The organism is Burkholderia puraquae, from assembly GCF_002099195.1.
In the GTDB taxonomy this organism is placed as follows: Bacteria; Pseudomonadota; Gammaproteobacteria; order Burkholderiales; family Burkholderiaceae; genus Burkholderia; species Burkholderia puraquae.
Genome location: NZ_NBYX01000003.1, coordinates 344271 through 400500 on the forward strand (window position 1 = coordinate 344271; position 56230 = coordinate 400500).

The following is a 56230-nucleotide window of genomic DNA, read 5'->3' on the forward strand; positions in this document are numbered from 1 at the left end:
TCGAAGTGCTGGCCGGCCTGAAGGACGGCGAACGCGTCGTGATCGGCGAAGCGGCCGGTGACGACCACGCGCCGCTCGCAGACGTGGTGTGACGATGAGCCAGCCCCTGCTGAAACTCGCTGCCGTCACACGGCGCTTCCCGGCCGGCGACAAGGACGTCGTCGTCCTGAACAACGTCAACCTGTCGATCCACGCGGGCGAGATCGTCGCGATCGTCGGCGCGTCGGGCTCCGGGAAGTCGACGCTGATGAACATCCTCGGCTGTCTCGACCACCCGAGCGAAGGCACCTACACGGTCGGCGGCCGCGACACGCACATGCTCGACAGCGACGAGCTCGCGCAACTGCGCCGCGAACACTTCGGCTTCGTGTTCCAGCGCTATCACCTGCTGCCGCACGTCGACGCGGTCGCGAACCTCGAAATGCCCGCGATCTATGCCGGCACCCCGCGCGCCGAGCGGCACGCTCGTGCACGCGAGCTGCTCGCGCGCCTCGGGCTCGCGGATCGTGCGCACCATCGCCCCGGCCAACTGTCCGGCGGCCAGCAGCAGCGCGTGAGCATCGCCCGCGCGCTGATGAACGGCGGCCAGGTGATCCTCGCCGACGAACCGACCGGCGCGCTCGACACGAAAAGCGGCCAGGACGTGATCCGCATCCTGCACGAGCTGAACGCGCTCGGCCATACGATCGTCATCGTCACGCACGACAAGGCCGTCGCGCGCCATGCGAAGCGCATCATCGAGATCAGCGACGGCGAGATCGTCGCCGACCGGCCAAATCGGCACTATGCAGAAGCGCTCGCGCAAGCGTGCGTCGACGCAGCGGAAGCAATCGAAGCGGCAACCGGCGCGCCAGCCGCCCGTGATCACCACGGCACGCCGCCACCCGCTGCAGTCGACACCGATGCGCATGCCGATACCGGCACCCGCACGCGCCGCTTCGCGGCCGGCTCCGGCCGCTTCGCCGAGGCCTGCCGGATGGCGTGGATCGCGCTCGTGTCGCACCGGCTGCGCACACTGCTGACGATGCTCGGCATCATCATCGGCATCACGTCGGTCGTGTCGATCGTCGCGATCGGCGAAGGCGCGAAGCGCTACATGCTCGACGAGATCGGCAGCATCGGCACGAACACGATCAACATCTATCCGGGCACCGACTGGGGCGACAGCCGCGCCGACGCGATCCAGACGCTCGTGCCCGCCGATGTCGCCGCGCTCGCCGAGCAGCCGTACGTCGACAGTGCGACGCCCGAAACGTCGCGCACGCTGCTGCTGCGCTTCCGCAACGTCGACGTGAACGCGCTCGTGAGCGGCGTCGGCGACCGCTTCTTCCAGGCACGCGGGATGCGCTTCGCGCTGGGCGTCGCATTCGACGAGGAGGCCGTGCGCCGCCAGGTGCAGGTGGCCGTGATCGACCAGAACACGCGCCGCAAGCTGTTCGGCGCGGCGCGCAACCCGATCGGCGAAGTGATCCTGGTCGACAACGTGCCGTGCGTCGTGATCGGCGTGACGGCCGACAAGAAGAGCGCGTTCGGCAGCGTGAAGAGCCTGAACGTGTGGGTGCCGTACACGACCGCGAGCGGGCGCCTGTTCGGGCAGCGCTACCTCGACAGCATCACCGTGCGCGTGCGCGACGGGCAGCCGAGCGCCGCCGCCGAGAAAAGCCTCGAAAAACTGATGACGCAGCGCCACGGCCGCAAGGACTTCTTCACGTACAACATGGACAGCGTGGTGAAGACCGTCGAGAAGACCGGCCAGTCGCTCACCTTGCTGCTGTCGCTGATCGCGGTGATCTCGCTCGTCGTGGGCGGGATCGGCGTGATGAACATCATGCTGGTGTCGGTCACCGAGCGCACGCGCGAAATCGGCATCCGGATGGCGGTCGGCGCGCGCCAGTCCGACATCCTGCAGCAGTTTCTCGTCGAGGCCGTGCTCGTCTGCCTGCTCGGCGGCACGATCGGCATCGCGCTGTCGTTCGGGCTCGGCGCGCTGTTCTCGATGTTCGTTGCGCAGTGGAAGATGGTGTTCTCGGCCGGCGCGATCGTGACCGCGTTCGTCTGCTCGACGCTCACCGGTGTGATATTCGGCTTCATGCCTGCGCGCAACGCGTCGCGGCTCGATCCGATCGATGCGCTCGCGCGCGACTGACGCAAGGCCCGCCATGACGCATTCCTCACCGCTTCACCGCCTGGGCGCATTCGCGTGTGCGGCCGCGCTGCTCGCCGGCTGCGCGGGCGCGCGCCACGAGCCGCTGCCGGCCGTCGCGATGCCGGCGAACTGGGCGGCGCCGGCTTCCGCCAACGCGCCGGCCACGACGCGCGACTGGTGGCGCAGCTTCGGCGATCCGCAACTCGATGCGCTGATCGACGACGCGCTGCGCGCCAACAACGACCTCGCGATCGCGGCGATCCGCGTATACCGCGCGCAACTGCAGGCCGGGCTCGCGAATACGAACCTGACGCCCAACGTATCGGCCGGCGCGAACGGTGCCGTGTCACGCACGCTCGACACGCACCAGGTGAGCCGATCGAGCAACGCGAACGTTTCGCTTAGCTATGAAATCGACCTGTGGGGCCGGCTGGCCGCGCTGCGCGACGCCGCGCGCTGGGAAGCCGACGCGACGGCCGCCGATCTCGAAGCCGCGCGGCTGTCGCTGATCGGCACGACCGCGTCGCTGTACTGGCAGATCGGCTATCTGAACCGGCAGATCGCGCTCGGCGATGCGAACATCGCGTATGCGGTGCGCACGCTCGCGGTCGTCCGGTCACGGCACACGGCCGGCGCCGTGTCGGGGCTCGACCTTGCGCAGGCCGAACAGAGCCTCGCCGCGCAACGCGCCGCGCAGACTCGCCTGATCCAGCAGCGCACCGAGAACCGTCATGCGCTCGCGATCCTGTTCGATCGGCCGCCGCAGCAGCGCGCAGCGGAACCGCCGGCGCTGCCCGACGCGCCGCCGCCGGAGGTCGCGGCCGGCCTGCCGGCCAGCCTGCTCGGCCGGCGCCCTGACCTGCGCGCGGCGGAGTTCCGGCTGCGCGAGTCGCTCGCAAACGTCGACGCCACCCGTACAAGCTTCTATCCGACCTTCACGCTGACCGGCCAGGCCGGCACGTCGAGCACGAGCCTCGAGCGCGTGCTCGCGAATCCGGTCGGCACGCTCGGGCTCGGCCTGGCACTGCCGTTCATCCAGTGGAACACGATGCAGTTGCAGATCAAGGTGTCGAAGACCCAGTACGAGGAAGCGATCGTCGGGTTCCGCCAGAAGCTCTACACGGCGCTCGCGGAAGTCGAGAATGCGCTGTCGGCGCGCGTGCAGCTCGAACGCGAAGCCGAACAGCGCGCGCTGTCGCTGGCCCAGGCGCAGCGCGCCGAGCGGCTTGCCGCCGCACGGTTCGCGGCCGGCGCGACCGCCGTGCAGCCGTGGCTCGACCAGCAGCGGCTGCTGCGCGACGCGCAAAGCGCCGACGAGCAAACACGGCTGGACCGGCTCAACAACCAGATGACGCTGTACCGCGCGCTCGGCGGCGGGATGTCCTGACCGCCGCGCGCACCGGGCCGGCCACGCCGGCCACGCGCCGCGTCATTCGCACACGGGTGCCCCGCGCCGCGCCGGTGCGAACGCTAGCGCACTCGCCGTCGCGAGCACGGCCACACCCGCCGCGCCGTACACCATCACCCAGCCGAACCCGTGCACGAGCGCCGCGTGCAACGCCGCGCCGGTCGGGTCGGCCTGGGCGAGCGCCGGTGCGATCTCGTGCAGCCCGTCGGTCCGGCCGGAGGCAATCTCCTGCGCGAGCCGGCGCAGCGCCGCGTCGCCGATCGCCCCTGCGACACCGGCCTTCAGGCTCGCGACGATCCCCGCGACCAGCACGAAGCCCATTGCCGCGATGTTCAGCGCGAGCGAGATCATCCGCGCGCTCATGTCGATGCCCGACGCCATCCCGGCCCGCGAGCTCGGTACCGCGCCCGTTGTCGTGTTGGTCACGGGCGTATTCGTGAGCCCGAGCCCGATGCCCGCGATCAAACAACCGGGCAGCATCGTGACCCAGCCTGCATGGTCGGCCGCGCTGCCGATCCGCATCAGCGCGAAACCGGCCGCAATCGTGAACAGGCCGCCCGGGATCACGATGCCCGGCCCGTAGCGCAGCGCGAGCCGTTCGCCGAACGGCGGCGCGACCAGCGTCGGCAGCGTGTATGCGAGCAACGCGAGGCCGGCTGTCACGCTGTCGTAGCCGAGCGCGACCTGGAACCAGATCGGCAGGTAGATCATGAACGGCCAGAAGCTGAAGTTCATCCCCATCGAGCCGAAGATCGCGCCGGTGAACGCACGAATCCGGAACACCGAGAAGTCGAACATCGGCCGCGCGCTGGCGCGTTCCGCGATGAAGAAGCCGGCCAGCGCCAGCACGGTTGCGCCGAGCACGCCGAGGCCGGCGGCGCTGGTCAGCCCGAGTTCCGCGCTTTGCGTGATGTAGAACGCCAGGCCGAGCACCGCGAGCGACAGCGTGACGATGCCCGCCACGTCGAGCCTGCCCGCATGCGGATCGCGCGACTCCTGCACCGCGCCGCCGATCAGCACGAGCGCGATGGCCGCGAGCGGCGCGTGGACGAGGAACACCCACGGCCAGCTTGCCAGCGCGACGATCGCACCGCCGACGATCGGCCCGAAGCCGAGCCCGATGCCGAACACGATTCCCCAGATCCCGAACGCGCGGCCGCGCTCGCGGCCCTCGCGAAACTGGTGCGACAGCACCGCAATCTGGCAGATCAGCATCGCGCCGCCGCTCGCGCCCTGCAGCAGCCGGCCCGCGACGAGCACCGGCACGCTCGGCGCGAGCCCGCACAGCAGCGACGTCGCGCCGAACAGCACGGTGCCGATCACGTACACGCGCTTGCGGCCGAAGCGGTCGGCGAGCGTGCCGGCCGCCATCAGCACCGTGGTGCACGCGATCGTGTACGCGTTCATGATCCACTGCATGCCGTTGAAGTCGCCGTGCAGCACGTGTTCGAGCGTCGGCAGGATCACCGGCACGCTCGAGATTTCGAGGCCGAACATCAGCGACGTGAGACAGACGGCCGCGAGCGCGACCGCATTCCTGCGGGAGTCGGATAGCGTCATGCGTATTGCGCGGCGGCCCGGCGACGGGCCGCACGCCTCCAGGTGAGAAGGGTTCGCCGCGTGCGGCCGGTGACGCACGCTGGACGGGAATCGGTACTATAGTGAGAATTTCCATCCCCATTGACGCACGCACTTCTCCAGACTGGGGAACTGCAGGACTCAATCGACCCCTTCCCCCATGACCGACAGACTCGACGGCGTGACGACCTTCGTCCAGGTAGTGGAATCGGGCAGCTTCGCGCTCGCCGCGGAGCGGCTCGACATGACGCGTTCGGCCGTCGGCAAGGCGGTCGCGCGGCTCGAGAAGCGGCTCGGCGCACGGCTGTTGCAGCGCACGACGCGCAGCCAGAGCCTGACCGACGACGGCCAGGCGTACTACGATCGCTGCGTGCGCGCACTCGCGGAACTGGAAGCGGCGGAGGCCGACCTCGACTGCGGCCGCAACGAGCCGCGCGGCAAGCTGCGCCTGAGCGTGCCGCTCGCGTTCGGGCACCACTGCGTGACGCCGATCGTGCTCGATCTTGCGCGCACCTATCCGCATTTGCGGATCGACGTGTCGATCACCGACCGCTTCGTCGATCTCGTCGAGGAAGGCATCGATCTCGCGGTGCGGATCGGCACGCTCGCGGACAGCACGAGCCTCGCGGTGCGGCGGCTCGGCACGCAGTACGGCAGCCTCGGCGCGGCGCCGTCGTATCTCGCCCGCTACGGGATGCCGAAGACGCTCGACGATCTGAAAGACCACCGGACGATCGCGTATTCACGCTCGGGCGTGGTTCAACCGTGGGATTTGCGCGCGCCGGACGGCTCGACGGTACGGGTCGACATGCCGCACCAGCTCAGTTTCGACGACGTGCAGGCGATCGCGGCGGCCGGCGCATCGGGGTTCGGGATCGCCTGGCTGCCGAGCTGGCTGCTCGATCAATACGTAAAGCGCGGCGAGATGACGGTCGTGCTCGATCGCTGCTTCGTCTGCGAAGGCGACATCCACGCGATCTGGCCGAAGACGCGCTACCTGCCGCGCAAGACGCGCTGCGTGATCGACGCGTTCGCGCAGGCGATTCCGCCGATGATCGCGCGCCAGGGTGAAACGGGATGAGATGAAATGAAACCGACGCGCCACACGGGCGCGTCGGGTCATCACGCCGCGCCGAGATCGGCCAGCGGATGCGCAAACAGCTTCCACGGCGACGTGAGGAAATGCCGCACGCGTTCGGCGCGCAGCTCGACGAGCGACGCGGGCGCCCAGCGCGGCTTGCGATCCTTGTCGACGAGATGCGCGCGCACGCCTTCGCAGAAGTCGCCTTCCTCGATCGCGCGCGCGACGATGCCGAGCTCCATCCGGAACGATTCGGCCAGCGTCATCTGCCGGCCGCGCAGCAGCGCCTCGCGTGTCACGTACAGCATCGTCGGCGAATGGCCGGTGAGCGCGTCGAGCGTCGCCTGCAGCCATTGACGGTGCTCGCGCGACAGCTCCTCGCGCGCGAGATCCTGCGTCAGCGTCGCGACGATCCGCTCGACGGTCGAGCGCTTGTCGAAGTGACGCACGATCCACGGCATCTGGCTGTCGAGTGCCGCGTGCGGCACGACGTTGCACGGCGGCTCGAACACCTTGCGCAGCAGCGGCAGTGCATCGCCTTCCCACTTGACGCTTTCGATGCGCGTCTCGAACGTGTCGAGCCATGCGGACGGCACGCACAGATCCGCGAGCTTCGCGGTCAGCGCGTCGGCGCCCGACAGCATCGCGCCGGTCAGCCCGACGTACAGTTCGAGCTCGACCGGCATGCGCGACAGGAAATGCGTCGCGCCGACGTCGGGCACGAGGCCGATGCGCGTCTCCGGCATCGCGATCTTGCTGCGCTCGGTCGCAACGCGCAGCGCAGCGCCCTGTGCGAGCCCCATGCCGCCGCCCATCGTCACGCCGTCCATCAGCGCGACCACCGGTTTCGGGAACGTATGGATCGCATAGTCGAGCCGGTATTCGTCGACGAAGAACGGCAGCCAGGTTTCGCGCTGCGCGACCATCCTGTACAACGCGCGCACGTCGCCGCCCGCGCAGAAGCCCTTCTCGCCCGCGCCGCGCAGCACGACCGCGACGATCTGGTCGTCGTCGCGGCAGCGCTCGAGCAGCGCGGCCAGCTCGCCGATCATCGCGTACGACAACGCGTTGAGCGCGGCCGGCCGGTTCAGCGTGATCAGCGCCACGCGGTTCACCACGCGGAACAGCACCTCGGGTGCATGCTCCGCGAACGCGTCGGGAGTCGTGACCGGCGTGCTCATCGTTGCGGCTCTCCATCGGTATGCCATTGCGGCGCGCGCTTGCCGAGGAACGCGGCCACGCCTTCGCGCGGATCGTTCGTCTCGAACAGGTCGACGAAGCGTTCGCGCTCGAGCGCGAGCGCCGCGCTGCGCGGCACGCCGCGGCGCGCGAGGCCGATCAGCTCCTTGCTGTATGCGACCGCGTGCGGGCTCTGCCGCGCGACGTTGCGTGCCAGCGCCAGCGCCGCATCGCGCGCCGCGCCCGACTCCACGACGTCCTCGACGAGGCCGATCCGCAGCGCGGTGGCCGCGTCAACCCGCGCGCCGGTCAGGATGATCTTCTTCGCCCAGCCTTCACCGACGAGCCAGGGCAGCGTCTGCGTGCCGAGCCCGCACGGCAGCAGGCCGACCGACGGCTCCGGCAGCGCCATCTGTGCATGCGTCTCGGCGATCCGCAGGTCGCACGCAAGCGCGCATTCGAGCCCGCCGCCCATCGCATAGCCGTTGATCGCCGCAATGGTCACGACGCGTGCGTCGTGCAGCGCCTCGAACGCCGCACCGAAGCGCGACGCCATCGCGCGCGCGACTGCGCGGTCGCCATCGGCGAACGTGTTGAGGTCGGCACCTGCGCTGAAGAACTTCGGGCCGTCGCCGGTGATCACCAGCGCCCGCACGCGCGGGTTCGCGTTCAGTTCGGCGACGGTTTCCTGCAGTTGCCGCAGCCCGTCGGCCGTAAAGGCGTTCGCGGGCGGACGCTTGAGCGTCGCGCACGCGATCGCGCCGTCGTCGACGTAGTCCAGTTCGATCATCACGCGTCCTTCTTCGTTGCCGGTTGGTACAGGCGGATCACCGCCGAGAAATCGAGCTGGCCGTCGCCGCGGCTGCTCATCGTCTGATACAGCTGCTGCGCGAGCGCGCCGAGATAGACGGGCTGGCGTGCCTGCTTCGCCGCGTCGTTCGCGAGGCCGAGATCCTTCAGCATCAGGTCGGTGCCGAAGCCGCCCGAGTAGCCGCGCGACGACGGTGCGGTGTCGATCACGCCCGGATACGGGTTATAGGTATCCGAGCTCCAGCAGCGGCCCGTCGACGTGTTGACGATGCCGGCCAGCACTTTCGGGTCGATACCGAGCGCGACGCCGAGCGACATCGCCTCCGACACGGCCGCCATCGAGATGCCGAGCACGAGGTTGTTGCAGACCTTCGCGACCTGCCCCATGCCCGTCGCGCCGCAGTGGACGATGTTCTTGCCCATGCCGGCGAGCACGGGCTTCACGCGCTCGAAATCCGCATCGCTGCCGCCGACCATGAAGGTCAGCGTGCCGGCCGCCGCACCGCCGGTGCCGCCCGACACGGGCGCATCGACGAACGCGCCGCCGTGCTCGCGCACCAGCGCGCCGAACGCCTGCGCGCTCGCCGGGTCGATCGTGCTCGAATCGATCACGGTCGCGCCCGCGCCGAGGCCGGCGAGCACGCCGTTCTCGCCGGACAGCACCGAGCGCACGTGCGGTGCGGCCGGCAGCATCGTGATGACGAACGTCGCGCCCGATGCGGCATCGCGCGGCGACGCGGCCACCTGTGCGCCGGCATCCTGCAGTGCGCGCAATGCATCGGCGCTCAGGTCGAACGCGTGCACTTCATGGCCGGCTTTCAGCAGGTTCAGCGCCATCGGCGCGCCCATGTGGCCGAGGCCGATAAATCCGATTTTCATGTTCGTGTCCTCCGCCGCTCAATGCAGCCGGATCGTCGTGTTCACCGGGCCGGCCGTCGCGTCGTCGTCGAACCAGCGTGCGGTGACCGTCTTGGTCTGCGTGTAGAACTGCACGACCTGCTTGCCGTACGGGCCGAGATCGCCGAGCTTCGAGCCGCGCGAGCCCGTGAAGCTGAAGAACGGCACGGGCACCGGGATCGGGATGTTGATGCCGACCTGGCCGATGTCGATTTCGCTCTGGAACTTGCGTGCGGCCGCACCGCTCTGCGTGAACAGGCCCACACCGTTGCCGAACGGGTTCGCGTTGACGAGCGCGATCGCGTCGTCGAGCGTGTCGGCTTCCATCACGACCAGCACGGGCCCGAAGATTTCATGCGTATAGACCGACATGTTCGTCTTCACGCCCGAGAAGATCGTCGGGCCGACGAAGTTGCCCTGCTCGTAGCCGGGCACCTTCACGTCGCGGCCGTCGAGTTCGAGCTTCGCGCCTTCCTTCACGCCCGCGTCGATCAACGACAGGATGCGTTCCTTCGCGGCCTTCGACACGACGGGCCCGACGTCCGTGCCGGCTTCCGCGCCCGCATTGACCTTCAGGGCCTTCGCCTTCGCGACGATGTCCGGCAGCCAGTCGCGCGCGTTGCCGACGAGCACCGCGACCGACGTCGCCATGCAGCGCTGGCCGGCCGCGCCGAAGCCCGCGCCGACGAGCGCGTTGATCGCCTGCTCGCGGTTCGCGTCGGGCAGCACGACCGCATGGTTCTTCGCGCCCATCATCGACTGCACGCGCTTGCCGTGCTGGCTGCCGAGGTTGTACACGTGCGTGCCGACCGCCGTCGAACCGACGAACGAGATCGCCTTCACGAGCGGATGCGTGCAGATCGCGTCGACGACTTCCTTGCCGCCGTGCACGACATTCAGTACCCCTTTCGGTATGCCGGCCTCGATCGCGAGCTCGACGAGCTGCATCGTCGTCAGCGGATCCTGTTCCGACGGCTTCAGCACGAACGTGTTGCCGCACACGATCGCCATCGGGAACATCCACAGCGGAATCATCGCGGGGAAGTTGAACGGCGTGATGCCCGCGCACACGCCGAGCGGCTGGCGCAGCGTGTAGGTATCGACGCCGCCCGCGACGTTCTCCGCGAATTCGCCGAGCTGCAGCGAACCGATCGAGCACGCGTGCTCGACCACTTCGAGGCCGCGGAAGATATCGCCTTCGGCATCGGGAATCGTCTTGCCCTGCTCGGCGGTCAGCGTCTTCGCGATGCGCTGCTGGTTCGTGCGCACGAGATCCTGGAACTTCAGCATGATGCGCATGCGCGCGGCGATCGGCGTGTTCTTCCACGTCGCGTAGGCGGCGTGCGCGGCCTGCACGGCCGCGTCGACTTCCGCGACGGTCGCGAACGGCACGCGCGCGAGCACCTGCTGCGTCGCCGGGTTGACGATGTCGCGCCACTCGTTCGTGGCGGACTCGACGAAGGCGCCGTCGATCAGCAGCTTGACCGTCGGCACGTCTTTCGAATTCGCGTTCATCGATGCTCTCTCCTTGCAGAAGGCCGCGAAGCGCGATATCGCCGCGCGGCCGGTTCAATTCGGCTGCGGGCGGCGGCCGCGAGTTGCGGCGCGCGCGGCCCGCTGTCACGTCACTTCAGTTCGGCGGCGAAATCCTCTTCCCAGTATTCGCCGGGCATCCGTTCACTTGCATCGTCGCCGCGCTCGATCTCGCGGCGGCGCAGCTCGACGCGGCGGATCTTCCCCGAGATCGTCTTCGGCAGCTCCGCGAACTGCAGGCGGCGGATCCGCTTGTACGGCGCGAGTTTCTCGCGCGAGAACCGGAAGATCTCCAGCGCGAGTGCCGGGCTTTCCTCGTAGCCCTGCCGCAGCGTGATGAAGGTCTTCGGCACCGACAGCCGCACCGGGTCGGGGCTCGGCACGACGGCCGCCTCGGCGATCGCCGGATGTTCGATCAGCACGCTCTCGAGTTCGAACGGGCTCAACCGGTAATCGGACGACTTGAACACGTCGTCCGCGCGGCCGATGTACACGTAGTAACCGTCGTCGCGGCGCATCGCGATATCCGACGTGCGGTAGTGGCCGTCGCGCATCGCGTAGGCCGTCGCGTCCGGGTTGTTCGCATAGCCTTTCATCAGCCCGACCGGGCGCGTGACGTCGGCGCCGATCGGCAGCGCGACCTCGCCCTCCGTCACCGGCGCGCCGTCCGGGTCGAGCAGCGCGATCCGGTAGCCGGGCAGCGGCCGGCCCATCGAGCCCGCGACGACCGGCTGGCCCGGCGAGTTGCCGATCAGGCAGGTCGTCTCGGTCTGGCCGTAGCCGTCGCGGATCGAAATGTTCCATGCCTTCTTCACGCGCTCGATGATCTCGGGATTCAGCGGCTCGCCCGCGCCGACGATCTCGCGCAGCTTCACGTCGAACGACGCGAGCGGCTGCTGCACGAGCATGCGCCACACGGTCGGCGGCGCACACAGCGTCGTCACCTGGTATTTGACGAGCGCATCGAGCACCATCTTCGGCTCGAAGCGTGCATAGTTGAATGCGAACACGCACGCCTGCGCATTCCACGGCGCGAAGAAGCAGCTCCACGCGTGCTTCGCCCAGCCCGGCGAGCTGATGTTCCAGTGGATGTCGCCCGGTTGCAGGCCGACCCAGTACATCGTCGACAGATGGCCGACCGGATAGGTGCGGTGCGTATGCTCGACGAGCTTCGGCTTCGACGTCGTGCCCGACGTGAAGTACAGCAGCATCGGATCGTTCGCGTGCGTGACGGCGTCCGGCTCGAATTCGACGCTTGCCGCATAGCCGTCGTTCATCGCGAGCCAGCCCGCGCGCGGCGCGCCGGCGACGATCTTCTGCGCGAGGCCGAGGTCGGACTGTTCGAATTTGGCGGTTTCGTTCTCGTCGACGATCGCGTATTTCGCGCCGCCGATCTGCACGCGGTCGCGCACGTCGTCGGGCGACAGTTGCGTGGTGGCAGGCAGCACGATCGCACCGAGCTTCATCGCGGCGAGCATCGCGTCCCACAGCTCGACACGGTTCGGCAGCATCAGCAGGATCCGGTCGCCGCGTACGACGCCGATCGAGCGCAGCCAGTTCGCGATCCGCGACGAACGCTCGGACATCTGCGCGAACGAATACGGGTCGCCCGTGCCGGTCGCCGCGTCGACGATCCACAGCGCGGGCTGGTCGTTGCCGCGCGCCATCGGGTCGAAGTAGTCGAGCGCCCAGTTGAATGCATCGAGCACCGGCCATTCGAAATCGCGGTACGCGGTCTCGTAGTCGGTGCGATGGCGCAGCAGAAAGTCGCGTGCGTCCAGGAATGCCTGTACCGTCATGTGTCGTCTCCTGTCGACCCACGTTAGCGCTTTAGCGCTTACGTGGGTCCCATGCCTCGTGCGGTCGGTGAGAGTTAGCGCTTTAGCGCTTACTCTCACCCCATGCCCTGGCAAGTCTCCATGCCCAGCGGTCAACCGACGCATGTGCCGCAGCACATGCCCGGTTCCGTGTTGCACGGCCCACGGTCACGTCGTTGCGTGCCGCGTTCACCGCGCTGCCCTCGTGCCCTGCTTGACTTTTCGAACGTTGCGACCGCCGCGGCTCAAAGCTGCCGCGCGATCACCATCCGCTGCACTTCGCTGGTGCCTTCGTAAATCTGCGTGATGCGCGCGTCGCGATAGTGACGCTCGACTTCGTAATCGACCAGGTAGCCGTAGCCGCCGTGGATCTGGATCGCATCCGAACACACGCGCTCGGCCATCTCGGACGCGAACAGCTTCGCCTGCGACGCTTCCGACAGGCACGGCAAGCCGGCCGTGCGCAGCTTCGCCGCGTGATGCACGAGCAGGCGCGCGGCGTTGATCTGCACGGCCATGTCGGCGAGCTTCTGCTGGATCGCCTGGTGCTCGGCGATCGGCTTGCCGAACTGCACGCGCTCGCCCGCATAGCGGCGCGCCTTGTCGAACGCGGCGCGCGCGATGCCGAGCGCCTGCGCGGCGATGCCGATACGGCCGCCTTCGAGGTTCGACAGCGCGATCTTCAGGCCTTCGCCGCGGTTGCCGAGCAGGTTTTCCTCGGGAATCGCGCAGTTCTCGAACGTGATCGGGCACGTATCCGACGCGCGGATGCCCATCTTCTTCTCGGGCTTGCCGACGATGAAGCCCGGCGTGTCGGTCGGCACCAGGAACGCGGAAATGCCGCGCTTGCCGGCTTCCGGGTCGGTCATGGCAAAAACGATCGCGACACCGGCGCGCTGGCCGTTGGTCACGAACTGCTTCGCGCCGTTCAGCACCCATTGGCCGTCGCGCAGCTCCGCACGCGTGCGCAGATTGTTGGCCTCGGAGCCGGCCTGCGGCTCGGTCAGGCAGAACGCACCGATCACGCGGCCCGCCGCCATGTCGGCCAGCCAGCGATCCTTCTGCGCGGGCGTGCCGAAGCCGAGGATCGGCCCGCAGCCAACCGAGTTGTGCACGCTCATCATCGTCGCGCACGCGGCGTCGCCGGCGGCGACCTCTTCCATCGCCAGCGCGTAGGCCACGTAGTCCGTATACGAGCCGCCCAGCTCCTGCGGCACGATCATCCCGAGCAGGCCGAGTTCGCCGAGCTGCGCGACGATCGCATCCGGCAGGTGCGCGTCGTGGTCCCACTGCGCCGCGTTCGGCGCCAGCATCTCGGTGGCAAACGCGCGCGCGGCGTCGCGGATCATCCGCTGGTCTTCGGTGTAAAGCTCATCCATGGTGCTGCTGTCTCCCGCGGCCGCCGGGCGCGACCGTCCTTGCGTTTCGATGCAACAAGTGTAGGCAAGCAGGCGCGACTGTTCGATGCTCGCGTCGCTCATTTACACTGAGCGTTTTTGCCACACCGGCGACACCGATGAAGCAGGAAGACAAGGGAACCGTCGCGATCAGCCTCGTCGCTTACAGCGTCGCGCTCGCGACCCGGCGCGGGGTCGCGGCCGAGCCGCTGCTCGCGCAAGCCGGCATCGCTCCCGCGCTGCTCGGGCAGCCGCGCGCACGGGTATCCGCGCAGCAATACGGCGCGCTGTGGAATGCGATCGCCCGCACGCTCGACGACGAGTTTTTCGGGCAGGATCGCCACCCGATGCGCAGCGGCAGCTTCATCGCGATGAGCCAGGCGGCGCTGTCCGCGCGCGACGGCCTGCACGCGATGGCGCGCGCGGTGAATTTCATGCACTGCGTGCTCGACGACCTGCACGCGGAGCTCGACGCGAACCCGCAGCGCGTGCGGCTGCGCTTCGTGCACCGCAACAATGGTGCGACGCCCGCAATGTTCACGTACGCGACCTATTTCATCATCGTGTACGGGCTGACCTGCTGGCTGATCGGGCGCCGCATTCCGCTGCTGCACGCGAGCTTCCGCTGCGACACACCGCCCGCCGACCACGAATACCCGTCGATGTTCTGTGACGACATGCGTTTCAACGAACCCGATTCGTATGTCGATTTCGATCCCGAATTCGCGACGCTGCCCGTCGTGCAGAACGCGAAGACGCTGAAGACGTTCCTGCGCAACGCGCCGGCCAGCTTCATCGTCAAGTACCGCAACCCGAACGCGCTCGCGCAGCGCGTGCGCGCGGTGCTGCGCGGGATGCCGCCGGCCGCGTGGCCGGGCGCGGGCGGGATGGCCGCGCGGCTGCATGTGGCCGAGGCCACGCTGCGCCGCAAGCTGCACCAGGAAGGCCACGCGTACCAGTCGATCAAGGACGCGCTGCGGCGCGATCTCGCGTTCGAGGCGCTGGCCGACCCCGCACGCACGATCGCCGACGTCGCGGCCGCGACCGGTTTCGCGGAACCGAGCGCGTTCTACCGCGCATTCCGCAAATGGAGCGGGCGCAGCCCGGCCGACTATCGCGACGAAGTGCTCGCACGGGGCGGCGGCGCGAGCTGAAGCCGGCCGGCACGACTGTCGTTTCGCGCTTTGCGCCGAAACCGCCTAATCTTTAAGCATCGGGCCCACGCCCTTTCCGCAAGCCGGACGGCACGCGGCCGCGCGCCGCCCGGACGCCCCGATGCACTTTCACCGTCACGGGCCGTCGCCGGCGCCTGCCGCGCCCGGCGGCCACCCTCGTCACCCGCTGTCCGCGCGGGTCGCACGCGCCGCACTGTTCGCGGCGCTGCTCGTCGTGTGTGCCGCGGTCGCCGCGCCGCCGCCCGCCGAAGCACCCGCCGCCGCCCGCCCGGTCATCGTGATCCCCGTCAACGGCGCGATCGGGCCGGCCAGCGCCGATTTCATCGTTCGCTCGCTCGAGCGCGCCGCACGCGAACATGCGCCGCTCGCCATCCTGCAGCTCGACACGCCCGGCGGCCTCGATACGTCGATGCGGCAGATCATCAAGGCCATCCTCGGCTCGCCGGTGCCCGTCGCCGCATTCGTCGCGCCGGGCGGCGCGCGGGCCGCGAGCGCGGGCACCTACATCGTCTATGCGAGCCACTTCGCGGCGATGGCGCCCGGCACCAATCTCGGCGCCGCGTCGCCCGTGCAGATCGGCGTCGGCGGCGCCACGCCGCCGGGCGCGAACCCCGCTGCACCACGGGCGCCCCCGGCCGGGACGCCGGGTGCATCGGGAACCCCGGGCACGTCGCCCGCCGCGCTGCCGACCGACACGCAATCGACCGAGATCCGCAAAGCGATGCAGGATGCCTCGGCCTATATCCGCGGCCTCGCGCAGTTGCGCGGGCGCAATGCCGAATGGGCGGAGCGCGCGGTACGCGAAGCCGTCAGCCTGTCGGCCAGCGAGGCGCGCGCGCAGCACGTCGTCGACCTGATCGCGCAGGATCCGGCCGACCTCGCGCGCCAGCTCGACGGCCACAGCGTGACGACCACCGCCGGCACGGTGCGGCTCGCAACCGCGCATGCGCCGCTCGTCGCGGTCGAACCCGACTGGCGCAGCCGCTTCCTGTTGATCATCGCCGATCCGAACGTCGCGCTGATCCTGCTGACGATCGGCATCTACGGCCTGTTCTTCGAATTCGCGAACCCCGGCTTCGTGCTGCCGGGCGTCGCCGGCACGATCTGCCTGCTGGTCGGGCTGTTCGCGATGCAACTGCTGCCGATCAGTTATGCGGGCCTCGGCCTCGTGCTGCTCGGTCTCGGCTGCCTCGTCGCCGAGGCGTTCCTGCCGACCTTCGGCGTGCTCGGTTTCGGCGGGATCGTGTCGTTCACGATCGGCGCGCTGATGCTGATCGACACCGACGTGCCCGGCTACGGGATTCCGTGGCCCGTGATCGCGAGCCTCGCGCTCGGCGGCGGGCTGCTCGTCGCGGGCGTGTCGAGCGTCGCGCTGCGCGCGCGGCGCCGCCCGGTCGTGACGGGCGCCGAAGCGATGGTCGGCAGCATCGGCGAAGTGCTCGACGACGGCCTGCTGGCCGACCAGCCGCACGGTGCGGCCGGCACCCCGCCGTCCGCTGCCGGCTGGGCGCGCGTGCACGGCGAGCGCTGGCGCGTGGCCAGCAGCGCGCCGCTGGCCGCGGGCTGCCGCGTGCGCGTCACCGGCCGCCATGGGCTGCTGCTCACCGTCGCCCCGCTCTACGACGTGCCGGCGCAAGAACAACATCAAGGAGAACCGTCATGATCGGTTACACGTTCGGCTTCAGCAGCGTCCTGATCGTCTTCGTCGTGGTACTCGTCGCGTCGTCGATCCGCATCTTCCGCGAGTACGAGCGCGGCGTGGTGTTCATGCTCGGCCGCTTCTGGAAAGTGAAGGGGCCGGGGCTCGTGCTGATCATCCCGATCGTCCAGCAGGTCGTGCGGATCGACCTGCGCACCGTCGTGTTCGACGTGCCGCCGCAGGACGTGATCACGCGCGACAACGTGTCGGTGAAGGTCAATGCGGTCGTGTATTTCCGCGTGGTCGATCCGGAGAAGGCCGTGATCCAGGTTGCGCGCTTCTTCGACGCGACCAGCCAGCTCTCGCAGACGACGCTGCGTTCGGTGCTCGGCAAGCACGATCTCGACGCGCTGCTCGCCGAGCGCGAGCAACTGAACGCCGACATCCAGAAGACGCTCGACGCGCAAACCGACGCGTGGGGGATCAAGGTATCGACGGTCGAGATCAAGCACGTCGACCTGAATGAAACGATGATCCGCGCGATCGCGCGGCAGGCCGAGGCCGAGCGCGAGCGGCGCGCGAAGGTGATTCATGCGGAAGGCGAATTGCAGGCATCCGAGAAGCTGCTGCAGGCCGCGCAGCGGCTTGCACTGCAGCCGCAGGCGATGCAGTTGCGCTACCTGCAGACGCTGACGACGATCGCGGCAGACAAGAACTCGACGATCGTGTTTCCGTTGCCGATCGATCTGCTGGGGGCGTTGCTGGAGCGGTTGGGCTCGCCGCGCGAGCGCTGAGACGCCGGTTTTCCGGCCGCGCGGCGCGGCTGTCGATCCCGATGGACGCCGGGCCGCAACGGCCCGGCGCCCGGCGCGCGTCAAGCCAGCAGCTTGCGCTCGGTCTTGCCGTACTTGATCGACTTCTCGTCCGGGATCATCAGGCCCGTGTGCTCGTCGCGGCCCTGCAGCAGGAAGCGCGCGTCCGACTTGCCGATCTGTTCCGCCGCGAGTTTGCTGTCCGCCCCGATCTCGCCCTTCTTCATCCGGTTGACGATCACGCCGGCCGCGGTGTCCTTGAAGTCGCGCAGCATCCACGCGTCGCCGTCGCTATCGCCGAACACCAGCAGCGGGCCATAGCCCTTCTTCGATTCGAGGACGTTGCGGATGCCCACCGTCTTGCCGGGCCCCCAGTTGAAATGCCAGCCGGCCGGATACGTGCTCGTGTACTTGCCGTCCCGCATGTCGAGACGCAAGCCGATCACGTTGCCGGGCGGCACGCCGTAGCCATAGTTCGGATTGCCGGCGAACACGCGCACGACATCGTCGAGCGATGCCGTGCTCACGTACACGTCGATGCCGTTCGCGCGCAGCGTGTGCATCACCGCGCGGATTTCCTCATGAATGCGAATGCCGTGGAAATGCGTGTCGGCCACCACGCCGGCCTTGCCCGGCAGCGTCTTCGGGCTTTCGTAGCGGACCTTGCGCAGCGCGTCGCCGATGCCGTAGTTGTTCGACGCTTCCGCCATCGCCTGCAACTCGGCGGTCGTCATGTTCTTGTAGAAATAGATGATCCACTTGTAGCCGATCTCGAGCGGATGCGTGTCGCAGATCGCGTCGTACATGAAGTACAGCTTCGCGCGGAAATCCTTGAACTGATCGGTCTCGCGAATCTCGTCGAGGCTCTTGTCGCCACCGAATCCCTGGTAGTTCGCGTAGAGCCAGCGATAGTCGGCTTCGACATCGGCCGCGAGGTCTTCCATCGTCACCGGCTTGCCGTCCACCGTCGTGTAGTCCTTCATGAAGGCGCCCTTCGGCACGTCCTTCCACATCACGTCGACGAATTCGCCCGGCGTCAGCTTGTACTGCAGATGGTTGATCTGGTACATCAGCAGCGCCTCTTCGCAGTCGTTCATGATGCAGGTGTTGTCCCAGTCGAACACCGCGTACGGGCGGCGCTTTTCGTCGTAGCCCGCGCTCGCGACGCCATGCCGGTCGAGCACCGTCTGCAGGCGCGCGGCGTTGAACGGCGACCAGCGGCCCGGGTCCAGCGCATCGGGCACGGTTGCGCTCTTCGCGCCGGCGGTGCCGGCCTTGAGCATCAGCGACGTCGCGGCGGTCGCCGCGGCAAGGGTATTCATGAACTGGCGGCGTTGCATGGTCTCTCTCCGTGGAAATGTCGAATCGGGTTCAGTCGCTATCCCGCGCGGCACACCGCGCACCGGCCGCTCATCGGCGCGGCGAAGCCGGAACGGCTCCGAACCGGGGGCGAATGATGTGACGAAATTATTTCGGCAATTTGACAGCGTCACGTCGCGACGCGACGGAGAGTTGATCCGGCGCGACATGCCGGGCCTTCGCAAGGCCGCCGCACGCGCGGCCATCCGGGCCGGCGCCGTGAGACCGCTCGTGACGATCTCCGGCCAGCGCCCCCGATCCATACGCGTGCGCGCCGGAGACCGTCCGCCCCAACTTCCGGAAATCTAGAGTCTCCGCTCCATTTCGGCCCTTCATTAGGAGAAATCCTCACCTCCGGGGGGCTGGCGCGCCACGCCGAACCGGCTATTATCATTACATCATTCAATGGCACATTAAATGCTGACTGAATAATTCGCGACGGGAACGCCAGCGGATGCATTCCGGATCAGCGCCCCCGCTTTACACAGGACCGGAGTGCGCGTGGCGTGGGACCGGAGTCAGTGCTGAAGCACCAACACCGGTCGGCAGGCGCTGAAGCGCCAACTCTGGCCGACATTTGGAGACGCATCATGGCCGACCACCATCCGCTGCCCGAAGTCCACCTCGACGAGTTGCCGCAGTTCCGCGCGGTCCAGCAGCTTGCCTACCGCTGTGTCGAAACCGTCGGCGCGATGCTCTACCCCGGCATCACCGAAAAGGAAGCGGCGCGCCTGCTGACCGAATGGCTGCAGGACAACGGCGTGCACGACTGGTTGCACAAGCCGTTCGCCTGGTTCGGCGACCGCACCGCATTCGAGGGCTTCTCGGGTCTCAAGCACATGGGCGGCTTCAATCTCGCGTTCTTCCCGAGCAACCGGCAGCTCGAGACCGACATGCCGGTGATCCTCGATGTCGCGCCGGTGCTCGACGGCATCGTGGCCGACGTCGGCTACGCGCACTGCCTCGGTCACAACCCGGTCCTCGAACAGCTGCAGGACGACCTGATGGACCATCGCGACATGATCGTGCGGCTCGTGAAGGCGCGCCGGCCGATGGCCGAAGTCGCACAGGAAGTCGACGCGCTGTGCCGCCGCCAGGGCGTCGAGCCGCGTCACAAGGCCTATCCGTTCAAGGTGCTCGCGCATCGCGTCGCGAAGATCCACAAGCTGTCAAAGCCGCGCTTCGTCGCGCGCTTCGGGCTGAACGCGACGCGCAACCTGCTGCTCGACCAGGGCCGTGCGGCGAAACAGCAGGGCTGGTCGCCGCTGTGGTCGATCGACCGCCGCTCCGAGCATGCGCCCGTGCCGGGCCTGTGGGCGGTCGAGCCGCATCTCGGCTTTGCCGGCGTCGGCGCGAAATTCGAAGAGCTGCTCGTGATCACCGAAGACGACGCGTACTGGCTCGATGAAGACCTGCCGCACGTGCGCCGCTGGCAGCGCCGCCAGGCCGAGCGTACGCAGGCCGTCGCGACCGTGCCCGCCGCCGCCTGACGCGAACGCGCTCTTCCCCCCGAATCCCTGAACGACGGACTCACGATGCAGCCTCTTTCCGACGAAGCGCCGCTGGCCCTGTTCGAATCGGTTCATAGCGAAACGGCGGTCGCCTCCGGCGACCTGACGCTCGCGGTCAGGACCTGGGGCGACCCGGCCCGCTCGCCAGTCGTGCTCGTGCACGGCTACCCCGACGACAGCAGCGTCTGGCAGCACGTCGCGCCGCTGCTCGCGCGCAAGCACTACGTGATCGCGTACGACGTGCGCGGCGCAGGCCTGTCCGGCGTGCCGAAGCGCACGGCCGACTACCACCTCGCGAAGCTGACCGACGACTTCGTCGCCGTGATCGACGCGCTCTGCCCCGGCCGCGCCGTCCACCTGATCGCGCACGACTGGGGCGCAATCCAGGGCTGGGAATTCGTCACCGACCCGCGCCTCGCCGGCCGCATTGCGTCGTACACGTCGTGCTCGGGGCCATGCCTCGACCACGTCGGCTTCTGGCTGCGCGAACGGGTGCTGCACCCGACGCCCGCATCGCTCGCCAAGCTCGGCGGCCAGCTCGTGCGCTCGTGGTACGTGTACCTGTTCCACCTGCCGTTCATCCCCGAGCTCGGCTGGCGGCTATGGCTTGGCCGCGCATGGCCGAGCCTGCTGCGCCGGCTCGAGAAGACGCCCGCCATGCCGCGCCCGACACAGGCCGACGACGGCGCGCGTGGCGTGCGCCTCTATCGCGCGAACTTCATCCGCTGCCTGTTCGCGCCACGCGAACGCTACGCGCATGCGCCGGTGCAGACGATCGTGCCGCTCGGCGACAAATACGTGAGCCCCGCGCTGTCCGAGAACCTGTCGCGCTGGGTGCCGCAGTACTACCGCCGCGAGGTTGCGGCCGGCCACTGGCTGCCGCTCGCCGATCCGGCGCGCTTCGCGGATCTCGCCGGGCAACTGATCGACGCGGTCGAATCGGGCAACGAACCGCCCACGCTCGCGAACGCGCGCCGCCGCGCAACGAGCGGCCGTTTCAGCGGCAAGGTGGCGGTGATCACGGGCGCGGGCAGCGGCATCGGCCGCTGCGCGGCGCTCGCGTTCGCCCGGGAAGGCGCGACGATCGTCGCGTGCGACATCGATCTCGCGAGCGCCGAACGCACCGCGCTGCTGATCGGGCTGACCGGCGCGCAAGCACACGCGAAACGCGTCGACGTCGGGTCCGCGGACGACATGGAAGCGCTCGCAACGTGGGTCGGCAGCGAACTCGGCGGCGCGGACGTCGTGATCAACAACGCGGGCATCGGCATGGCCGGCGGCATCCTCGACACGAGCACGCGGCACTGGGAGCGCATCCTGCACGTGAACCTGTGGGGCGTGATCCACGGCTCGCGGCTGTTCGCGCAGCAGATGGCCGCGCGCGGCACCGGCGGCCACATCGTCAACACCGCATCGGCCGCCGCGTTCGGGCCGTCGCGCGACCTGCCCGCGTATGCGACGACGAAGGCCGCCGTGCTGATGCTCAGCGAATGCATGCGCGCGGAACTCGCGGAGCGAGGCATCGGCGTGACGGCCGTGTGCCCCGGCTTCGCGGAGACCGGAATCATGGCGTCGACGCAATACGCGGGCGCCAATGCACAGGACGAAGCGCGGCTGCGCAAGCGCGCGACGAAGCTGTACCAGATGCGCGGCCTGAAACCCGAAACCGTCGCGCAGGCGATGGTCGACGGCGTGCTGCGCAACCGCCCCGTCGTCGCGATCGGCGGCGAGGCGCACGCGATGCGCTTCGTCGGCCGCTTCATGCCGTGGCTCGGCCGGATGATCGCCCGCGTCAGCATGGCATCGCATTGACGGCGCACGGCGCCGCACAGGGAGACACAGATGACCGATACCGCCGACTATCACAAGATCAAGGCCCGGCACGTGAAGTTCGATTTCAGCGACACGCCGATCACCTGGGTGCCGAACGACCCGGGCAGCACGCACATCATCAACACGCTGAACCTGCTGTTCCCGGAAGGCGAGCTGTGGTTCTGCCGCGTGTACAACAAGGCGTTGCCGCTGATCGCCGATGCGCGCCTGCGCGACGAGGCCGAAGGCTTCCTGCGGCAGGAAGCCGTGCATTCGCGTTCGCACGGCGGCGTGCTCAAGCACTACTACGACCGGCACGGCATCGACACGAAGCCGTTCACGCAAAAGCTCAATCGTCTCTTCACGCGCGTGCTCGGCGAACAGCCGCTCGGGCTGAAGATCGGCCACACGCGATTCTGGCTGCGCCAGCAGCTCGCGGTGATCGCGTCGCTCGAGCATTTCTTCGGCTATCTCGGCAACTGGGTGCTCAACGCGCACGGGCTCGACGAAGGGAAGGCCGACCCGACGATGGTCGACCTGCTGCGCTGGCACGGCGCGGAGGAAGTCGAGCACCGCACGGTCGCGTTCGACATCTACCGGCACCTGGGCGGCACGTATCCGGAGCGCTGCGTGCACATGGCCTTCGTGATCCTGCTGCTGCTCTACTACATCACGACGGGCGCGAAGTTCATGTACCGGCGCGACCCGGGCGCCGGCCGCTACCCGGGCTTCGCGCTCGCGTGGTGGCAAGGCTCGCGGCGCGGGCACCTGCCGTCGTTCTGGAAGGTGATCGGCGCGGCGCTGCGCTATTTCAAGCCGAGCTATACGCCGCACCACGAAGGCTCGACCGAACAGGCGCTCGCCTACCTCGCCCGCTCGCCGGCCGCGCAGGCGGCCGCGCACGGCGGCAACTGGGGTACGACGAAGGGCGCGTGACCGGGTTTCTTGCCGGCTCCGCGGGCGGCGCCCGCCGAAATGCGTACAATCGCGGCTTCATTTCCCGGAGGTGCCGCGATGGCCATGAAGAAAACCGATCTCGAAAAGAACAAGGCGCTCAAGTTGACGCAAGCGATGAAGCAGTCGAGCCCCGCGCGTTTCGGCAAGGGTGCCGACGAAGCAGCCAAGCTCGACCGCCGCGCACAGCGCAAGCTCGACCAGGAACAGGGGCTCGTGCCGTTCGCCTGCAAGCTCAACGCGGAACTCGTCGAACAGCTCAAGGCACGCGCCGCCACGCACCCGGAAGGGATGACGGGCCTGCTGTCCGAACTGCTCGTGAACGGGCTCGCGCAACGCGACGCGTAACCGCCACGTATCTCGAAATTTACGTTGACATTGCCGGGCGGCCACGACACACTCGTTCGCATGCCTACGCTCAAGCCCGCCGCCATCGCGCATAAAAACCGAGTGAACGCCCACCCGTGGCGATCACCGGAGGCGCTTGTGCGTTAGCATCGAGATTCAGTTGCGCATGTCACAAGGCCTCGCCGGAAACGGATGAGGCCTTTTTGTTTTGGTGCGCGTCATCCCGCCCGGCTCAACGGATGGAGATGACGATGGACCAAGCAAGCCGGCTGGTTGTTTGCCCCGATCGGTGCCGCACCGATGCGATCGCATTGCCGCGGGTCGTGATGCAATTCACGGTCGCGCCGCGCAAGACGCTGACGTGGTGCGCGCAAAACGACGCCGAGATCCGCGTGCACGATGCGACGCTGTGGGTCACGCGGCTCGGCAGCGTCGACGATTACTGGATACGAACCGGCGACGTGCTGCGCGTGCGCCGCGGCGATCGCATCTGGATGAGCACCGACCACGACCGTCCGGCCGAAGCATCGATCACGACCGCGTACGCGATGAGACGCGGCGCGTGGCTGGAGCGTGCGCTCGCACGGATGCACAGCTTGCTGCGCGAACGATGTCGAAGTCGACCATGACGAAAGCGCCGCTGCGCACTCGATACGCGCACGCAGCGGCGTCGCGACATGCCGGGCGCACACGTCGATGCATCACCCTCGACTATCCCGAAAATTGTCGTTGACAACGCCGTTCCACGAAGACAAACTCGTTCGCATGCCTACGTACACGCTTATCGCCGTCGCGATTCACTCGTCGATGAACATTCGAAAGAATGGTTCACGGGAGGCGCTTGTGCGTTAGCAATCGAGCAGTACCGCATGTCACACAAGGCCTCGCCGGAAACGGATGAGGCCTTTTTGTTCTGGTGCGCGTCATCCGTCCGGCTCACTGAATGGAGAAGACGATGGACCAGGCAAGCCCGCTGTTTGACCGTTCCGACCGGCGCCGCGCCGGCACGATCGCGTTACCGACTGTCGTGATCCGTTTCGCGGTCGCGCCGCGTACGACGATGACCTGGCGCGCGCCGCAGGACGCGGAGCTCCGCGCACATGGCGCGGCGCTGTGGGTCACGCGCCCGCCGAGCGTCGACGATTACTGGGTGCAGCCCGGCGACGTGCTGCGCATCGCACGCGGCGAGCGCATCTGGCTCGGCACCGACGCCGGCCGGTCGGCCGAAGCGACGCTCACGACCGCGTACGTGCGTCGGGGCGAGCGCTTCAGGCGCGTGCTCGCGCTAGTGCAACGTTTGCTCGTCGGGATAGGAAGAAGGAGCGGATGAGCGACGTGCCGTCAGGCACGCGAGACACGGAACGGCCGCGACCGGAAATGGGCGCACCCGCGGCGTAACGCGCCGCAGGTGCGCATCGAATGACGCGGCACGCCTGTGCGTGCCGCGAGCGATCGCGCGCCGTGCGCAGCGACGGGATGCAGCAGCTGCATCAGGTGCTGGCGGCGAGACGCGGGCCCGTGCTTCGGGGAGTGGAATCAAGGTCGGGGCGTTGCGATGCCTGCGAGGTCACCCACGGATCGATACCCTGCTTCTGCACCTCCTCGAGAAATGACACCCGGGTACGCCAGTAATCCGCTTGTAATTTCGCGTCGATAACGCGCTGTTCGGCAGCGAACAGTTCCATGCGCGCCGTCACGAGCATCGACGCCGCGGTTTTTTCCGGCGTGGGGGCGTGTCGCATCGCCCAACGGCTGATCCAGTTCAACATGCTGACCTCCGTGATTTACGGACGAACCCGCATCGGGCAATCGCAATCGGCCGTGCCTAACCGGCCGTGCCTGCCCAAACGCGCAACGGCCTTGACCGCACTTCACCGCCCGGCCTGCACGGACTGCGACTCCCCCGCGTCGGCAATTACCGGCCGGCGTGTGCATGCGCGGTGTATCTATCCTAGAAAGACTTGCCGGTTTATGCGATGGGGTCTTGCAATCTTTTACACAGAAACCACAGTCGCTCCCGCCTCACGAAATGACAGTTGCGGACGGGACGGCTTCGGCGCACGATAGCCCGATATCTGCGACCGCCTGGACTGACGAATCGCCGCGGCACGCCGCCGCCGGGCATCCGTACCGGCCGCGCACGTGCGTTTGCGCGCACGCGCTGCCTGCCCCGCGTTCGTGCAGCATGCGGGCGCCCTGTTTCAGTCGGATGTCACTCCGCACCCGCGCCGCGCAATCCGCCGCGCGGGTCGTTTTACACGCCGTTGCGCACGCATCGGCCGGCATCATTCGCGTGCCCCGCTCCCGTTTCCGCCATTTCTTCCGGTTCGCTCCGCCCGAACCGGTAAAATGCGCGCCTTCGCCGCGCGGCCGGGCTGCCAGACCGTTCACGCGCAGGCAGTTGATCGATCGTGCGATCGTGCCCTCCAACTATATCGTCCGAGCTATCCGCGCTATTACAATCCGCCGATAGCCGGGCAATAGTGGCTGGTTACAGTAAGCCGGCCGTTCGCTGCCTTTACAACAATTCGGCACAACAAGCAACACGACAACCCGACCGGAGAAACGCCTTCATGGAATCCATCAAGCGGTATTTCGGCTTCGCTGAAGCCGGCGCCGACTTCCGCACCGAAATACTCGCGGGCGTCACCACGTTCCTGACGATGGCTTACATCATCTTCGTCAACCCCGCGATCCTCGGCGATGCCGGCATGCCGAAGGAATCCGTGTTCGTCGCGACCTGCCTCGTCGCGGCGCTGGCGTCGATCATCATGGGGCTGTACGCGAACTACCCGATCGCCTGCGCGCCCGGCATGGGCCTGAACGCGTACTTCGCGTATACAGTCGTCAAGGGGATGGGCTTCACATGGCAGGCCGCGCTCGGCGCGGTGTTCATCTCCGGCTGCCTGTTCCTGCTCGTCACGCTGTTCCGCGTGCGCGAGGCGATCGTCAACGGCATTCCGAAATCGCTGCGGATCTCGATCACCGCGGGTATCGGCCTGTTCCTCGGCATCATCTCGCTGAAGACGTCGGGCGTGATCGTCGGCAGCCCGGCCACGCTCGTCACGCTGGGCGACCTGCACAAGCACGACACGATCCTCGCGATCATCGGCTTCTTCACGATCGTCACGCTCGACCACCTGCGCGTGCGCGGCGCGATCCTGATCGGCATCATCGGCGTCACGATCCTGTCGTTCTTCTTCGGCGACAACCAGTTCCACGGCGTGTTCTCCGCGCCGCCGTCGATCGACGCGACGCTGTTCAAGCTCGACATCGGCGCCGCCCTGTCGACCGGCATCATCAACGTGATCCTCGTGTTCTTCCTCGTCGAGCTGTTCGACGCGACCGGCACGCTGATGGGCGTCGCGAACCGCGCGGGCCTGCTCGTCGAAGGCAAGATGAACCGCCTGAACAAGGCGCTGCTGGCCGACAGCACGGCGATCGTCGCGGGCTCGCTGCTCGGCACGTCGTCCACCACCGCGTATATCGAAAGCGCATCGGGCGTGCAGGCCGGCGGCCGCACGGGCGTGACGGCCATCACCGTCGCGGTGCTGTTCCTCGCGTGCCTGTTCATCGCGCCGCTCGCCGGCGTCGTGCCGGCGTACGCCACGGCACCGGCACTGCTGTACGTGTCGTGCCTGATGCTGCGCGAGATGGTCGACGTACCGTGGGACGATGCAACGGAAGCCGTGCCGGCCGCGCTGACCGCGCTGCTGATGCCGTTCACGTACTCGATCGCGAACGGCGTCGCGTTCGGCTTCATCGCGTACGGCGGCCTCAAGCTGCTGACGGGCCAGGCCCGCACGGTCAAGCCGATCGTGTGGATCATTGCCGCCGTGTTCCTGTTCCGCTTCTTCTATCTCGGCAGCGAGTGACGGCTGCGCTTCGGCGCGATGCAGGATGCACGATGAAAAAACGTCATCTCCGGGTGGCGTTTTTTGTTTTCGCAATATTTCTTCTGCGATCCTGACGAACTCACACGGCCCGTCATGCTGGCGCACGGGGGTGCCGGTGCGACCGCATACGAAAATGCCGCCCGGGCCCGCCGAACGGCATCGCATGCAGGCAACGTCTTCACGTGCGCATCGCTCGGCGACGCGCGCAGCAAGACGAGCGTCGTGTCATCAGCGCCAGTTCGCCTCGTAGAAGCGTACGTAGCCGCTGCGCAGCGTCACGCATTGCGCGCGCGTCTCCGACAGCAGGCGCCGTGCAGCCGCCTCGATACGGTCGCGATGCTGGTCGAATGCGCCGACCATGTCCTCGAAGCGCGGCGACGCCGCGCCGAAGTGATCTTCCAGCGCCTCGGCGGTGATCTGACATTGGACGCGCTCACCATTGACCAGCGCCGTGAACGCAAGCATCAGGTCGCGCCCCGAATACTCGGGCTTCTCGTTCGTGAAATGGATCTGCATGGGAGCCGCCTCGACCGGTAGAAAAACGAATGACCGCGTCCGTCGTCCGCTACCGGCCGGACGAAATGGACGCGGGGCTCGCCGGCGGAGGCACGGCCCGCGGGGATAGGCGCGGACGATGCATGCCGGTTGCTTTCCACTTTAGACGGTTTCGCGCAGGAGACAAATTTTCCGGCGTGCGTCGTTCCGACGCGCATTTCATCTGATCAGCGCGGCATCCGGCACCGTTTCGGAAACCGGCGTCAGTGCGGATCGTTCGGCCAGACGTTGAGCGCGATTGCAGCCGTCGTGGCGCCCGCCGCAATCGCAGCCGCCCCGTATCGCACCGCATCGGTCAGATCGAACAGCAGGCCGTGGATCGCCACGGCGATGCCGCCCAGCATGATGAATGTGGCGATGGCCGCCAGCACGACTCTCAGTTCCGTCCGAACCATGATGCCTCTCCCGAACGGATGCATGTCGCGTCGCATGCATGTTGCAATGCGGAACACGGCGCGTGCGTGCTCCATTTCCATCATTGCAGGCGGACATTTAAAAGCAAGGGATTTTCGTCGCGGTCGCGCATCGTCCGCGGCGCTTGTATGATGATGCGTACCCGGATGGCCGACATTCGCACACCGATGGTGCGCCGCACGCCGAGGTGGGAATCCGTAGAGGATTTCGGCGCGTGCGCGTGTGCCGGATCGGTCAATTTCGAGGAGCATGGGGCCTGAGTGAGCACTGAAGTGCGTACCGGGACCGACCGCGGGGCCGACCGCGAAGCATGAGGCAGCAGCAAGCGCTTTAGCGTTTACTGCTGTCGACCGCGAAGCATGGGATCAGAGTAAGCGCTAAAGCGCTAACTCTGATCGACAGGAGACAAGTCATGCCGCAACCCTTCGTGCTGCCCGCCACCGCGGGTCGCACCGACCTGCTCGCGCAGGCGCATGCGCGTTCGACCGCGATCGGCCTGCGCGCGCACGAACGCCCGGATTTCTCGCCGCTGTCGCGCCTCGCGCTGCGCGAACTGCTCGACACGAATCACGCGCTGTTCTCGCACGCCCGCCCGGTGATGGAGAACCTCCATGCGCAAATCGCCGACACGCAAAGCCTCGTGCTGCTGACCGACGCCGACGGCGTGATCCTGCACAGCATCGGCGACGCAGACTTCATCGAGAAAGCCAACCGCGTCGCGCTATGCACCGGCGTCTCGTGGGCGGAAGGCGCGCGCGGCACCAACGCGATCGGCACCGCGCTCGCATCGGGCCAGGCCGTCGCCGTGCACGGCGACGAACACTTCCTGCACGCCAACCATATCCTCACCTGCTCGTGCGCGCCGATCTTCGACCCGTTCGGCCGCACGCTCGGCACGCTCGACGTCAGCGGCGATCCGCGCGGCTCGAGCCCGCATACGCTCGCGCTCGTGCGGATGTCCGCGCAACTGATCGAGAACCACCTGTTCGCGAACCAGTGCGCGGAAGCCTTGCGGCTGCGCTTTCATGCACACGAGGATTGCGTCGATTCGCTGTTCGCCGGGCTCGTCGCATTCGGCCCCGACGGCGGGCTGATCGCCGCGAACCGCAGCGCACAATTCCAGCTCGGCGCGTCGTTCGACGCACTGCAGCATCAAGCCAGCGACGCGCTGTTCGGCATGCGCTTCGGCCAGCTCGCGCAGCAGGCGGCACGCGCGCCCGGTGCGATGTTCCGCCTCACGCTGTCGACCGGCGTACGCGTGCTGGCGCGCTGCGAATTCGCGGAAGCACACAAGACCACCGTCGCCGTCACGCCGCCCACGCCCGCCGCACGCATGCGCACGCAGGATCCCGACGCGATCACGTTCGCGACGCTCGACACGGGCGACGCGCGCATGGCCGCCGTGCTCGAACGCGTCGCGAAGATCCGCGGGCGCGACCTGCCGCTGCTGATCCTCGGCCAGACCGGCACCGGCAAGGAATGGCTCGCCCGCGCACTGCACCAGGCATCGCCGCGCGCGGACGGTCCGTTCGTCGCGGTCAACTGCGCGGCGCTGCCCGATTCGCTGATCGAGGCCGAGTTGTTCGGCTATGAAGACGGTGCGTTCACCGGCGCGCGCAAGCGCGGCAGCCCCGGCAAGATCGTACAGGCCGACGGCGGCACGCTGTTTCTCGACGAAATCGGCGACATGCCGCTCGCGCAGCAGGTCAGGCTGATGCGCGTGCTGCAGGAACGCGCGGTGATGCCGCTTGGCAGCGCGCGCGCGGTGCCGGTCGACGTGCGCGTGGTCTGCGCGACCCATCGCGACCTGCGCGCGATGATCGCGGAAGGCACGTTCCGCGAAGACCTGTTCTACCGGATCAACGGTCTCGCGGTCACGCTGCCGGCCCTCGCCACACGCACCGACCTGCCCGCGCTCGTCGAGCGGATTCTCGCGCGGCTCGCGCGCAGCGAACCGATGCCGCGCCGCATCGCGGCCGAAGTACTCGACGCGTTCACGCGCCACCGCTGGCCCGGCAACCTGCGCCAGATGACCAACGTGCTGCGCACGGCCGGCATGCTGGCCGAAGACGAAGCGGAAATCACGCTCACCCATTTACCCGACGATTTCTGGCTCGACTGCGCCGACGCACCGGCCGCGCCCGCCGCCGCAACGCCGGCCGCATCGGCCGGCACGCGCGCTGGAACGACGCTGCAAAACCATCAGGCCGCGATGATCGATGCCGTGCTCGCACGGCATGGCGGCAACGTGTCGGCGGCCGCGCGCGAGCTCGGTCTCGCCCGCAATACCGTGTACCGGCACCTGCGCCGGCATTGACGCCAGCGGCCGGCCGACGCCGGCCGCCAGCCCGTTCGGGTATGCTTGGCGCGTTGCCGCCGAACCGCCGCCCGCCTCCGCCATGACCGATCCGGAACACCTTCCCCTCGTGCGCATCGAGCCGCTCGGCGCGACCTTCGATGCGCCCGATTCGCTGACGCTGCTCGAAGCCGCCGCGTTCGCGCACGTATCGTTGCCGCGTTCGTGCCGCAACGGCACGTGCCGAAGCTGCCTTTGCCGGATCGTCAGCGGCAGCGTACGCTACACGATCGAATGGCCGGGGCTGAGCCGCGAGGAAAAGGCCGACGGCTTTACGTTGCCGTGCGTGGCCGTCGCGACGTCGGACCTCGTGCTCGACGTGCCCGACGCCGTCATGCTCGACTAGACGCGGCGCGCGGTTGCGTGCGCCGTCCTGCAAACGTTGATCCCGTGTGGAGAACGTCATGACCCAGCAAACCGATCGCATCGAAAAGCAGGCCCAGCTCAGTGCATCGCCCGACCGCGTGTGGGAAGCCGTCAGCAATTCCGGCGAATTCGGCCAGTGGTTCGGCGTCACGTTCGACGGGCCGTTCGCGGCCGGCCAGCCGCTGTTCGGCCGCATCACGCCGACACGCGTCGACGACGACGTCGCCAAGGCGCAGGAGCCCTATGCGGGCACGGTGTTCGAAATCGTCGTCGATCGCGTCGAGCCGAAGCAGCTGTTCTCGTTTCGCTGGCATCCGTTCGCGATCGACCCGCATTTTGATTACTCGACCGAGCCGATGACGCTCGTCACGTTCGCACTCGCCGCACAGGCCGGCGGCACGCTGCTCACGGTCACCGAAACGGGCTTCGATCAGTTGATCGAAACGCGCCGCGCAAAGGCGCGCGAGATGAACGACCAGGGCTGGACCGCGCAGATGACGCTGATCACGAAATATCTGGCGAAGCACGCGTAGCGCGCCGCAACGCCGCACGTGCGGGTCGACATGCGAATCGACGTGCGTGGCATAATCCGCTCCATCGTCGCCCATACGCCGCCGCGCATCGCATGCTGAGTCGTCGCCTCCGGAAGATCGGCAGTCTGATCGGGATGCTCGCCATCCTGATGACGGCGCTCGCGCCGACGATCTCGCAGGCACTGACGACGCAGCAGCGCGTCAATACGCTGCTGGCCGGCTATTGCACGGCCGCGCCGGCCACCGGCAACCACTCCGCCGATTCGTCGCAGAAGCGCCTGCAGGCCCACCTCCAGGCATGCGGCTATTGCAGCCTGCTTGCTCACACCCCCGCACTGCCCGCGCCCGAACTGACGTTCGCGGCCAACGTGCACGTCATTCAGCATCGCGAAGCGACCCGCTTCGAAAGCCTGCGCCGCGCGCTGCCGCTCACGGCCGCGCAACCGCGCGCCCCGCCGTTCCCGTCCTGATTCGTCGTCAACGCCCGTGATGCCGTCGTGCATCGCGTGATCCGCGCACGCCGCCGGCGTGCGCGACGTGTCACGTTTCGAAGGACGATCATGTGTCACCGTGTTGTGCGCGCCGTCGTGCCGTGCGTGCGGCTGGCCGCCTCCGGTCCGCACTGTCGCGCCGACCTTCGCTCGCGGGCGAACGTCCGGCCGCGCACGTTCGCGCCGGCGTCGGCCGCCATCGGTGCTGCTGCGATGGTGCGCATGCATCCGTCCGTCGAATCCGTGTTGCTCTATCCGATTCGCCACTCGCACACCCAACCATGAAAACCGCCCCTTTCGTTCGCGGCGCACTCGCCGCGTTCGGCTTCGTCGTCATCCAGGCCGCCCAGGCCCACGCGCTCCCGAAAACGCAGGAACCGGCCGCCGACGCCACGCTTTCGGCCGCGCCGCACGCGGTCACGATCGGCTTCAGCGAAGCGCTCGAGCCCGCTTTCAGCTCGATCGCCGTCACCGACAGCCACGGGCAGTCGGTCATCGACGGGAAATCGTCCGTCGACGCCGGCAACCGGAAGCGCATGCACGTCGCGCTGGCCAGCCTGACGGCCGGCACGTACACGGTCGCGTGGATCGCGGTGGCCAGCGACGGCCATCGCACGCAAGGCCACTACGCGTTCACGCTGAAATGACATTCGCGATGCGCATCGGCGTACCGCGCCGGTTGCGTCGCCGCCACGACCCTTTGCATCCGCTGCATCCACCCATAAGGAGAACCAACCATGAAACGCTCGATTCCGACCGGCCTGCTGTTCGCGTTGCTGGCGCTGCAAACCCCCGCCACGTTCGCCGCGCCGGCCGTGCAGGCTGAAAACTGCTGGATCCGCGCGATGCCGGCGACCGTGCCGTCGTCCGGCTACTTCACGCTGAAGAACGACGGGGACGCACCCGTCACGTTGACGGGCCTCGACACGCCCGCATACGGGATGGCGATGCTGCATGAAACGCAGACGAACGGCAGCACCGCGAAGATGGTTCACGTCGACGCCGTCGACGTGCCCGCGCACGGCACGGTGGCCTTCAAGCCGAAGAGCTACCACGTGATGCTGGAGCAACCGCGCCAGGCCGTCGCGCCCGGCACGAAGGTGCCGTTCCGGCTGCATTTCTCGGACGGCTCGACGGTGTCCGTGACCTGCGACGCCAAGGCGCCGACCTACACCGGCCAGTAACGCCACCCGCCCCCGATCGAAGGAGACGCACATGAAACACCGCCTGCCGCTGGCCGACCTGATCGCCCGCTACCGGACACCGCTGAACGTCGCCGTGCTGCTCGTCTGCGGGATATGGGCCGGGTGGATCGCGTGGATGACGCGGCCCGCCGCGATCGATACGCCGCCGTCGATCCCCGCGTACTGCATGCGCGACGCGCGCTGACGCGCGGCGACGGCACGGTTCCGGCGCAAGCCTGCGCCCGTTATTGGCGTGGCATCATCGCTTCATCCCGACCGCCGGAACCGCCTCTCGGAGCGCCGCATGTCCATTCAGACCTGGATGCTGTTTGCCGCAGCCTATCTCGCCACGACGCTGTCGCCGGGGCCCAACGTGCTGCTCGTCATCCGCAACACGGTGCGCTACGGCACGCACGGCACGGCCGCGACGATCGCGGGCAACCTCGTCGCGCAAGGCGTGGTCGTGCTGCTCGTCGCGCTCGGCGTCGGCGCGGTGCTGGCCGCGATGCCGCCGCTGTTCGTCGCGATGAAGGTGGTCGGTGCCGCGTACCTGATGTTCCTGGGTGTCCGGCAACTGCGCGGCGACCGCAAGGCCGCGGCTTCGGCCGGGAAGGCGGAAATCGCCGTGCCCGACCGCCGGAAACTGTTCCGCGAAGCACTGTTCGTATCGGGCAGCAATCCGAAGACGATGATCTTCCTGTCGGCGTTCATGCCGCAGTTCATCGTGCACGACCGCCCGCTCGCGCTGCAGTTCGTCGTGATGTACGCGACGATCGCGTGCACCGTCGTGGTCGTTCACAGCGTCTATTCGGCCGGTGTGCGCCGGTTCCATCGCGGCTTCGGCATGAGCCGCGCGGTGCGTGCGCTCAAGCGCGCCAGCGGGCTGCTGTTCGTCGGGCTCGGGATCAGGCTGCTGACTGCGCGGCAAACGTAAGCGGGCACAACCCCGTCAGCATGTGTGCGCGGCCAGCTCGGCCGCGATCTCGCCGAACGACGGCCGCGCAGCGACGTCTTCGTTCAGGCACGCCGCCGCAAGCGCATCGAGCGCGTTCCTGCCGGCCCATGTGCGCGGTTCACATCGCTCGAGCAATTCGCCTAGCAGATGGCCGAACGCTCGCACCTCGAGCCGTTCGAACCCTGCGCCGCGCATGCGATCGTTCGCATCGTAGAGCGACGCCGCACCGAAATCCCCGAGCAGCGCGCCGCCTTCGCCATCGTGCAGGATGTTGTGTGCGTACAGGTCGCCATGCATGATGCCGCGTGCGTGCAGATGGGCCGCCACCGACGCAATGCCATGCGCGATCCGCACCGCAGCCGCCGGCTCGAATCTCGCGTCGGCCGCATACACGTCGCGCGTGCAGGTCGCGAAGCTCGGCGGCCCGGCGAGGTTCGTGAGCGCAGGATCGACCAGTTCCATCACGAGGCCGTGCGTGCCGTCGGGATGCCCGCTCACCTTGCCGATCACCGGGATCATGCCGGGATGGCGGCCGGCGTGCAGGCATGCGGCCATTTCGCAATCGGGCAGGCCGTCGCTCGTCACCGCGCCCTTGAACAGCTTGACCGCGACCACTCGTGGCGGATGACCGTCCGCGCGCCACTGCGCGCGGTAAATGACGCCCGACGCGCCCTCGCCCAGCTTCTGCTCGCAGGCCAGCGACGCCCATTCGATGTCCGCGACCCCGGGCCCGGCCGACGCCGCGGCTTCCGGCGCGGTGCCGAACGGATTGCCTGCGGCGGCGAGCCACGCGAGGCGCGGCAGGCGCAACAGCCAGTCGGGCAATTCGTCCAGCCGGTTCGCGGACAGCCGCACCAGTTCGAGCGCGCGGCATGCGGCCATTTCCGCCGGCAGCGCGCGCAGCCGGTTGCCGGCGAGCATCAGCTTCTGCAGCCGCGAACAGTCGCCGATCTCGGTGGGCAGCGCGTCGATTTCGTTGTCGGTCAGGATCAGCCAGCGCAGCGCGCGCGGCAGCGAATGGCGCGGCACCGTGCGGATCCGATTCGCCTTGAAGCCGATCATGTCGAGTTGCGCGCACGTGCCGAGCACTTCCGGGAATGCCGTGAAGCGGTTGGACGACGCGAACAGGATGCGCAGGCGATGCAGCCGCGACAGGTCGTCCGGCAGCGCGGACAGCGCATTGCCGGACAGGTCGAGCACTTCGAGCGTGTCCGCCAGATCGAAGATTTCGCGCGGGAATTCGGTGAGCCCGCACGCGAGCTTGAGTTGCCGGGCGCCCGCCAGCTGGCCGGCCTGCAGTTGTTCGAGAGTGGTCGTCACGGAGAGAAAGCGGTTGCGATTGCGATGATCGTCGGATCAATCGCACGAATTTTACCGGGATCGCTTTCGCGTGCCCCACAATCGTGTCACCCCCCCTTCACAAACGCGCAATGTGACGCTAGAATTGCGCCCCTTGCAGTACTGAAGTGCCGACGTGGTGAAATTGGTAGACACGCTATCTTGAGGGGGTAGTGGCGAAAGCTGTGCGAGTTCGAGTCTCGCCGTCGGCACCAGAATCAATCCGATGATGAAAATGCTTCATCGCGACACTTCAGCCGTGTTTTCTCACCGGCATCTCTGACACACATCGATATTGCGGGACCCGGAAGTAATCTTCGTCCCGAGTGAGCGACTCGTCGACGTCGCCAATGCGACAACGCGTCCTTTCCGCGGTACCGCGTAGTTCAACACGGTCAGTTGGCAGCGAACGGCCTATGTCCCGCTGTGTATGGCGGATTCCGCTAGTTTCATCACTTGATTGCGTGCCGCACTCGTAAGCAATTGAGCACCCTCATCGCCTTGCGCGCAATGTCGCCACGAGCGATCTATTTCACCTGCGTATCAGGCGGCTCCATGGCGAGCCGAGCGCGAGCACATCGCTAGTCCCCTACCCGCGCGGCGGTACTTCCGATCAATGCGCAACCGCAATCGGTGTGGTGTCCACGTAGCGCGACTCGTTCGCCTCCGATCGTCAGCGTCGGATGTGCCTCAATCACATGAGGAATGACGAGGTGCGGCTCGACGGCAACCGAACAGAGCCGACGAATATGACTCGCAAGCGCGACGTGTTTGTCAGACATGAATGCGCTCGTGTATCGGGTGCGGGTAGCAATGGCGCGACCATGCATGGCCGACGGATGGACGACGCGCAGAAGCGCGCCCGGCGTTCTTTCATGCCGAGCGCGACATGCTGAAAAGCACGAACCGCATCCGTCCGCGATGCAGGCACGTGCGTGCCTGCCATCGCGCCGCCGGCCCGTTTCAGGCCGACGGCACCCTGCATCACTCCCGCCAGCACGCCGGCTTGAACCGGTCGTCGGCAAGCAGGTTCACGCCCATGTCGGCGAGCCTCAGCCCGCTTCAGCGGCCCACGCTTGCGCATCGGCGCCGGCCGGAATGCGCATCGGGCTCGACGGATCGGTCGCTGCACGCCACACCGCTTCGGCAACGTCCTGCGCATGGGTGATCGGCGCGGATTCGTCGACCACGCGCGCAAAGGTCGCCGCGGCAAATTCCGCATAAGCTTCGTGCTCGAAGCCATGCATGTGCACGCGCGCGTTGTCGGCGAAACGCGTGCCGGGCGCACGGCCCGGCAGCACGAGGCGTGCGCGCACGCCGAACGGTTCGAGTTCGAGCGCCATCGATTCGGTGTACGCATTGACTGCCGCCTTGCTGGCCCGATAGGCGGCGAGCAGCGGAAGCACCTTCAGCGTGACGCTCGACGTGACGTTCACGACGACGCCGGACCCGCGCTGGCGCAACTGCGGCAGCACGGCTTCCGTCACCGCGATCGTGCCGATCGTGTTGGTCTCGAACAGCGCGCGCACGGTGTCGAGCGGCATCAGTTCGGCCGGTGCGGCCGCGCCGAAACCCGCATTGTTGACGAGTACGTCGATCGGGCCGGCAGCGTCGATCGCCGCGCGGATGCTGTCGGGGTTCGTGACATCGAGCGCCAGCACGTGCAGGTGCTCAGACGGCGGCAGGACGTCCTCGCGCGGCGTGCGCATCGTCGCGACGACCCGCCAGTCGCGGGCCAGGAAAAGACGGGCGATCTCGAGGCCGAAGCCGGAGGAACAGCCGGTGATCAATACGGTCTTCATGCGAACTCACTCCTGTGACGTGTTGAGCATGTGTTCGTACGATAGATGGCCGGATCCGTATTCGCTACAATCGAAAATCCGATTTTCTTTTGCGAGAGTCCGGCAATGATCGATCCATTAGCCGAGGTCGTGACACTGCTGCAGCCGAGCACGCGGTATTCCAAGCTCGTTCACGGCGCGAGCCCCTGGCGCATCAGCCGGACGGTCGCGGGCGAGCCGTTCTACTGCGTGGTCCTGGACGGCGGGTGCCGGGTCGCGATCGACGGGCATCCGCCGATCGATCTGCTGCCCGGCGATTTCGTGCTGATTCCGGCTGCCTACGGCGTCGCGATATCCAGCTTCGAACTGCCGCCGCCGGGTGTCGAGACGGCCGCGCCGGTCGTGCTCGACAACGGCGAATACCGGATCGGCGACGCGGACCGCCCGGTCGACACGCGCATGATGGCCGGCAATTGCAGCTTCAGTTCCCCCGACGCGGCGCTGCTGGTGTCGCTGCTGCCGCAATACGTGCACGTGCGTGGCGAACCGCGCCTGACCACGCTCGTGCAACTGGTGCGTGACGAATCGCGCGCGCAGCGGCCGGCGCGCGAACTCGTGCTGTCGCGCCTCGTGGAAGTGCTGCTGATCGAGGCATTGCGATTCTCGGCCGGCACGGACGCATCGCGCGGCCTCGTGCGCGGGCTCGCCGACAGCCGCCTCGCCGCCGCGATCCGCGGGATGCACGCGCGCCCCGCGCACCCGTGGACGGTCGTCGAGCTCGCGAAGGAAGCGGCGCTGTCGCGCTCGACCTTCTTCGAACGCTTCAGCCGCGCAGTCGGCGTCGCGCCGATGGAATACCTGCTCACATGGCGCATGGCGCTCGCGAAAAACCTCCTCCGCCGCGACGACGGCCGCATCGCGGAGATCGCCGGGCGCGTCGGCTACAGTTCCGCGAGCACCTTCAGCGTCGCATTCACGCGGCACGTCGGCCGACCACCCGCGCAATATGCGCGCGACGAACGGGCAGCGGCGAACGAAACATGATGCGCACACGCCACGCCTGCCCCGCGCCACCCGTACACTATTCGTCACGCAACGACGACGCGCGACACATCCGATGACGACACCCGCGAAGGACATCCACACGGCCGACCACTGGCTCGTCGCGCGGCGCGATGCGGAAACCGGCATCGAAAGCCTGCATGCGCATTTCAACGGCCATGCGTACGATGCGCACGATCACGACGACATGCTGGTCGGCTTCACCGAACAGGGCGTGCAGCAATTCCAGTGCCACCGGTCGGTGCATACGAGCGTGCCGGGCCGCGCGATCCTGATCGAGCCGGGCGCGCTGCACGATGGCCACGCGCCCGAAGCCGACGGCTTCACCTACGGGATGCTGTACCTGCCGCAAGCGTGGGTCGAGCGCGCGGCGCGCCGGCTGGACCTGCCGGGCCTCGGCGGTGTCGAGGCATCGTTCGGCCATACGCTCGTCGACGATCGCGGCCTCGTCGATGCGATCCGGCACGCGTTTCTCGCGATCCACGGCAACGAAGGCAAGCTCGCGCGCGACCAGACGCTCGACCGGCTGCTGATCCGGCTCGGCGGCGAACTACGCGGCCCGCTCGCACTGGAAAGCGGCGTCGTGCCGCCCGCGATCGCGCGTGTACGCGATCTGCTGCATGAACACATGGACGGCAACATCGGGCTCGACGAGCTGGCCAGCGTCGCCGGAATCGACCGGTTCCGGCTGACGCGGCTGTTCCAGCGAGCGTTCGGCACGTCGCCGCATGCGTACCTGGTGCGCTTGCGGCTGCGTGCGGCGCGCCGGCTGCTGGCGGCCGGACGTACGCCCGCGCAGGTGGCCGCGGACGTCGGCTTCGCCGACCAGAGCCACCTGGGCCGCTGGTTCCGCCGCGCGTACCGGATCACGCCGGCCGCGTACCGGCAACTGTGCACAAACGTTCCAGACTGATCGCGCGCGGCATCCGATCATGAGCGTCTCTACGAGGAGCAATCATGTTCGATACCAAGGTAGCGCTGATCGTGCGCGACGATCTCGCAGCGTGGCAGAAACTCAATGTCGTCGCGTTTCTCGCGACGGGCGTCGCGGCCGAAGCGCCCGAAGCGCTCGGCGAGCCTTACGAGGATGCGGCGGGACGCCGCTACGGCCGCATGCTGGGCCAGCCGATGCTGGTGTTCGCGGCCGATTTGAACGGCCTGCAGGCCGCGCACCGGCAGGCGCTGTCGCGCGAATTGACGATCGTGCCCTACGTGCGCGCGATGTTCTCGACCGGGCACGACGCGGCCAACCGCGAAGTGTTTCGCGCCGAGGATGCGGCGAATCCCGATCTGGTCGGTCTGGCGTTGCACGGGCCGAAGAAGGCCGTCGACAAGGCGGTGAAGGGGCTGGCGTTGCATGCGTAAGCGGGTCGGGCAACGCCGCCGTTTTCGTTCGATCCGCGCTTGGGCCCATGTAGCCGAATTTGCTACGAATGAAGCCAATCCGGCTACACGCTTCCTGCAAGAGGGTGGGCTGCGCCGCCGGCCCGTTGCAGGCCGGCGGCATCCGGCGTCAACCGCCGAGGTACGCCTGCTTGATCCGGTCGTTCGCGAGCAGGTTCGCGCCCGTATCGGCGAGCACCACGCGCCCCGTTTCGAGCACGTAGCCGCGATCGGCCACGCCGAGCGCCTTGTTCGCGTTCTGCTCGACGAGGAACACCGTGACGCCTTCGTCGCGGATCGTGCGGATGATGTCGAAGATCTGCGCGATCACGAGCGGCGCAAGGCCGAGCGTCGGCTCGTCGAGCAGCAGCAGGCGCGGCTTGCTCATCAGCGCGCGGCCGATCGCCAGCATCTGCTGCTCGCCGCCCGACATCGTGCCGGCCCGCTGCGCCGCGCGTTCCTTCAGGCGCGGAAACAGCTTGAACACGTGCTCGATGCCGTCGTCGATCTCGTGACGGCTCGCGAAGAAGCCGCCCATCTTCAGGTTCTCGAGCACCGTCAGGCTCGGGAACACGCGCCGCCCTTCCGGCGAGATCGCCATCCCCTGCCGCATGATCTGGTGCGTCGACATCGCAGTGATGTCCTTGCCCTCGAACAGCACACGGCCCGACGAGGCGCGCGGCGTGCCGCACACGGTCATCATCAGCGTCGTCTTGCCGGCGCCGTTGCTGCCGATCAGCGTGACGATCTCGCCCTTCTTCACCTCGATCGACACGCCCGCGAGCGCTTCGACCGCGCCGTAGTGCGTATGGACCTGTTCCAGCTTCAGCATCACTCTTCCCCCAGATACGCCTTGATCACGCGCGGGTCGTTGCGGACCGCCTCCGGCGTGCCGATCACGATCGGCCGGCCGTGCTCCATCACGAGGATGCGGTCGGACACGCCCATCACGAGGCTCATGTCGTGTTCGATCAGCAGCACCGACACGCCGAACTCGCGGCGCAGCTTGTCGATCAGGTGCTGCAGCTCGATCTTCTCCTGCGGGTTGAGGCCGGCCGCCGGCTCGTCGAGCATCAGCAGCCGCGGCTCGGTGATCATGCAGCGCGCGATCTCCAGACGCCGCTGGTGCCCGTACGACAGCGTGCCCGCCGGCCGGTTGGCGACCGACGTCAGCCCCATCCGGTCAAGCCACACCGCCGCGCGCTCGAGCGCTTCCTTCTCGGCGCGACGATACGCGGGCGTCGAGAACAGGCCCGGCAGCAACCCCGCCTTCACCTTGCGATGCTGCGCGACGAGCAGGTTCTCGACGACGGTCAGCGACTTGAACAGGCGGATGTTCTGGAACGTCCGCACGAGGCCCTTCAACGCGATCTTGTGGCTCGGCAGCCCGCCAATCGCGTGGCCGTCGAGCACGACGTCGCCGCCGGTCGGCTTGTAGAAGCCGCCGACGCAGTTGAACACCGTGGTCTTGCCCGCGCCGTTCGGCCCGATGATCGCGAACACTTCATTGCGGCGCACGTCGAAATCGATGCCGTCCACCGCGAGCAACCCGCCGAAGCGCATCTGCAGCCCGGCGACCTTCAACAGTTCTGCATTCGCGCTCATTGCGGCAGCTCCACGTGGGGGCGGCTCGCGGGCAGCAGGCCCTGCGGACGCCACATCATCATCAACACCATCACGAGACCGAAGATCAGCATCCGGTACTCGGCGAAGCCGCGCGCGACTTCCGGCAGCACGGTCAGCAGGATCGCCGCGAGAATCACGCCGAGCTGCGAGCCCATTCCGCCGAGCACGACGATCGCGAGGATCAGCGCCGATTCGATGAAGGTGAACGATTCAGGATTCACGAGGCCCTGGCGCGCCGCGAAGAACGCGCCGCCGATGCCCGCGAACGCCGCGCCGAGCGTGAACGCCGACAGCTTGATGCGCGTCGGGTTCAGGCCCAGCGAACGGCACGCGATCTCGTCGTCGCGCAGCGCTTCCCATGCGCGGCCCATCGGCATGCGGATCAGGCGGCTCGTGACGAACAGCGTGAAGCCGACGAGCACGAGCGCGAGCAGGTACAGGAAGATCACCACGTGGTCGCCGCTGTATTCCAGCCCGATCAGTTCATGGAACGTCTTCGCGCCTTCGACGCTTGCGCTGCGCGCCATCTCGAAGCCGAACACGGTCGGCTTCGGAATGCCCGAGATGCCGTCCGGGCCGCCCGTGAGGCTCGTCAGGTTGTTCGCGAGCAGGCGGATGATTTCACCGAAGCCGAGCGTGACGATCGCGAGATAGTCGCCGCGCAGCCGCAGCACCGGGAAGCCGAGCAGGAAGCCGAACGTCGCGGCCGCGATCGCGGCGAGCGGCAGGCACTCCCAGAACGACAGCCCGAAATACTGGTTCAGCATCGCGTACGTATAGCCGCCGACCGCGTAGAACCCGACATAGCCGAGATCCAGCAGCCCCGCGAAACCGACCACGATGTTCAGCCCGAGGCCGAGGATCACGTAGATCAGCGCGAGCGTCGCGACGTCCACCGCGCCGCGCGAGCCGAAGAACGGCCACACGAGCCCGACCGCGAGCAGCACCCATACGATCACGCGCTGCTGCTGCGCGCCCATCGCGGGCATCGCCGGCAGCTTCACCGCCGATTTCGCGCGCACGAGCCACGGCTTGAACAGCTGGAACAGGAACACGGCCGCGACCGCGATCCACACCGGCCGCCAGTGCGGCGTGAGCACCACCTGGTAGCCCTCGAGCTTCAGCTGCAGCCCGAGCACCGGAATCGTGAGGATCGCCGTCAGGAACGCGGCGGCCACGGCATTTTTCAGCGACTGGCCGACCGACGCGCCGGCGGCCGGGCGGCGAACGGAAATGACTTGACTCATCTGCGTCTCCCTCAAACCTTTTCGATGTCCGACTTGCCGAGCAGGCCGGTCGGGCGGAAGAGCAGGATCAGCACGAGCAGGCCGAACGCCACGACGTCCTTGTACTCGGCCGGCATGTAGCCTGCGGCGAAGGTTTCGGCGAGGCCGAGCAGCACGCCGCCGAGCATCGCGCCCGGGATGCTGCCGATCCCGCCGAGCACCGCGGCGGTGAACGCCTTGATGCCCGCGACGAAGCCGATATACGGGTTCAGCTTGCCGATCGTCAGCCCGATCAGCACGCCGCCGACCGCGGCCAGCATCGCGCCGAGCACGAACGTGAACGAGATCACGCGGTTCGTGTCGATGCCGAGCAGGTTCGCCATCTTCATGTCCTCGGCGCACGCGCGGCACGCACGACCCATCCGCGAATGCGAGATGAACAGCGTGAGCGCGATCATCAGCACGACCGTCACGCAGACGATCATCAGGCGTGAATACGGAATGGTCACGTCGAAATCGCCGCCGAGATGAATGTCGAACGCGCCGGAGATCAGCACCGGCACGGACACGTCGCGCGCGCCCTGGCCGATCTGCACGTAGTTCTGCAGGAAGATCGACATGCCGATCGCGGAGATCAGCGGCACGAGGCGCGGGCCGCCGCGCAGCGGCCGATACGCGACGCGCTCGACCGCGAAGCCGTACAGCCCGGTGACGATCACCGACACGATCAGTGCGGCACCGAGCACGAGCGGCAGCGGATAGCCGGCGGAGATGCCGATTGCAGTGAGGGTGACGAGGCCCACGTACGCGCCGATCATGTAGATCTCGCCGTGAGCGAAGTTGATCATGCCGATGATGCCGTAGACCATCGAATAGCCGATGGCGATCAGCGCATAGATCGCACCCAGCGTCAGGCCGTTGACCAGCTGCTGGGCGAATTGCGGAAAGAAGTCAGTCATGTGCGGGAAGCTCCCGTTGGCGCCATGTCGCCTGCCGTCGCCGGATCACGGCGTGGCCGCGCGCAACGCACGGTGTCGTCTCGGGCCGCCCCGTGGCCGCGCAACGGGCAGATGCGCGGACAATACGCACCCGCCCCGTCCGGGTCTCGGACAGGGCGGGTGCGTGGGCGGGTACTCCGTCTTACTTGGCGGCGGTCTTCGTCGCGTCCTTGTGCCACGTATATACGACGAACTTGAACGCCTTCAGGTCGCCCTGGGCGTCATACGCGACCTTGCCGATCGGCGTGTCGAACGTCGTCTTGTGCATGTACGCGGCGACCTTGGTCGGATCGGTCGACTTCGCTCCTGCGATCGAGTCGGCGATGATCTTCACCGCTGCGTACGCAGGCATCTGGAACGGGCCGTTCGGGTCGCGCTTCTTGTCCGCGAATGCCTTCACGAGGCCCGCGTTGGCCGGATCGGCCGAGAAGTCGGCCGGCAGCGTGACGAGCATGCCTTCCGAGGACGGGCCGGCGATCGCGGTCACGTCCTTGTTGCCCACGCCTTCAGGCCCCATGAACGTGGCCTTCACGCCCTGCTCGCGCGCCTGGCGCAGCAGCAGGCCCATTTCCGGGTGGTAGCCGCCGAAGTAGACGAAGTCGACGCCTTGCGACTTCAGCTTCGTGACGATCGCCGAGTAGTCCGAATCGCCGGCGTTGATGCCTTCGAACAGCACGACCGGGATCTTCGCGGCTTCGAGGTCCTTCTTCACCGACGACGCGATGCCCTGGCCGTACGACTGCTTGTCGTGCAGCACCGCGACCTTCTTCGGCTTCACGTTGTTGATGATGAAGTGCGCGGCGGCCGGGCCTTGCTGGTCGTCGCGGCCGATCGTGCGGAAGATGAAGTGGCGCTTCTTGCCTTCCGTCAGCTGCGGCGCGGTGGCCGACGGCGTGACCATCACGATGCCTTCGTTCTCGTAGATGTCGGAGGCGGGGATCGTCGAACCCGAGCACACGTGGCCGATCACGTACTTGATCTTCTGGCTGACGATCTTGTTGGCGACGGCGACGGCCTGCTTCGGTTCGCACGCGTCGTCCATCATCACGACTTCAAACTTGTTGCCGCCCGCACCGCCTGCCGCGTTGATCTGTTCGATCGCGGTCAGCGCGCCGGCCTTCACCATGTCGCCGTATTGGGCGACCGAACCGCTCATCGGACCAGCGATGGCGATCTTCACGGTTTCCGCTTGCGCGGCGGCGGCGCCGGCGGCGAACAGCACGGCGGCGACGGAAATGGACGTAAGACGGGACAGCGTCATCTGGGAGCTCCTCGATGTTGTTTAGTCATACGGGCAAAGGCGGCATGACTTGCGCAATCGAACAGCACCCGGGGCGAGGACATGGGACACGCCCGAGACACATAGAAGACGGAACTCCGGCGGAATGTTGCGTAGCGGGGCCCGGCTCTTGCAGTCCCCGAGGGGGGACGTCTGGTTCGGAAAGACATCGTGATGCGTCTTGCATTGCGCAAGCGTTTCGCCTGCCCCGCTTGCCAAATCGCTCGTTCGGAGGGATGGTCCGACAGCTGTTGGCAAGGCAGTCGAAATTATATGGGCGTTTTTAAATCGTCTGTCAAAAATGCCGGTCGACCAAGGGAAAACACGGAGGGTTTTGCAGGGTGGTGGTGGCGCCTGGGGCGCAACCGGGTGGGAGCGAGAACGTTTGCCTGTGGTGCAATTGGGTTGCTATGGGATGCGTTGGGTTGGGTAACTGCCTTGCTGCGCTTGGCTTTCGACGATTGTTGAATCTGTGCGGCGCGTTTTCGGGCTGCCAAGGGTCTGATCGCCATGAATCAATCGACTGATGATTGCTTTGGTGCGCACCAACTCGGGGGGGGCGATCGAGGCGCCCAATCTTTCTGTTTACGTACAAAACTAAACATCTGGAAGCTTATTGTTATTTTTATGAAATAATACGAATTCGCTTCTGCAATCCAGCCAGCCTTCCTGTGAATCGCGCACGTCGCGCTTCGCAGTCGCTTCAGGGCCGCTTCGACGCCCCTCCGTCGCCCAGCCGCCAGCCAGTGATCTGCCGTTTTTTCTCATTGCATATCACCTGCTTCGGAACGCTGATGAATCACCCTTTCTGCCTCTCGTCCGCCGCCGCGATCGCGTGTGCGCTTTCTGTTTCCACCGCCGATGCCTCGGGGCGCGATTCGCTGGCCGATCGGTCGGCCGGTGCCAATGTGTTTCGGTCGGAGCGGCGGGCTGCTGCTCGGGATGACGGGCACGCGGCGCGTATGAGTCGCCGCCAGGTGAAGTACGCTGCGCCGGTGGAACGCACACCGTTCGATACACCGGATACGCGGCCGTTGCGGGTGACAAACGATGCGCTTGTCGCACCGCCACCTTCGTCTGAACACGAACCTGATTTGGTATTGCCCTCGAACCGCGTCGCGCTTGGTGCGGGTGGCAGCGACAGTTTCGGTCGCGCAGTGCCTGGATATGAACAGCGCGCGCAGAACTGGAATGAATATCTGCGGGCTAACGGCTCAAGGCCGGCTGGCAGTGGCGGTTCGTATGCGCCGCAGCGGCCATACGACGCTCCGCGCGGTCCGCATGGCGCGCCGAATCCGTTCGATCCTTCGGTGCCGCAACCGGAAACGCGGACGTTCTATGACAACGGTGCGGGGACGAAGTGCACGGCTACCGGCGGGGCGGGGACGTCGCGGTCGTCTTGCAATATCGGCTGGTGAGGCGTGGTTTTGGGCGGCGGCAACTGCCCTACCCGGCGCGCTGCGCGACTTCGTGCAGCGCAGCCGCATCCTGCGGCGTTGCCTCTTACAGCTGCGTGATGATCAGCCTGCCCGGCTTAATCGTGATCTGAGCCTTTCGGCCCCGAACAAATCCAGCATCGTTGACCAGCCACATTCCACCGATCTTCATGTACGGATAAAACGTCTTATCTCGTCACCCCCATCGAAATGCTGACGCTCTCCTTTTAATCGTTGCAGCCAGATACCTTCTGCGGATTCAATTGGCGAGCGCCTGCCGGCCACGATGTTTTGGTCAGTCCGCCACCTCTCACTTTCGCGGCGCAATCTTTTCGAGCGCTTTGCGAGCATCCGGAAAGTGCTCTTCGGCCTGCTCAAGCGTAAGAAAATACGGCGCTCGAGCTTCCGCAACGATTTCTAGCAATTGACCGCAATTCTTGCACTGGTACAACTCCGCATGCCTGGAAATATTTATACCCAAATATTCATAGTTAGAACTCGTTCCACCAAAGCTACGACACTTTTCGCACGGCATCAAAATCTCCTAATCGGGGTCCAGCTTCCATCTGGATTCATCTCAAAAAATACCGAGCCTTCTGGCATTGGCTTGCCACCATCTGTAATAACCTCTCTAACGTTACTACTCGTCCATTCTCCCGTCTTCGAATTCTGAACACCTGTATATCCACCTGGTCGCCAATGCTCGTTAGCGCCCCCATCCGTTGCTGCGGGGAGACGTACAGAAACCGCATCTTTTGGAACAGCGATTCCGTATATTGGATCACCCGTCCGATAAGACTGAAGAACGCTGGGAGCCTTACCTGTCGCAGTTACCGCTGCGGCTCTATTGGTCACGCCCGCATAGTCTTCCGCAGGAGCAAGCCACATCTGGTACCCAGAGGCACCGAGCGTCGCGTCGGGATTGTCATAATACTTCGGACCTCGTGCACCCATAAGCGAAGCAAAGTATCCTTCCTGCATGCCTTTCGACATTTTCGCAGCATCTTGGGCCGAGAAACCCGCGTCACGATACATTTTGTAGCGCTCGTATCGGAGCGGACAAATAGCAAGGCCAAGCGGATCGAAATATTCCGATGGATCATGGACATAACCCTGTGTTCGAATGCCGCCCTCGAGTCTGATGGGATCGACTGAGAGATACTGCCCCGAATCCGGATCATAATAACGGTTCAGATTGTAGTTTAGCCCGGTCTCATCGTCTGCCCATTGACCAGGAAAGCGCAGTGTCGTATCGATTGGCGCGCTGCGCGCATCATTCGCCGCTCGCCGAGCCGGAAGCAGTTTCCCCCACAACGAATATGCGGCGTTCCACACCGACTTGCCGTGTTCGTCGAACACTGCCTTCGGCAGCCCGATCTGGTCCGTCAAAACCGGATACAGTCCCTCGTCGGTCTCCTGCGCAAGCGGCGAAAAACTACCTGGCTCGATATGCCATGTCACCACCTGTCCCGTCGTGCCGTCTCGCTGCTCGATCCAGCGCTCAGCCAGCGTCGGACCGTCCCATAGGAACTTCACGGTTTCACGGCCGCCGATCTGCTGCTTCTCGACCCGGCGGTTGAAGGCGTCGTAGCGATATAGCCAGACGCCGCGTTCGGGTGTCACCACCTTCACTAGCCGGTTGAGGCCATCCCACGCGTATTGCCACGTTTTCGGCCGGAACCCGGGCTGTTCGACCGTCTTCTCGACCGTGCGGCCACGTGCGTCATATCGATAGCGCGCATAGCCGATTCGTTCCGGCAAGCCGCCTCGACCATAGTGGTGCGTATCCACGGGAGCCTGCTGCCCGTGCGCGGCAATGTTCATCGCCGCGTCGTAACGGAAGTGCTCCGCCGGCTGCAGCAGACTTTCGGCCGAGACGATCTGGCCGCGCGGGTCGCGCCGGTACGTCAGCGTATCGGCGTCGGTGTCGACTCGTTCCAGTTGGCCCGCGGCGTCGTAGTGATAGACCTGTCGCGTCAATTGTTCGAGCGCACCGGCCGGGTCGGCTTGCATGGCATCGAACGCTGCGGCGGGGCCTGCGATCTGCCGGCGAATGCGTCCGAGCGCGTCATACTGCTGCTGCGTAACGAACTCTCCCGCCTGCCGACCAGTTTCACGTCCCAGGCCGTCGCGCTGAATCGTTAGCCCACCCACCTGCGTCAGCGCACCCAACGCATCGTACGCGTAGGCCGTCTCCCGTCGCGGTGTCATCCGCAGACGTCGCTGCCCATCAGCATCGTAGACGTGCCGCAGCAGTTCGCCGTGCTGATCCTCGCCGATCAGGCGTCCGTTCCCGTCGTAAGCGAAGCGCGTCAGATGAGTACGTTCGCCTTGCACCTCGGCCGATTCCAGTCGTCCGCCCGCGTCGTAGCGGTACGCGAGCTTTACGTCTCCGGCATCGACCTCGGTAAGCCGGTCGAAGCTATCGTACGTATAGCGCCACTGGCCACCATCAGGCAGCGTTTTCGCGAGGAGGCGACCGGCAGCATCCCGCTCGTATTGGGCCGTGCGGCCGCCCCAGTCGATCTCGGCCGCGAGTCGCCCGGCCGCGTCGTAGCGATACGTGTAAGTCTCTCCCAGTGCGTTGATGACCTTCGTCAGCCTGGTCGTATGGTCATACTCGAAACGCGTGGCATGACCGGCGGCGTCGATCGACGCCGTGAGCAGATCGAACGGGCCATAGGTTCGCTGAACCGTACGCCCGATCGGATCGGTCCACTCGACGGGCAGGCCCTCACCGTTGTATCGCGCTTTCGATACTGAGCCATCCGGGTGCGTAATCGCGCTCACCAGGCCGCGCGGATTGTCAGGGCCATCCGCGTAGTCGAAACGAGTTACATGCCCGTCGGGAGACGTTTCTTCCAGCACCCGGCCCAGCACGTCAATCTTGCGCCGGAAGCGCGCACCGGTCGGCAATTCGATGTCGGTGAGTCGCAACCGGTCGTCGTAGTCGAGCCGGGTTTCGCGATCGCCGGCAACGATGCGGAGGAGTTCGCCGTTCGCGCCGTAGCGGTAGGTCGTCTTGGTACCGTCCGGCTCGGTTCGGGCGATCAACCGCCGCAGGTGGTCGTACTCGAGCTTGATTCGTCCGCCGTTCGGCAAACCCGCCGCGGTGAGAAGCTGCGCGTCATCGTATTCGAAGTCGATCGCACGTCCCGAGCTTTCCGTGACCGAAATCAGCTGGCCGCGATCGTCATAGTGATAGTTTGTCCGCCGGCCAAGCGGATCGATCTGCGCAATTGACCGGCCGAGTTCCCACTCCGAGCGGGTGCAATGGCCGAGCGGATCGGTTACCGCGGTGACGAAGCCCTCGTCGTTGTAGTCGTAGATCCATTCGCCGTCTGCATCGAACACGCGCGTTCGGCCGGCCTCGTAGACGAACCGGCCCGTGTGATAGCCATGCTGGGTACCGGTCTCGACCACGCGCCCCGCGGCGTCGTACAGGTATCGGACGTCAGTCTGGTCCGTATCCCGCCACTGGGTCATCCAGCCATGCGCATCGTACGCGTAATGGAACTGGCCAAACTGGAAGCTCGCCACGCGGGTGAGCATGCCGTTCTGGTAGCCGTAATCCACCAGCGTTCGAACGCCACCGTCTGTATCGTGAAGAACGATCCGCTCCGGCCGCCGGTCGCGTCCGTGATAGGCAACTTCCAGTCGATATCCATCGCTATGGATCAGGCTACTCAATCGGCCCGTGGGATCGTAAGAGAAGGTGACCGTATTGCCGTCGAGGTCCTCGATCCGCTCGAGTCGAGACGAATGTCCATTGGAAAGCGGCGAGAAGATGCGCAGTTGCCGGCTATCGCGATCGAGGATGCGTGGCTCGAGCCGGCTTCCGAGCAGCCGATAACGCGGTTCACGCAGGTTGATGCCGTCGAGTGCCATGTCCGGCGCGTCAAAACCGGTCACAAGGCCGGCGCCATCGTGGAATCGCACGAAGCGGCCGCCATCGAACGTCAGCTGCTGCGACCAGTTGTCCGACCAGCGGTGACCGAGCAGTCCGCGATCGTCCGACCGAGTTCGATAGCGTCGTTTGAACTCAAGTGGCAGGATGCCGGGGATGACGATATCCGTGCGGATTTCTAACATTTCGCCGGATACCGGATCAACCGGATCCTTGCACGTCGGCCGGTTCTCGTCCTTGATGCCTTGCTGTTCAGCGGATCGGGTAGGTTCGGGCCGGAATTTTCCACGCAAACCCTTGCCGGCCAGTTTTCCGACTCCGCCGCCGACGATCCCGCCAATCAAACCCGCGAGGAATTCCTGCGTCGCAGATAATTCGGGGTTCTTAGGGCCGTAGTTTCCGGTCGTCTTGTCGATCCAGATGCTGTTGCGCCCAGAATTAACCTTGCCGCTACAGTGCGTCTCGTGACCGATCCGCACCAGCGGCAGGCCGTTGACGAACACTGTCTTGCTGCCATCGACGAGTGGTTGCGGCACGCCGGAATGGTGATCGCATTTCACGAGGTCCGTGACGCGGGCCACCTTCTTGCGTTCAAAGTAGACATTGCCCGAGCCCGTGACGATCTCGCCACAATTGCTGCCCACGCTCTGGCTGGCTGACGCGAGCGCACCACCCAGAGTCAGGCCGCCCGCCATGCACGCCCCGACGATCAGCGCCCCGGCGACTCCACCTGTCGCCACGGTCGCCGCCACCGCCACGCCAATCGCGACCCCTACGGCAATGCCGGCGAGGATCCCCATAAAGCCCGACGAGTGTGCAATCCGGTCGCCAACGCAGGCAGGATGCGGATCGCCGCGACCGATCGTCAGGCCCAGTGCATCACCGGCCTGCGTGAATTCCCCGGCGAGCCAACCCGTAAAACCAACCTTGTCGAGTGCCCACGCTCCGCCGACCGCAATCGCCAGCGGCAACATCACCGTACCCGCCGCGATCGCACCCGCGCCCAATGCCGCGCCGCCGGTTGCACCGCCCGCCAACGCCGTACCCGCGGCACTCAACCCGGCAGCCGTCCCCTCAACGGCCGTCAGGCCAGCGTCGGCACCGAGCATCCCGTAGTTGAGGTTCTCGTAAAACGGCTGCTCAGCCGCTTTGGCGGCTTCACCGTCCTCCAGCCTGGCGATCTGATCGAGGCGCTCCTGTGCGCTGCCGCTCGGCTCGTTGTAATTCGGCGTGTCCGACATTGCAGCCTCAGGTCGGATCGCGCAACTGCAGGCTCTGAATCACCGCCTGAACTTGTTCTCGCTGGGTGTCGCTCAGCATACCGGGCGCCGTGAAGGTCAGCATCAGGACGACTTGCCCGTACTCCACCATTGTCAGCCGCTGATGAATCGGCGCCTGGTTATTCGTCCACGTAAACTCGTGTACGTGGGCGGCACGTCCGGACACGGTGATGTCTTCATTTGCAACCTCGGAATAGCTTGGCACCTGCTTCGCCACCTTCCGTATCTCGCTTGCCACATATTCAGCGAACTTCATCCCCCACGGCAGCCGCTCGCGCGTAATCACGAAACTGACGCCTTCCGTGCCGCTTGCCGCCGACACGAATACGTTCATCGTCTTGTCCTGCCACTCCACGGGCAGCGCCAACGTGCCTTCCTGCATCTGGTACATGTCGGGTCATCCTTGCCGGCTCATGCCTTAGTTGTCGGGATTGATATGCGTCGTGCTTGCCTGAACCTTGATCTCAGCACCATCGATACGGATTTTCGACGAACCTTTGTAGATCTCGATGGCATCGGCCGTCATGTGGATCTTCGTGCCATCGTCACCGCCGACCTTGATCCAGAGTTCCTTTGCCTCGAGCGTGTGCACGCCCTGCGGCGTCTTATGCAGGGTGTTGCCTTGTGCCACGACGTCCGACAGATTGCCAATCGCGACGGCCGTCATATGGTTGCCCTTACCGACATCAACGGTCCGGTCACCCCTGAGGACCTGGGTCCACTGCGCATCCTCGACAACCGTATGCATGTCCTTCTGTGCATGCATATAAAGCATCTGCGCGCCATTCACGTCGCTCATCAAGAGCTCGTTGGAACCGGCCCCCTTGTGCGTCTGACTCTTGATCCCCATCGTCTGGCCGGCGGCACCGTGGTACGGGTTGCCCTGCTCGCCATTGAACACGCGGCCGACGATCACCGGGTTATCCGGATCGCCCTGGTTGAACGCGACGAGCACCTCCTGCTTGATCCGCGGAATCGCGGCTGCGCCCCAACCATCGCCCGCCCACGGTTGCGATACACGCACCCACATCGAATCTGAGCCGTCCTTCTTGCCGCGCCGGTCCCACGGGAAGTGCACCTTCACGGCGCTGCCGTTGGTGTAGATTTCCTCGCCTTTCGGCCCGACGACGATCGCCGATTGCGTGCCATGAATCACCGGCTTCGGCGTGCCGCGCGGCGCACGATACGGCACCTTCTTCGGCAGCAGCGCGAAGCTGTTGCGGTACGGCAGCTTGGCGCTGTGCTGCGTGTAGTCGTTCACCGCCTCGTGACGCACGTGCAGGATCACGTATTCCTGGTTGTTCTCGAGCACCGGGTGATTTGCCACCGCGACGGCGCCCGCCGTGGTCATGCGCCACGCGTAGCCGCCGCCGGTATAGCGATGGGCCTGCGCTTCCTCGGCTTCCATCGCGAAACGGGCGTAGCGGTTGCCGTCGTCGCCGTGGTCGTACAGCGACTGGTGCTCGAACCGCTCGGTCGCGTCGAGCCGCGCATGCTTGAGATTCTGCGGCCCGGCCTCCACCAGCATCAGCGGCGACGACGGATTCTGGTGGTTGAAGTCGCGGAACGTGACCTTGCCAACGCCAAAGCGCCGGCCTTCGTGCAGCTGATCGATGCCGCTGTCCTCACTCGCCTCGGTGGCCGCGAACGGCACGGTGGCGAGCCCGTCGATCGGGCGGAACAGCAGGTTCGAATCGCCGATCACCAGAGTGTGCTTGTCCTTCTCGTAACGGTGCGTCCAGACCAGCCCCTCCTGCTCCATCAGCCGCGCGCAGAAGTTGTAGTAACTCTCCTGGTACATCACGACGTACTCGAGCGGCTTCTGGTTCGTCCGGATATCGAACACGAAGTCGGAAAAACCGTGCTCCTGGAAAATCTCGGTGAGGATGTCCTGCGCGGTCTTGTTCTGGAAGATCCGGCAGTCGGTCGAGCGCGTCAGGAACCAGAACCACGGCACCGCCGTCAGGTGGTACTGCGTGACGTTGCCGGGGTTGCCGGCCCGGTCGAACGACGCCACGTAGCCGTCGAAGTAACGGTCGTTGTCGCCAGCGCCCGACGCGACGACGCGCTCGAGCGTCGACAGGCGCGCCTGCTGATCGAACCGGATCTTGACCTGCTGGCCGATCAGGTCCTCGGGGCGCAGGTCGTGACGATGCGACAGCAGGTCGAGGTGGATTTCCGGCAAGCGGTTCACGTGCTCGTCGACGACGGCAGCGCTGACCAGCAGCACGTCCGGGCCGAGCGGCGTATCGAGCGTCACGTAGCGGTTGAGCTGGGTCAGGCGCGCGGGGTTGGCGGCGCCGTTGATCGCCTCGGCAATCGCGCCGGGCGTCTTGTCCATCAGCGAGAAGCCGGTCTGCGCGAGCTGCATCGCGCGCTGGACGGTGTCGACGTGCCCGGCCAGGCCCGCGAGCGGCCCGAGGCTGCCGGCGACACTCGACGCAACCGGGCCGGCGAGGCCGCCGAGCGCGCTCAACGAGCCGAGCGCACTACCGCCCATTCCAGTGGGAATACCCCCGTTCGGAGCGAAACTCATTCTTGTTCCTTCTTGTGATCTCAGGTTCCGTGGGCCGGCTAGCCGGCCCGAAGCCCCGATAATGTAGGATAAAACCCGACCGCGTGAAAGACGCCTGCAAACGTTTCCATTCTGGCCCCCGATAATGCAAACACCGACCGGCGGCTGGCCGGCCGCGCGCGGCAGCGGCCCATGCCGAAGCACCGCGCCAGCTCGCGCGGAACACGACACAATCTGCATGAAACGTGTGACAGATCCGTACGGGGCGAGGCATCGCCCCCTGTCACGATGAAATTGCGCGATCGCTCGGGAAGGAAACGGGCGCGAAGGCGGTGCGCTGCGGCGACGCTCAATCGATCAACGCGTTCGACAGCATGATTTCCGACGCCCGCAACCGCCCGTCTCCCCGTTCAAGGAAGCCGCCCCCTCACCGCGGCGACACCACGATCGCCGCCCGCCGATTCTGCGCCCGCCCCACCGGCGTCTTGTTGTCCCCCACCGGATCGCTCTTCCCCTTCCCGACGATCGTGATGCGCTTCGCATCCAGCCCCACGTCGACCAGTTCGAGGGCAACGACCTCCGCCCGCCGCCTGGACAACTCGAGGTCATACTCGTCCACCCCTGCCCGGTCCGAGTATCCGTAGACCCGTACCCCGTTAATCCCCGCGGACCTGAGCGTGCGACCGATCCTTTCGACGACCCGCCGCACGTCGGGCTTGAGGTTGTAGCGATCGAAATCGAACAGGATCGGCCCGGTCGAGCCGAACTCGAAGCCCTGCTGGGTTTCCTGGAAACCGGCCGACTTGAGCACCGTGACCTGCGTCTGCGTCAATCCACGATGAAGCGGCGGCGCCTTGCAGCCGCCAAGCAGCATGCACAAAAGCAGCGCGCCGCCGACGCACAAGCGCCCAATGCCTACCGGAAACGTGTTGTTCATCATTGACCCCTTCGATTGCACCCGCATCGCGAGCGCACTTCAGCCCACTGCCGCGGCCTCGCCCGCAGCGTGAAACGATGAACCTCAAGCCGCCCCCGCGACCCCTTCCGCCAGTTGCCACGAGCCTGGCCGGGCGCGCTTGGCGCGGTACATCGCGGCATCCGCCGCCCGCAGCAAGCCTCTCGCATCCGACGCGTGATCGGGATACAGCGCAACGCCGGCACTCATCATGGTGGCCACCACGCGGCCGTCGGACAGTTCGATCGACAGCACCATGCCGGACAAGATCTCGTCAGCAATACGACATACGCTATCCGCTTCGTGCACGGCGGGCAGCATCACCGCGAATTCGTCGCCGCCCAGGCGCGCGACCAGATCGGCCTCGCGCACCTGCTTGCGCAGCCGTGACGCGATGCCGATCAGCACCGCATCGCCGGCGTCGTGGCCGAGGCAGTCGTTGATTTCCTTGAAGCGGTCGCAATCGAGATACAGGATCGCGACCCGCCGCCCCGTCGCCGCGGCTTCTCCGAGGGCGAGCGCGAGGCGCGACTCGAACTGCATGCGGTTGGGCAGCCCGGTGAGCGCATCGTGCGTCGCCTTGTGTTCGAGCGATGCGTTCTCGTCGCGCAGCGTGTTCTGCCAGTCTTCGAATTCGTCGAGCAGCGCATTGAAGTCGTCGCCGAGCTGGTTGAGCTCGGCAATCGCAGCGGGCTCGACCCGCTGCGCGAACGCACGTTCACGCCGCACCGCGTGGGCGACGCCAGCCAGCGCGCGCAACGGCGAAACGATATTGCGCAGCAGGCGCTTCGAGCTGATGTACGCGCCGATCACGCTGACGGCCAGGCAACCGAGAATGCCGCCTACGCCGCCAAGCAGGAATCCGAAGAACTGATGGCCACGGCCACGCACCACGACATGGCCGACGACGATGCCGTCGTGCACCACCGGCGCGGTCACGGGCCCCGGCAACGCGAGGTCGGCGACGCCGCGCTCGAGCCGCGCGATCCCGCTGCCGGCGGGCAACTGCCATGTCGCGAACGGCTGGTCCTTGCTATCCGTGACCACCACCTGTGCGACGTCCTCGTCGCCGGCGATCATCCCGATCGCTTCGGCCGCCGCGACGCGGTCGCCGAACACGAGCGCCGCCTCGACCGTATAACCGAGCGAGCGGGCCAGCAGGTTCAGGTTGTTGCCGGCATACGCACGCAACGCGATCACGGCCACGACGATCAACGACACGGCGGCCATCGCGACGG

51 protein-coding genes and 1 tRNA gene (2 of these 52 only partly in view) are annotated in these 56230 nt (G+C 66.6%); 27 read left to right on the forward strand and 25 right to left on the reverse strand.

The genetic code is table 11. The annotated features are described in order from the left end of the window. The 3 genes in view from B7G54_RS08480 to B7G54_RS08490 are tightly spaced (at most 13 nt apart) and all read left to right on the forward strand, a layout consistent with a single transcriptional unit that may run on beyond the window. Window positions 1-92, forward strand: the 3' end of a protein-coding gene (locus tag B7G54_RS08480; protein WP_085038681.1) for an efflux RND transporter periplasmic adaptor subunit. The gene continues 1102 nt to the left of window position 1, outside the view; 92 of the gene's 1194 nt are visible here — the last part of the coding sequence; the start codon falls outside the window, past its left edge; the stop codon is at window positions 90-92. 2 nt (window positions 93-94) lie between these two features. After that, entirely contained in the window at window positions 95-2146 is a 2052-nt protein-coding gene (locus B7G54_RS08485; protein ID WP_085038682.1) for a MacB family efflux pump subunit, read from the forward strand. Window positions 2147-2159: 13 nt separating this feature from the next. Then, window positions 2160-3533 (forward strand): efflux transporter outer membrane subunit, encoded by a 1374-nt coding sequence (locus B7G54_RS08490; RefSeq protein WP_085038683.1) that lies wholly within the window; start codon window positions 2160-2162, stop codon window positions 3531-3533. Between the two features lie 42 nt (window positions 3534-3575). Here B7G54_RS08490 and B7G54_RS08495 read toward each other — a convergent pair whose 3' ends face one another. Beyond that, window positions 3576-5114, reverse strand: coding sequence for an MFS transporter (locus tag B7G54_RS08495; protein ID WP_085038684.1), 1539 nt, complete (start codon window positions 5112-5114; stop codon window positions 3576-3578). A 178-nt stretch (window positions 5115-5292) separates the two neighbouring features. On the opposite strand from B7G54_RS08495, the gene B7G54_RS08500 reads away from it, so the two are divergent. Beyond that, window positions 5293-6213, forward strand: coding sequence for a LysR family transcriptional regulator (locus B7G54_RS08500; RefSeq protein ID WP_085038685.1), 921 nt, complete (start codon window positions 5293-5295; stop codon window positions 6211-6213). 41 nt (window positions 6214-6254) lie between these two features. Here B7G54_RS08500 and B7G54_RS08505 read toward each other — a convergent pair whose 3' ends face one another. From B7G54_RS08505 to B7G54_RS08530, 6 genes are all read right to left on the reverse strand, one after another. Next, window positions 6255-7394, reverse strand: a complete 1140-nt coding sequence (locus tag B7G54_RS08505; protein ID WP_085038686.1) for an enoyl-CoA hydratase/isomerase family protein — start codon at window positions 7392-7394, stop codon at window positions 6255-6257. Beyond that, window positions 7391-8182: an enoyl-CoA hydratase gene (locus B7G54_RS08510; protein ID WP_085038687.1), complete on the reverse strand. Its 792-nt coding sequence runs from the start codon at window positions 8180-8182 to the stop codon at window positions 7391-7393. The genes B7G54_RS08505 and B7G54_RS08510 overlap by 4 nt, the downstream gene beginning before the upstream one ends. Beyond that, window positions 8182-9081, reverse strand: coding sequence for a 3-hydroxyisobutyrate dehydrogenase (mmsB, locus tag B7G54_RS08515; RefSeq protein WP_011354325.1), 900 nt, complete (start codon window positions 9079-9081; stop codon window positions 8182-8184). Before mmsB ends, B7G54_RS08510 begins: the two co-directional genes overlap by 1 nt. A gap of 18 nt (window positions 9082-9099) precedes the next feature. Next, window positions 9100-10614 (reverse strand): CoA-acylating methylmalonate-semialdehyde dehydrogenase, encoded by a 1515-nt coding sequence (locus B7G54_RS08520; protein WP_085038688.1) that lies wholly within the window; start codon window positions 10612-10614, stop codon window positions 9100-9102. A 110-nt stretch (window positions 10615-10724) separates the two neighbouring features. Further along, window positions 10725-12431: an AMP-binding protein gene (locus tag B7G54_RS08525; protein WP_085038689.1), complete on the reverse strand. Its 1707-nt coding sequence runs from the start codon at window positions 12429-12431 to the stop codon at window positions 10725-10727. Between the two features lie 263 nt (window positions 12432-12694). Further along, window positions 12695-13828, reverse strand: coding sequence for an acyl-CoA dehydrogenase family protein (locus B7G54_RS08530; RefSeq protein WP_085038852.1), 1134 nt, complete (start codon window positions 13826-13828; stop codon window positions 12695-12697). Between the two features lie 137 nt (window positions 13829-13965). Here B7G54_RS08530 and B7G54_RS08535 point away from each other — a divergent pair, with 137 nt between their 5' ends. From B7G54_RS08535 to B7G54_RS08545, 3 genes are all read left to right on the forward strand, one after another. Continuing rightward, on the forward strand, window positions 13966-15000 hold the full coding sequence (locus B7G54_RS08535; protein WP_085038690.1) for an AraC family transcriptional regulator: 1035 nt from the start codon (window positions 13966-13968) through the stop codon (window positions 14998-15000). 121 nt (window positions 15001-15121) lie between these two features. Then, a complete protein-coding gene (locus B7G54_RS08540; protein WP_085038691.1) occupies window positions 15122-16684 on the forward strand; it encodes an NfeD family protein in 1563 nt (520 codons plus the stop codon). Further along, the gene (locus B7G54_RS08545) at window positions 16681-17454 is read left to right on the forward strand and encodes a slipin family protein (RefSeq protein ID WP_085038692.1); all 774 of its coding nucleotides are present in this window, start codon (window positions 16681-16683) and stop codon (window positions 17452-17454) included. Before B7G54_RS08540 ends, B7G54_RS08545 begins: the two co-directional genes overlap by 4 nt. A gap of 80 nt (window positions 17455-17534) precedes the next feature. Here the strand turns inward: B7G54_RS08545 and B7G54_RS08550 are convergent, their stop codons facing one another. After that, window positions 17535-18812 carry an HAD family hydrolase gene (locus B7G54_RS08550; RefSeq protein WP_085038693.1) on the reverse strand — a complete coding sequence of 426 codons (1278 nt, stop codon included), beginning with the start codon at window positions 18810-18812 and terminating at the stop codon, window positions 17535-17537. Between the two features lie 609 nt (window positions 18813-19421). On the opposite strand from B7G54_RS08550, the gene B7G54_RS08555 reads away from it, so the two are divergent. The 6 genes from B7G54_RS08555 to B7G54_RS08580 all read left to right on the forward strand — a co-directional run bounded on the left by B7G54_RS08555 (window position 19422) and on the right by B7G54_RS08580 (window position 24786). Further along, a complete protein-coding gene (locus B7G54_RS08555; RefSeq protein WP_085038694.1) occupies window positions 19422-20321 on the forward strand; it encodes a M24 family metallopeptidase in 900 nt (299 codons plus the stop codon). 45 nt (window positions 20322-20366) lie between these two features. Next, window positions 20367-22154 (forward strand): SDR family oxidoreductase, encoded by a 1788-nt coding sequence (locus tag B7G54_RS08560; protein WP_085038695.1) that lies wholly within the window; start codon window positions 20367-20369, stop codon window positions 22152-22154. A 30-nt stretch (window positions 22155-22184) separates the two neighbouring features. Continuing rightward, window positions 22185-23090, forward strand: a complete 906-nt coding sequence (locus tag B7G54_RS08565; protein ID WP_085038696.1) for a metal-dependent hydrolase — start codon at window positions 22185-22187, stop codon at window positions 23088-23090. Window positions 23091-23168: 78 nt separating this feature from the next. Further along, complete coding sequence (locus B7G54_RS08570) at window positions 23169-23456, forward strand: hypothetical protein (RefSeq protein WP_085038697.1); 288 nt, start codon at window positions 23169-23171, stop codon at window positions 23454-23456. 251 nt (window positions 23457-23707) lie between these two features. After that, window positions 23708-24085, forward strand: coding sequence for a DUF2917 domain-containing protein (locus B7G54_RS08575; RefSeq protein ID WP_085038853.1), 378 nt, complete (start codon window positions 23708-23710; stop codon window positions 24083-24085). 326 nt (window positions 24086-24411) lie between these two features. Further along, entirely contained in the window at window positions 24412-24786 is a 375-nt protein-coding gene (locus B7G54_RS08580) for a DUF2917 domain-containing protein (protein WP_085038854.1), read from the forward strand. Between the two features lie 160 nt (window positions 24787-24946). Here B7G54_RS08580 and B7G54_RS08585 read toward each other — a convergent pair whose 3' ends face one another. After that, window positions 24947-25225 (reverse strand): hypothetical protein, encoded by a 279-nt coding sequence (locus B7G54_RS08585; protein ID WP_085038698.1) that lies wholly within the window; start codon window positions 25223-25225, stop codon window positions 24947-24949. A 253-nt stretch (window positions 25226-25478) separates the two neighbouring features. Then, a complete protein-coding gene (locus B7G54_RS39630; protein WP_244289300.1) occupies window positions 25479-25886 on the reverse strand; it encodes a hypothetical protein in 408 nt (135 codons plus the stop codon). A gap of 143 nt (window positions 25887-26029) precedes the next feature. Here B7G54_RS39630 and B7G54_RS08600 point away from each other — a divergent pair, with 143 nt between their 5' ends. After that, window positions 26030-27331, forward strand: a complete 1302-nt coding sequence (locus B7G54_RS08600; protein ID WP_085038699.1) for an NCS2 family permease — start codon at window positions 26030-26032, stop codon at window positions 27329-27331. Window positions 27332-27580: 249 nt separating this feature from the next. On the opposite strand, the gene B7G54_RS08605 is transcribed toward B7G54_RS08600, so the two are convergent. Then, complete coding sequence (locus B7G54_RS08605) at window positions 27581-27868, reverse strand: DUF1488 family protein (RefSeq protein WP_011354308.1); 288 nt, start codon at window positions 27866-27868, stop codon at window positions 27581-27583. 242 nt (window positions 27869-28110) lie between these two features. Next, window positions 28111-28386, reverse strand: coding sequence for a DUF2964 family protein (locus tag B7G54_RS08610; RefSeq protein ID WP_244289301.1), 276 nt, complete (start codon window positions 28384-28386; stop codon window positions 28111-28113). 347 nt (window positions 28387-28733) lie between these two features. Here B7G54_RS08610 and B7G54_RS08615 point away from each other — a divergent pair, with 347 nt between their 5' ends. The 8 genes from B7G54_RS08615 to B7G54_RS08650 all read left to right on the forward strand — a co-directional run bounded on the left by B7G54_RS08615 (window position 28734) and on the right by B7G54_RS08650 (window position 34185). Next, entirely contained in the window at window positions 28734-30638 is a 1905-nt protein-coding gene (locus B7G54_RS08615) for a sigma-54-dependent Fis family transcriptional regulator (protein ID WP_085038700.1), read from the forward strand. A gap of 82 nt (window positions 30639-30720) precedes the next feature. Beyond that, window positions 30721-31023 carry a 2Fe-2S iron-sulfur cluster-binding protein gene (locus B7G54_RS08620; protein ID WP_085038701.1) on the forward strand — a complete coding sequence of 101 codons (303 nt, stop codon included), beginning with the start codon at window positions 30721-30723 and terminating at the stop codon, window positions 31021-31023. A gap of 58 nt (window positions 31024-31081) precedes the next feature. Next, complete coding sequence (locus B7G54_RS08625; protein WP_085038702.1) at window positions 31082-31576, forward strand: SRPBCC family protein; 495 nt, start codon at window positions 31082-31084, stop codon at window positions 31574-31576. Between the two features lie 92 nt (window positions 31577-31668). Beyond that, window positions 31669-32046 carry a DUF2946 domain-containing protein gene (locus B7G54_RS08630; RefSeq protein WP_085038703.1) on the forward strand — a complete coding sequence of 126 codons (378 nt, stop codon included), beginning with the start codon at window positions 31669-31671 and terminating at the stop codon, window positions 32044-32046. A 302-nt stretch (window positions 32047-32348) separates the two neighbouring features. Beyond that, window positions 32349-32714 carry a copper homeostasis periplasmic binding protein CopC gene (gene copC, locus B7G54_RS08640; RefSeq protein WP_085038705.1) on the forward strand — a complete coding sequence of 122 codons (366 nt, stop codon included), beginning with the start codon at window positions 32349-32351 and terminating at the stop codon, window positions 32712-32714. Window positions 32715-32804: 90 nt separating this feature from the next. Then, complete coding sequence (locus B7G54_RS08645; RefSeq protein ID WP_085038706.1) at window positions 32805-33251, forward strand: copper chaperone PCu(A)C; 447 nt, start codon at window positions 32805-32807, stop codon at window positions 33249-33251. A 31-nt stretch (window positions 33252-33282) separates the two neighbouring features. Continuing rightward, window positions 33283-33456: a hypothetical protein gene (locus B7G54_RS39000; RefSeq protein WP_165765565.1), complete on the forward strand. Its 174-nt coding sequence runs from the start codon at window positions 33283-33285 to the stop codon at window positions 33454-33456. 99 nt (window positions 33457-33555) lie between these two features. Beyond that, window positions 33556-34185: a LysE family translocator gene (locus B7G54_RS08650; RefSeq protein WP_085038707.1), complete on the forward strand. Its 630-nt coding sequence runs from the start codon at window positions 33556-33558 to the stop codon at window positions 34183-34185. Between the two features lie 15 nt (window positions 34186-34200). On the opposite strand, the gene B7G54_RS08655 is transcribed toward B7G54_RS08650, so the two are convergent. Then, a complete protein-coding gene (locus tag B7G54_RS08655) occupies window positions 34201-35526 on the reverse strand; it encodes a leucine-rich repeat-containing protein kinase family protein (RefSeq protein WP_085038708.1) in 1326 nt (441 codons plus the stop codon). A gap of 148 nt (window positions 35527-35674) precedes the next feature. Between B7G54_RS08655 and B7G54_RS08660 the strand changes: the two genes are divergently transcribed. Then, a tRNA-Leu gene (locus B7G54_RS08660) sits at window positions 35675-35759 on the forward strand. Window positions 35760-36125: 366 nt separating this feature from the next. On the opposite strand, the gene B7G54_RS39635 is transcribed toward B7G54_RS08660, so the two are convergent. Both B7G54_RS39635 and B7G54_RS08670 read right to left on the reverse strand, forming a co-directional pair. After that, a complete protein-coding gene (locus B7G54_RS39635) occupies window positions 36126-36374 on the reverse strand; it encodes a PAAR domain-containing protein (RefSeq protein ID WP_279628056.1) in 249 nt (82 codons plus the stop codon). Window positions 36375-36596: 222 nt separating this feature from the next. Beyond that, entirely contained in the window at window positions 36597-37346 is a 750-nt protein-coding gene (locus B7G54_RS08670) for an SDR family oxidoreductase (RefSeq protein WP_085038710.1), read from the reverse strand. Between the two features lie 45 nt (window positions 37347-37391). Between B7G54_RS08670 and B7G54_RS08675 the strand changes: the two genes are divergently transcribed. From B7G54_RS08675 to B7G54_RS08685, 3 genes are all read left to right on the forward strand, one after another. Further along, window positions 37392-38369, forward strand: a complete 978-nt coding sequence (locus B7G54_RS08675; protein ID WP_085038711.1) for an AraC family transcriptional regulator — start codon at window positions 37392-37394, stop codon at window positions 38367-38369. Window positions 38370-38442: 73 nt separating this feature from the next. Continuing rightward, a complete protein-coding gene (locus B7G54_RS08680) occupies window positions 38443-39300 on the forward strand; it encodes an AraC family transcriptional regulator (RefSeq protein WP_085038712.1) in 858 nt (285 codons plus the stop codon). A gap of 44 nt (window positions 39301-39344) precedes the next feature. Continuing rightward, a complete protein-coding gene (locus tag B7G54_RS08685; RefSeq protein WP_085038713.1) occupies window positions 39345-39752 on the forward strand; it encodes a DUF2000 domain-containing protein in 408 nt (135 codons plus the stop codon). 148 nt (window positions 39753-39900) lie between these two features. On the opposite strand, the gene B7G54_RS08690 is transcribed toward B7G54_RS08685, so the two are convergent. From B7G54_RS08690 to B7G54_RS08710, 5 genes are all read right to left on the reverse strand, one after another. Next, window positions 39901-40602 (reverse strand): ABC transporter ATP-binding protein, encoded by a 702-nt coding sequence (locus tag B7G54_RS08690; RefSeq protein ID WP_085038714.1) that lies wholly within the window; start codon window positions 40600-40602, stop codon window positions 39901-39903. Beyond that, window positions 40602-41375, reverse strand: coding sequence for a high-affinity branched-chain amino acid ABC transporter ATP-binding protein LivG (gene livG, locus B7G54_RS08695; protein ID WP_085038715.1), 774 nt, complete (start codon window positions 41373-41375; stop codon window positions 40602-40604). Before livG ends, B7G54_RS08690 begins: the two co-directional genes overlap by 1 nt. Further along, entirely contained in the window at window positions 41372-42643 is a 1272-nt protein-coding gene (locus tag B7G54_RS08700; RefSeq protein WP_085038716.1) for a high-affinity branched-chain amino acid ABC transporter permease LivM, read from the reverse strand. Before B7G54_RS08700 ends, livG begins: the two co-directional genes overlap by 4 nt. Window positions 42644-42654: 11 nt before the next feature. Beyond that, window positions 42655-43581: a high-affinity branched-chain amino acid ABC transporter permease LivH gene (gene livH / locus B7G54_RS08705; protein WP_085038717.1), complete on the reverse strand. Its 927-nt coding sequence runs from the start codon at window positions 43579-43581 to the stop codon at window positions 42655-42657. A gap of 181 nt (window positions 43582-43762) precedes the next feature. After that, window positions 43763-44881 carry a branched-chain amino acid ABC transporter substrate-binding protein gene (locus tag B7G54_RS08710; protein WP_085038718.1) on the reverse strand — a complete coding sequence of 373 codons (1119 nt, stop codon included), beginning with the start codon at window positions 44879-44881 and terminating at the stop codon, window positions 43763-43765. 812 nt (window positions 44882-45693) lie between these two features. On the opposite strand from B7G54_RS08710, the gene B7G54_RS08715 reads away from it, so the two are divergent. Next, window positions 45694-46317 carry a hypothetical protein gene (locus B7G54_RS08715; RefSeq protein ID WP_244289302.1) on the forward strand — a complete coding sequence of 208 codons (624 nt, stop codon included), beginning with the start codon at window positions 45694-45696 and terminating at the stop codon, window positions 46315-46317. Between the two features lie 552 nt (window positions 46318-46869). On the opposite strand, the gene B7G54_RS08720 is transcribed toward B7G54_RS08715, so the two are convergent. From B7G54_RS08720 to dgcN, 5 genes are all read right to left on the reverse strand, one after another. Further along, window positions 46870-51483, reverse strand: coding sequence for a DUF6531 domain-containing protein (locus B7G54_RS08720; protein WP_244289303.1), 4614 nt, complete (start codon window positions 51481-51483; stop codon window positions 46870-46872). 7 nt (window positions 51484-51490) lie between these two features. Next, window positions 51491-51913 (reverse strand): DcrB-related protein, encoded by a 423-nt coding sequence (locus B7G54_RS08725; protein ID WP_085038719.1) that lies wholly within the window; start codon window positions 51911-51913, stop codon window positions 51491-51493. 27 nt (window positions 51914-51940) lie between these two features. Then, window positions 51941-54058, reverse strand: a complete 2118-nt coding sequence (locus tag B7G54_RS08730; RefSeq protein WP_085038720.1) for a type VI secretion system Vgr family protein — start codon at window positions 54056-54058, stop codon at window positions 51941-51943. A gap of 406 nt (window positions 54059-54464) precedes the next feature. Next, on the reverse strand, window positions 54465-54974 hold the full coding sequence (gene yfiB, locus B7G54_RS08735; protein WP_085038857.1) for an outer membrane lipoprotein YfiB: 510 nt from the start codon (window positions 54972-54974) through the stop codon (window positions 54465-54467). 84 nt (window positions 54975-55058) lie between these two features. Beyond that, window positions 55059-56230, reverse strand: the 3' portion of a protein-coding gene (gene dgcN, locus B7G54_RS08740; RefSeq protein WP_085038721.1) for a diguanylate cyclase DgcN/YfiN. The gene runs 97 nt beyond the window's last position; the window shows 1172 of its 1269 coding nt (coding positions 98-1269); its start codon lies off the right edge, out of view — the gene reads right to left on this strand; it ends in the stop codon at window positions 55059-55061.

What these genes read in the sequence shown, in the direction of transcription:
- B7G54_RS39635 (WP_279628056.1), bottom strand. Translation starts at nt 36,374, where the DNA reads ATGCATGGTCGCGCCATTGCTACCCGCACCCGATACACGAGCGCATTC.
- B7G54_RS08560 (WP_085038695.1), top strand. Translation starts at nt 20,367, where the DNA reads ATGCAGCCTCTTTCCGACGAAGCGCCGCTGGCCCTGTTCGAATCGGTT.
- yfiB (WP_085038857.1), bottom strand. Translation starts at nt 54,974, where the DNA reads ATGAACAACACGTTTCCGGTAGGCATTGGGCGCTTGTGCGTCGGCGGC.
- B7G54_RS08545 (WP_085038692.1), top strand. Translation starts at nt 16,681, where the DNA reads ATGATCGGTTACACGTTCGGCTTCAGCAGCGTCCTGATCGTCTTCGTC.
- B7G54_RS08675 (WP_085038711.1), top strand. Translation starts at nt 37,392, where the DNA reads ATGGCCGGATCCGTATTCGCTACAATCGAAAATCCGATTTTCTTTTGC.
- B7G54_RS08575 (WP_085038853.1), top strand. Translation starts at nt 23,708, where the DNA reads ATGGACCAAGCAAGCCGGCTGGTTGTTTGCCCCGATCGGTGCCGCACC.
- B7G54_RS08500 (WP_085038685.1), top strand. Translation starts at nt 5,293, where the DNA reads ATGACCGACAGACTCGACGGCGTGACGACCTTCGTCCAGGTAGTGGAA.
- B7G54_RS08550 (WP_085038693.1), bottom strand. Translation starts at nt 18,812, where the DNA reads ATGCAACGCCGCCAGTTCATGAATACCCTTGCCGCGGCGACCGCCGCG.
- mmsB (WP_011354325.1), bottom strand. Translation starts at nt 9,081, where the DNA reads ATGAAAATCGGATTTATCGGCCTCGGCCACATGGGCGCGCCGATGGCG.
- B7G54_RS08720 (WP_244289303.1), bottom strand. Translation starts at nt 51,483, where the DNA reads ATGTCGGACACGCCGAATTACAACGAGCCGAGCGGCAGCGCACAGGAG.
- B7G54_RS08670 (WP_085038710.1), bottom strand. Translation starts at nt 37,346, where the DNA reads ATGAAGACCGTATTGATCACCGGCTGTTCCTCCGGCTTCGGCCTCGAG.
- B7G54_RS08650 (WP_085038707.1), top strand. Translation starts at nt 33,556, where the DNA reads ATGTCCATTCAGACCTGGATGCTGTTTGCCGCAGCCTATCTCGCCACG.
- B7G54_RS08555 (WP_085038694.1), top strand. Translation starts at nt 19,422, where the DNA reads ATGGCCGACCACCATCCGCTGCCCGAAGTCCACCTCGACGAGTTGCCG.
- B7G54_RS08680 (WP_085038712.1), top strand. Translation starts at nt 38,443, where the DNA reads ATGACGACACCCGCGAAGGACATCCACACGGCCGACCACTGGCTCGTC.
- copC (WP_085038705.1), top strand. Translation starts at nt 32,349, where the DNA reads ATGAAAACCGCCCCTTTCGTTCGCGGCGCACTCGCCGCGTTCGGCTTC.
- B7G54_RS08630 (WP_085038703.1), top strand. Translation starts at nt 31,669, where the DNA reads ATGCTGAGTCGTCGCCTCCGGAAGATCGGCAGTCTGATCGGGATGCTC.
- B7G54_RS08725 (WP_085038719.1), bottom strand. Translation starts at nt 51,913, where the DNA reads ATGTACCAGATGCAGGAAGGCACGTTGGCGCTGCCCGTGGAGTGGCAG.
- B7G54_RS08645 (WP_085038706.1), top strand. Translation starts at nt 32,805, where the DNA reads ATGAAACGCTCGATTCCGACCGGCCTGCTGTTCGCGTTGCTGGCGCTG.
- B7G54_RS08490 (WP_085038683.1), top strand. Translation starts at nt 2,160, where the DNA reads ATGACGCATTCCTCACCGCTTCACCGCCTGGGCGCATTCGCGTGTGCG.
- B7G54_RS08625 (WP_085038702.1), top strand. Translation starts at nt 31,082, where the DNA reads ATGACCCAGCAAACCGATCGCATCGAAAAGCAGGCCCAGCTCAGTGCA.
- B7G54_RS08715 (WP_244289302.1), top strand. Translation starts at nt 45,694, where the DNA reads ATGAATCACCCTTTCTGCCTCTCGTCCGCCGCCGCGATCGCGTGTGCG.
- B7G54_RS08570 (WP_085038697.1), top strand. Translation starts at nt 23,169, where the DNA reads ATGGCCATGAAGAAAACCGATCTCGAAAAGAACAAGGCGCTCAAGTTG.
- B7G54_RS08585 (WP_085038698.1), bottom strand. Translation starts at nt 25,225, where the DNA reads ATGTTGAACTGGATCAGCCGTTGGGCGATGCGACACGCCCCCACGCCG.
- B7G54_RS08535 (WP_085038690.1), top strand. Translation starts at nt 13,966, where the DNA reads ATGAAGCAGGAAGACAAGGGAACCGTCGCGATCAGCCTCGTCGCTTAC.
- B7G54_RS08685 (WP_085038713.1), top strand. Translation starts at nt 39,345, where the DNA reads ATGTTCGATACCAAGGTAGCGCTGATCGTGCGCGACGATCTCGCAGCG.
- livH (WP_085038717.1), bottom strand. Translation starts at nt 43,581, where the DNA reads ATGACTGACTTCTTTCCGCAATTCGCCCAGCAGCTGGTCAACGGCCTG.
- livG (WP_085038715.1), bottom strand. Translation starts at nt 41,375, where the DNA reads ATGAGCGCGAATGCAGAACTGTTGAAGGTCGCCGGGCTGCAGATGCGC.
- B7G54_RS08520 (WP_085038688.1), bottom strand. Translation starts at nt 10,614, where the DNA reads ATGAACGCGAATTCGAAAGACGTGCCGACGGTCAAGCTGCTGATCGAC.
- B7G54_RS08600 (WP_085038699.1), top strand. Translation starts at nt 26,030, where the DNA reads ATGGAATCCATCAAGCGGTATTTCGGCTTCGCTGAAGCCGGCGCCGAC.
- B7G54_RS08485 (WP_085038682.1), top strand. Translation starts at nt 95, where the DNA reads ATGAGCCAGCCCCTGCTGAAACTCGCTGCCGTCACACGGCGCTTCCCG.
- B7G54_RS08690 (WP_085038714.1), bottom strand. Translation starts at nt 40,602, where the DNA reads ATGCTGAAGCTGGAACAGGTCCATACGCACTACGGCGCGGTCGAAGCG.
- B7G54_RS08525 (WP_085038689.1), bottom strand. Translation starts at nt 12,431, where the DNA reads ATGACGGTACAGGCATTCCTGGACGCACGCGACTTTCTGCTGCGCCAT.
- B7G54_RS08510 (WP_085038687.1), bottom strand. Translation starts at nt 8,182, where the DNA reads ATGATCGAACTGGACTACGTCGACGACGGCGCGATCGCGTGCGCGACG.
- B7G54_RS08710 (WP_085038718.1), bottom strand. Translation starts at nt 44,881, where the DNA reads ATGACGCTGTCCCGTCTTACGTCCATTTCCGTCGCCGCCGTGCTGTTC.
- B7G54_RS08620 (WP_085038701.1), top strand. Translation starts at nt 30,721, where the DNA reads ATGACCGATCCGGAACACCTTCCCCTCGTGCGCATCGAGCCGCTCGGC.
- B7G54_RS08605 (WP_011354308.1), bottom strand. Translation starts at nt 27,868, where the DNA reads ATGCAGATCCATTTCACGAACGAGAAGCCCGAGTATTCGGGGCGCGAC.
- B7G54_RS08610 (WP_244289301.1), bottom strand. Translation starts at nt 28,386, where the DNA reads ATGATGGAAATGGAGCACGCACGCGCCGTGTTCCGCATTGCAACATGC.
- B7G54_RS08565 (WP_085038696.1), top strand. Translation starts at nt 22,185, where the DNA reads ATGACCGATACCGCCGACTATCACAAGATCAAGGCCCGGCACGTGAAG.
- B7G54_RS08615 (WP_085038700.1), top strand. Translation starts at nt 28,734, where the DNA reads ATGCCGCAACCCTTCGTGCTGCCCGCCACCGCGGGTCGCACCGACCTG.
- B7G54_RS08730 (WP_085038720.1), bottom strand. Translation starts at nt 54,058, where the DNA reads ATGAGTTTCGCTCCGAACGGGGGTATTCCCACTGGAATGGGCGGTAGT.
- B7G54_RS08530 (WP_085038852.1), bottom strand. Translation starts at nt 13,828, where the DNA reads ATGGATGAGCTTTACACCGAAGACCAGCGGATGATCCGCGACGCCGCG.
- B7G54_RS08540 (WP_085038691.1), top strand. Translation starts at nt 15,122, where the DNA reads ATGCACTTTCACCGTCACGGGCCGTCGCCGGCGCCTGCCGCGCCCGGC.
- B7G54_RS39000 (WP_165765565.1), top strand. Translation starts at nt 33,283, where the DNA reads ATGAAACACCGCCTGCCGCTGGCCGACCTGATCGCCCGCTACCGGACA.
- B7G54_RS08700 (WP_085038716.1), bottom strand. Translation starts at nt 42,643, where the DNA reads ATGAGTCAAGTCATTTCCGTTCGCCGCCCGGCCGCCGGCGCGTCGGTC.
- B7G54_RS08580 (WP_085038854.1), top strand. Translation starts at nt 24,412, where the DNA reads ATGGACCAGGCAAGCCCGCTGTTTGACCGTTCCGACCGGCGCCGCGCC.
- B7G54_RS08495 (WP_085038684.1), bottom strand. Translation starts at nt 5,114, where the DNA reads ATGACGCTATCCGACTCCCGCAGGAATGCGGTCGCGCTCGCGGCCGTC.
- B7G54_RS08505 (WP_085038686.1), bottom strand. Translation starts at nt 7,394, where the DNA reads ATGAGCACGCCGGTCACGACTCCCGACGCGTTCGCGGAGCATGCACCC.